44 protein-coding genes and 8 pseudogenes (1 of these 52 only partly in view) are annotated in these 57,671 nt (G+C 68.0%); 24 read left to right on the top strand and 28 right to left on the bottom strand.

The genetic code is table 11. The annotated features are described in order from the left end of the window. Positions 1-288 carry the 3' portion of a hypothetical protein gene (locus ACFVTC_RS20910; RefSeq protein WP_390129043.1) on the top strand. 12 nt of this gene lie to the left of the window's left edge, so only the last 288 of its 300 coding nucleotides appear in the window; its start codon lies beyond the left edge, outside the window; it ends in the stop codon at positions 286-288. A gap of 51 nt (positions 289-339) precedes the next feature. Here ACFVTC_RS20910 and ACFVTC_RS20905 read toward each other — a convergent pair whose 3' ends face one another. Continuing rightward, positions 340-543: a hypothetical protein gene (locus ACFVTC_RS20905; protein WP_390129041.1), complete on the bottom strand. Its 204-nt coding sequence runs from the start codon at positions 541-543 to the stop codon at positions 340-342. A gap of 542 nt (positions 544-1,085) precedes the next feature. On the opposite strand from ACFVTC_RS20905, the gene ACFVTC_RS20900 reads away from it, so the two are divergent. Continuing rightward, positions 1,086-1,778 (top strand): response regulator transcription factor, encoded by a 693-nt coding sequence (locus tag ACFVTC_RS20900; protein WP_390129039.1) that lies wholly within the window; start codon positions 1,086-1,088, stop codon positions 1,776-1,778. Further along, positions 1,775-3,613, top strand: coding sequence for a sensor histidine kinase (locus tag ACFVTC_RS20895; RefSeq protein WP_390129037.1), 1,839 nt, complete (start codon positions 1,775-1,777; stop codon positions 3,611-3,613). Before ACFVTC_RS20900 ends, ACFVTC_RS20895 begins: the two co-directional genes overlap by 4 nt. Before the next feature lie 288 nt (positions 3,614-3,901). Here ACFVTC_RS20895 and ACFVTC_RS20890 read toward each other — a convergent pair whose 3' ends face one another. After that, the gene (locus ACFVTC_RS20890; protein ID WP_390129036.1) at positions 3,902-4,084 is read right to left on the bottom strand and encodes a hypothetical protein; all 183 of its coding nucleotides are present in this window, start codon (positions 4,082-4,084) and stop codon (positions 3,902-3,904) included. Between the two features lie 238 nt (positions 4,085-4,322). Between ACFVTC_RS20890 and ACFVTC_RS20885 the strand changes: the two genes are divergently transcribed. Beyond that, positions 4,323-4,664 (top strand): DUF5713 family protein, encoded by a 342-nt coding sequence (locus tag ACFVTC_RS20885; RefSeq protein ID WP_390129034.1) that lies wholly within the window; start codon positions 4,323-4,325, stop codon positions 4,662-4,664. 176 nt (positions 4,665-4,840) lie between these two features. Further along, positions 4,841-5,410, top strand: a complete 570-nt coding sequence (locus ACFVTC_RS20880; RefSeq protein WP_390129031.1) for a hypothetical protein — start codon at positions 4,841-4,843, stop codon at positions 5,408-5,410. Positions 5,411-5,481: 71 nt separating this feature from the next. Here the strand turns inward: ACFVTC_RS20880 and ACFVTC_RS20875 are convergent, their stop codons facing one another. Together ACFVTC_RS20875 and ACFVTC_RS20870 are read right to left on the bottom strand one after the other, a co-directional pair. Further along, positions 5,482-5,847 (bottom strand): hypothetical protein, encoded by a 366-nt coding sequence (locus ACFVTC_RS20875; RefSeq protein ID WP_390129029.1) that lies wholly within the window; start codon positions 5,845-5,847, stop codon positions 5,482-5,484. Positions 5,848-7,216: 1,369 nt separating this feature from the next. Continuing rightward, positions 7,217-8,287 (bottom strand): alpha/beta fold hydrolase, encoded by a 1,071-nt coding sequence (locus tag ACFVTC_RS20870; RefSeq protein WP_390129027.1) that lies wholly within the window; start codon positions 8,285-8,287, stop codon positions 7,217-7,219. Between the two features lie 761 nt (positions 8,288-9,048). Here ACFVTC_RS20870 and ACFVTC_RS20865 point away from each other — a divergent pair. Continuing rightward, positions 9,049-9,401, top strand: a pseudogene (locus tag ACFVTC_RS20865) (ABC transporter ATP-binding protein); the annotation flags it as partial. A gap of 178 nt (positions 9,402-9,579) precedes the next feature. After that, on the top strand, positions 9,580-9,966 hold the full coding sequence (locus tag ACFVTC_RS20860) for an STAS domain-containing protein (protein WP_390129025.1): 387 nt from the start codon (positions 9,580-9,582) through the stop codon (positions 9,964-9,966). 21 nt (positions 9,967-9,987) lie between these two features. Here ACFVTC_RS20860 and ACFVTC_RS20855 read toward each other — a convergent pair whose 3' ends face one another. Further along, positions 9,988-11,139: a PP2C family protein-serine/threonine phosphatase gene (locus tag ACFVTC_RS20855; protein WP_390129022.1), complete on the bottom strand. Its 1,152-nt coding sequence runs from the start codon at positions 11,137-11,139 to the stop codon at positions 9,988-9,990. A 143-nt stretch (positions 11,140-11,282) separates the two neighbouring features. Here ACFVTC_RS20855 and ACFVTC_RS20850 point away from each other — a divergent pair, with 143 nt between their 5' ends. Continuing rightward, positions 11,283-11,543 (top strand): hypothetical protein, encoded by a 261-nt coding sequence (locus ACFVTC_RS20850; RefSeq protein WP_390129020.1) that lies wholly within the window; start codon positions 11,283-11,285, stop codon positions 11,541-11,543. A gap of 823 nt (positions 11,544-12,366) precedes the next feature. Here the strand turns inward: ACFVTC_RS20850 and ACFVTC_RS20845 are convergent. Then, positions 12,367-13,131, bottom strand: coding sequence for an SDR family NAD(P)-dependent oxidoreductase (locus tag ACFVTC_RS20845; protein ID WP_390129017.1), 765 nt, complete (start codon positions 13,129-13,131; stop codon positions 12,367-12,369). A gap of 116 nt (positions 13,132-13,247) precedes the next feature. Further along, positions 13,248-13,847 carry an ester cyclase gene (locus tag ACFVTC_RS20840; RefSeq protein ID WP_390129015.1) on the bottom strand — a complete coding sequence of 200 codons (600 nt, stop codon included), beginning with the start codon at positions 13,845-13,847 and terminating at the stop codon, positions 13,248-13,250. Positions 13,848-14,081: 234 nt separating this feature from the next. Here ACFVTC_RS20840 and ACFVTC_RS20835 point away from each other — a divergent pair, with 234 nt between their 5' ends. After that, complete coding sequence (locus ACFVTC_RS20835; RefSeq protein ID WP_390129013.1) at positions 14,082-14,741, top strand: TetR/AcrR family transcriptional regulator; 660 nt, start codon at positions 14,082-14,084, stop codon at positions 14,739-14,741. Between the two features lie 247 nt (positions 14,742-14,988). On the opposite strand, the gene ACFVTC_RS20830 is transcribed toward ACFVTC_RS20835, so the two are convergent. Then, positions 14,989-15,459 carry a MarR family winged helix-turn-helix transcriptional regulator gene (locus tag ACFVTC_RS20830; protein ID WP_390129012.1) on the bottom strand — a complete coding sequence of 157 codons (471 nt, stop codon included), beginning with the start codon at positions 15,457-15,459 and terminating at the stop codon, positions 14,989-14,991. A gap of 313 nt (positions 15,460-15,772) precedes the next feature. Between ACFVTC_RS20830 and ACFVTC_RS20825 the strand changes: the two genes are divergently transcribed. Then, a complete protein-coding gene (locus tag ACFVTC_RS20825) occupies positions 15,773-16,333 on the top strand; it encodes an NADPH-dependent FMN reductase (RefSeq protein ID WP_390129009.1) in 561 nt (186 codons plus the stop codon). A gap of 244 nt (positions 16,334-16,577) precedes the next feature. Continuing rightward, positions 16,578-16,946 (top strand): DoxX family protein, encoded by a 369-nt coding sequence (locus tag ACFVTC_RS20820; protein WP_390129007.1) that lies wholly within the window; start codon positions 16,578-16,580, stop codon positions 16,944-16,946. Positions 16,947-17,598: 652 nt separating this feature from the next. On the opposite strand, the gene ACFVTC_RS20815 is transcribed toward ACFVTC_RS20820, so the two are convergent. The 3 genes from ACFVTC_RS20815 to ACFVTC_RS20805 all read right to left on the bottom strand — a co-directional run bounded on the left by ACFVTC_RS20815 (position 17,599) and on the right by ACFVTC_RS20805 (position 20,931). Next, on the bottom strand, positions 17,599-17,838 hold the full coding sequence (locus ACFVTC_RS20815) for a hypothetical protein (protein WP_390129005.1): 240 nt from the start codon (positions 17,836-17,838) through the stop codon (positions 17,599-17,601). Positions 17,839-18,082: 244 nt separating this feature from the next. After that, the gene (locus tag ACFVTC_RS20810) at positions 18,083-18,490 is read right to left on the bottom strand and encodes a hypothetical protein (RefSeq protein WP_390129004.1); all 408 of its coding nucleotides are present in this window, start codon (positions 18,488-18,490) and stop codon (positions 18,083-18,085) included. Positions 18,491-18,723: 233 nt separating this feature from the next. Beyond that, a complete protein-coding gene (locus ACFVTC_RS20805) occupies positions 18,724-20,931 on the bottom strand; it encodes a M4 family metallopeptidase (protein ID WP_390129002.1) in 2,208 nt (735 codons plus the stop codon). Between the two features lie 1,084 nt (positions 20,932-22,015). Between ACFVTC_RS20805 and ACFVTC_RS20800 the strand changes: the two are divergent. After that, positions 22,016-22,591 (top strand): annotated as a pseudogene (locus ACFVTC_RS20800) (transposase); the annotation flags it as partial. Positions 22,592-22,667: 76 nt separating this feature from the next. On the opposite strand, the pseudogene ACFVTC_RS20795 reads toward ACFVTC_RS20800, so the two are convergent. Beyond that, positions 22,668-22,736, bottom strand: a pseudogene (locus ACFVTC_RS20795) (repressor LexA); the annotation flags it as partial. 345 nt (positions 22,737-23,081) lie between these two features. On the opposite strand from ACFVTC_RS20795, the gene ACFVTC_RS20790 reads away from it, so the two are divergent. Continuing rightward, entirely contained in the window at positions 23,082-23,717 is a 636-nt protein-coding gene (locus tag ACFVTC_RS20790; RefSeq protein ID WP_390129000.1) for a hypothetical protein, read from the top strand. A 322-nt stretch (positions 23,718-24,039) separates the two neighbouring features. Here ACFVTC_RS20790 and ACFVTC_RS20785 read toward each other — a convergent pair whose 3' ends face one another. The 4 genes and pseudogenes from ACFVTC_RS20785 to ACFVTC_RS20770 form a co-directional block, all read right to left on the bottom strand. Continuing rightward, a complete protein-coding gene (locus tag ACFVTC_RS20785) occupies positions 24,040-24,678 on the bottom strand; it encodes a replication-relaxation family protein (RefSeq protein ID WP_390128997.1) in 639 nt (212 codons plus the stop codon). 1,002 nt (positions 24,679-25,680) lie between these two features. After that, positions 25,681-27,792, bottom strand: a complete 2,112-nt coding sequence (locus ACFVTC_RS20780) for an MMPL family transporter (protein ID WP_390128995.1) — start codon at positions 27,790-27,792, stop codon at positions 25,681-25,683. 191 nt (positions 27,793-27,983) lie between these two features. Continuing rightward, entirely contained in the window at positions 27,984-28,505 is a 522-nt protein-coding gene (locus tag ACFVTC_RS20775) for a MarR family winged helix-turn-helix transcriptional regulator (RefSeq protein WP_390128993.1), read from the bottom strand. Between the two features lie 1,099 nt (positions 28,506-29,604). Further along, positions 29,605-29,766: pseudogene (locus ACFVTC_RS20770) on the bottom strand (IS701 family transposase); the annotation flags it as partial. A 45-nt stretch (positions 29,767-29,811) separates the two neighbouring features. Between ACFVTC_RS20770 and ACFVTC_RS20765 the strand changes: the two are divergent. Further along, on the top strand, positions 29,812-30,366 hold the full coding sequence (locus tag ACFVTC_RS20765) for a pentapeptide repeat-containing protein (protein ID WP_390128991.1): 555 nt from the start codon (positions 29,812-29,814) through the stop codon (positions 30,364-30,366). Positions 30,367-30,416: 50 nt separating this feature from the next. Here ACFVTC_RS20765 and ACFVTC_RS20760 read toward each other — a convergent pair whose 3' ends face one another. The 3 genes from ACFVTC_RS20760 to ACFVTC_RS20750 form a co-directional block, all read right to left on the bottom strand. After that, positions 30,417-30,872: a transposase gene (locus ACFVTC_RS20760; protein WP_390128989.1), complete on the bottom strand. Its 456-nt coding sequence runs from the start codon at positions 30,870-30,872 to the stop codon at positions 30,417-30,419. A 41-nt stretch (positions 30,873-30,913) separates the two neighbouring features. After that, positions 30,914-31,105: a hypothetical protein gene (locus ACFVTC_RS20755; RefSeq protein WP_390128987.1), complete on the bottom strand. Its 192-nt coding sequence runs from the start codon at positions 31,103-31,105 to the stop codon at positions 30,914-30,916. A 273-nt stretch (positions 31,106-31,378) separates the two neighbouring features. Beyond that, a complete protein-coding gene (locus tag ACFVTC_RS20750) occupies positions 31,379-32,434 on the bottom strand; it encodes a hypothetical protein (protein ID WP_390128985.1) in 1,056 nt (351 codons plus the stop codon). A 248-nt stretch (positions 32,435-32,682) separates the two neighbouring features. Between ACFVTC_RS20750 and ACFVTC_RS20745 the strand changes: the two are divergent. From ACFVTC_RS20745 to ACFVTC_RS20735, 3 genes and pseudogenes are all read left to right on the top strand, one after another. Beyond that, positions 32,683-33,437: pseudogene (locus ACFVTC_RS20745) on the top strand (IS701 family transposase); the annotation flags it as partial. Between the two features lie 249 nt (positions 33,438-33,686). Continuing rightward, positions 33,687-34,142 carry an SUKH-3 domain-containing protein gene (locus tag ACFVTC_RS20740; protein ID WP_390128984.1) on the top strand — a complete coding sequence of 152 codons (456 nt, stop codon included), beginning with the start codon at positions 33,687-33,689 and terminating at the stop codon, positions 34,140-34,142. A 329-nt stretch (positions 34,143-34,471) separates the two neighbouring features. Next, positions 34,472-34,714, top strand: coding sequence for a hypothetical protein (locus tag ACFVTC_RS20735; RefSeq protein WP_390128982.1), 243 nt, complete (start codon positions 34,472-34,474; stop codon positions 34,712-34,714). A 971-nt stretch (positions 34,715-35,685) separates the two neighbouring features. Here the strand turns inward: ACFVTC_RS20735 and ACFVTC_RS20730 are convergent. From ACFVTC_RS20730 to ACFVTC_RS20715, 4 genes and pseudogenes are all read right to left on the bottom strand, one after another. Beyond that, positions 35,686-36,006 (bottom strand): annotated as a pseudogene (locus ACFVTC_RS20730) (short-chain dehydrogenase); the annotation flags it as partial. Between the two features lie 309 nt (positions 36,007-36,315). After that, on the bottom strand, positions 36,316-37,998 hold the full coding sequence (locus ACFVTC_RS20725) for a fibronectin type III domain-containing protein (protein ID WP_390128980.1): 1,683 nt from the start codon (positions 37,996-37,998) through the stop codon (positions 36,316-36,318). Positions 37,999-39,477: 1,479 nt separating this feature from the next. Continuing rightward, positions 39,478-40,563 (bottom strand): multiple monosaccharide ABC transporter substrate-binding protein, encoded by a 1,086-nt coding sequence (gene chvE / locus ACFVTC_RS20720; protein WP_390128978.1) that lies wholly within the window; start codon positions 40,561-40,563, stop codon positions 39,478-39,480. 329 nt (positions 40,564-40,892) lie between these two features. Further along, a complete protein-coding gene (locus ACFVTC_RS20715; protein ID WP_390128976.1) occupies positions 40,893-41,024 on the bottom strand; it encodes a hypothetical protein in 132 nt (43 codons plus the stop codon). Positions 41,025-41,397: 373 nt separating this feature from the next. Between ACFVTC_RS20715 and ACFVTC_RS20710 the strand changes: the two genes are divergently transcribed. From ACFVTC_RS20710 to ACFVTC_RS20700, 3 genes are all read left to right on the top strand, one after another. Next, the gene (locus ACFVTC_RS20710) at positions 41,398-42,636 is read left to right on the top strand and encodes a sensor histidine kinase (protein ID WP_390128975.1); all 1,239 of its coding nucleotides are present in this window, start codon (positions 41,398-41,400) and stop codon (positions 42,634-42,636) included. Continuing rightward, entirely contained in the window at positions 42,633-43,319 is a 687-nt protein-coding gene (locus ACFVTC_RS20705) for a response regulator (RefSeq protein ID WP_390128973.1), read from the top strand. The genes ACFVTC_RS20710 and ACFVTC_RS20705 overlap by 4 nt, the downstream gene beginning before the upstream one ends. A 154-nt stretch (positions 43,320-43,473) precedes the next feature. Continuing rightward, complete coding sequence (locus ACFVTC_RS20700) at positions 43,474-44,385, top strand: CPBP family intramembrane glutamic endopeptidase (RefSeq protein WP_390128971.1); 912 nt, start codon at positions 43,474-43,476, stop codon at positions 44,383-44,385. A 394-nt stretch (positions 44,386-44,779) separates the two neighbouring features. Here the strand turns inward: ACFVTC_RS20700 and ACFVTC_RS20695 are convergent. Continuing rightward, positions 44,780-45,525 (bottom strand): annotated as a pseudogene (locus ACFVTC_RS20695) (FadR/GntR family transcriptional regulator). Positions 45,526-45,630: 105 nt separating this feature from the next. On the opposite strand from ACFVTC_RS20695, the gene ACFVTC_RS20690 reads away from it, so the two are divergent. Both ACFVTC_RS20690 and ACFVTC_RS20685 read left to right on the top strand, forming a co-directional pair. Beyond that, positions 45,631-47,367 (top strand): IlvD/Edd family dehydratase, encoded by a 1,737-nt coding sequence (locus ACFVTC_RS20690; protein WP_390128968.1) that lies wholly within the window; start codon positions 45,631-45,633, stop codon positions 47,365-47,367. 47 nt (positions 47,368-47,414) lie between these two features. Next, positions 47,415-48,602, top strand: coding sequence for a fumarylacetoacetate hydrolase family protein (locus ACFVTC_RS20685; RefSeq protein WP_390128965.1), 1,188 nt, complete (start codon positions 47,415-47,417; stop codon positions 48,600-48,602). Between the two features lie 605 nt (positions 48,603-49,207). Here the strand turns inward: ACFVTC_RS20685 and ACFVTC_RS20680 are convergent. From ACFVTC_RS20680 to ACFVTC_RS20665, 4 genes are all read right to left on the bottom strand, one after another. After that, a complete protein-coding gene (locus ACFVTC_RS20680; RefSeq protein WP_390128963.1) occupies positions 49,208-51,589 on the bottom strand; it encodes a beta-glucosidase in 2,382 nt (793 codons plus the stop codon). 375 nt (positions 51,590-51,964) lie between these two features. Beyond that, positions 51,965-52,861 carry a carbohydrate ABC transporter permease gene (locus ACFVTC_RS20675; RefSeq protein WP_390128961.1) on the bottom strand — a complete coding sequence of 299 codons (897 nt, stop codon included), beginning with the start codon at positions 52,859-52,861 and terminating at the stop codon, positions 51,965-51,967. A 1-nt stretch (position 52,862) separates the two neighbouring features. Further along, the gene (locus ACFVTC_RS20670) at positions 52,863-53,765 is read right to left on the bottom strand and encodes a carbohydrate ABC transporter permease (protein ID WP_390128959.1); all 903 of its coding nucleotides are present in this window, start codon (positions 53,763-53,765) and stop codon (positions 52,863-52,865) included. Next, the gene (locus tag ACFVTC_RS20665) at positions 53,762-55,069 is read right to left on the bottom strand and encodes an extracellular solute-binding protein (protein WP_390128957.1); all 1,308 of its coding nucleotides are present in this window, start codon (positions 55,067-55,069) and stop codon (positions 53,762-53,764) included. The genes ACFVTC_RS20670 and ACFVTC_RS20665 overlap by 4 nt, the downstream gene beginning before the upstream one ends. 1,008 nt (positions 55,070-56,077) lie before the next feature. On the opposite strand from ACFVTC_RS20665, the gene ACFVTC_RS20660 reads away from it, so the two are divergent. Together ACFVTC_RS20660 and ACFVTC_RS20655 are read left to right on the top strand one after the other, a co-directional pair. Further along, the gene (locus tag ACFVTC_RS20660) at positions 56,078-57,115 is read left to right on the top strand and encodes a LacI family DNA-binding transcriptional regulator (RefSeq protein WP_390128955.1); all 1,038 of its coding nucleotides are present in this window, start codon (positions 56,078-56,080) and stop codon (positions 57,113-57,115) included. A 26-nt stretch (positions 57,116-57,141) separates the two neighbouring features. Beyond that, positions 57,142-57,294: pseudogene (locus ACFVTC_RS20655) on the top strand (hemolysin III family protein); the annotation flags it as partial. Positions 57,295-57,671: the final 377 nt, after the last annotated feature.

Here is a 57,671-nt window from a genome sequence, read left to right as displayed (position 1 = left end):
CCCGTGCAGATCCCGATCGATCAACTCCGTCGCGCTTTGGACGTGGCGCTACGGCACATCGAAGCGTCGGCCGGGCCCACCGTTACGCTCAAGGAAGACCTCTTCCGGTCTGTCCCGGTCGACGAACTCTACGACGTCGGCCGCGAACCCCAGGATCTTACGATCGGACAGCTTTCGGTGTCATGGCAGCATCTTGAGGATCTGCTCGCTCGCCAGGATCAGGCTGTGGGTTACCACTTGCTGTGGCTTGCCAACGTGATCCGGGCGATCGGACAGGACGTCCCCTGACAAACCTACTGGCGGGTCACGAGCGAAGCCATAGCCGGAGCGATGCAACGGTCACCGTTCCGTGATCCCGCGCCGGGCGGCCTGGGCGAGGGCCGCCTCCACCCCGGTCACCCAGGAGGCGCTGCCCCATCCGTGGTGCGCGGTGTCGAGGACCGCGGAGTCCGCGACGCTGTGGTGGACGGCCGCTATCTCGGCCCCGCCGAAACCGGCGTCGGCGATCTGGTCGATCTCCCGTCGGATCTCGTCCGGCCGCACGAGCCCGTCCGGCCACCACCAGCGGAACTTCGGCCGTACCTCGTGACCGGGCGCGGCGAAGGACAGGGACGAGGACGAGGCGACGCGGCGGCGGCCGGTACGGGAAGACGCCAGCCCAGCGCGCCGGCCGCGGCGGTTGCGACGGCGGCTCCGAGGAGGGCGCGGCGGGGGAGTCGCGCACGAGACGTCGGGGCGTGGTTGCTCATGGATCTCGTCCACTCTCTCGGAGGGCGGCACAAAGAAGACCCCCGGGGGCCCACGGCTTTGAAACGTTTTAATCCTGGGGGAAGCTAGGCGCCCGATCCGGGAGCGTCAAGATCCGTGCGTGCGCCAACTTCCGTCCGGCCAGGGCGGGGAGGCGTCGGTCCGGACCCGCGGGACGGGCCGGACGGACCCGCGCCCGGGGCTCCGCCGCGCGGGTGCGACGAAGGCGGAGGGAGCCGGCCAGGCCGCCCCGCACGCGGATATCAGGAATTTGTCAGCGTGTGGGAAGCGTCTCCCACCTGCACCGTTCTTGCCCGCCGGCGCCTACCATCGGCCGGGTGTGCGCACATGTGCTGGTCGCGGAGGACGACGAGAAGCAGGCGGAGCTGATACGCCGCTCGCTGCTGCAGGAGGGACACACTGCGACCGTGGTCCACGACGGCGCGGCCGCCCTCGACGAGGTCCGGCGCCTTAGACCGGACCTCGTCGTCCTGGACCTGATGCTCCCGGTGATCGACGGCTTCGGGGTGTGCAGGGTGCTGCGCAGGGACGGTGACATACCGGTCCTCATGCTCACCGCCCGCTCCACCGAGGACGACGTCCTGCTCGGCCTGGAACTCGGCGCGGACGACTACATGACGAAGCCCTACAGCCCCCGCGAACTGATGGCCCGGATCCGCACGGTCCTGCGGCGCAGCGGGCGCGCGGCCACCGAGCAGGACCGGGTCGTACGTGCCGCCGGTATCGCCGTGGACCCGGTACGGCACGAGGTGCACTGCGACGGCTCGCGCGTGGAGTGCACACCGGGCGAGTACGAGATCCTGCGCGCTATGACCGCCGAACCCGAACGGGTCTTCTCCCGGAGGCAGTTGCTGGACTGCACCCGCGGCAGCGACCGGGCCTCCACCGAGCGGGCCATCGACGTGCACATCATGAACCTGCGCAGGAAGATCGAACCCGACCCGCGCCGGCCCGTGCGGCTGCTGACGGTGTTCGGCGTCGGGTACAAGCTCAGCGGCGAGCGCGCATGAGGTCCGGCATACCGCTGCGCAAGAGCCTGCTCGTACGGCTCATGATCACCTCGGTGCTGATCGCCCTGTGCTCGGTGGCGGCGACCGCGTGGCTCGCGGTGCAGACCACGACGCGCGCCATCCAGGAGGAGCAGGGGCAGGCGCTCGCCGACGACACGGAGATCCTCCGGCAGCTCAGCGGATACGCCGCGACACATCCCGACTGGTCCGGCGTCCACAGCACCCTGCGCGAACTGTCGGGCAGAACCGGACGGCGCGTCGCGCTCACGGCACCGGACCGCATACCGATCGCCGACTCCGCGGCCCCCGGCACCGCCCTGCCGCCAGGCGCCGCGGCCACGATCGACCCCCTGCACACCGACACGTACTCCGAACCCGGGGCGCAGCTCAGCGGCATCGACCCCCGCGCGGTGGGCCCCTACCGGCTGACCTCGCAGGAACGCGCGCGGCTGCGGGTGCTGGCGGCGGAACGGCAGAAGTGCTTCCGGCGCAACGGCATCGTGACCACCGTCAAGGGGACGCCGAGCGGCCGCCCCGTCCTGATCGACGCGAACGGGGTGGACGGCAACGCGAACGTGCCGAACGAGTGCGCCGACGGACGGCTCAACACCCCCACGCACACCGAGCAGACCGCGCTGGACGAACTGACGAGGATCGCCCGGCCGTGCCTGGACCGGGAGCACGTGGGCCCCACCGGGTTCATCGAGTTCGGTGTCACCGACCGGACCACGGAGCCGGGCTTCGCCTTCAGAAAGACGGCGCAAGGCGGTCAGGACGCGGCGCGCGAGGGCAAGGGCAAGGACTGCGTCACCGAGGCGCGCCGCGAACAGCTCGACCCGACGGTCGCCCCGGTCGCCGAACTGTTCCTCGGCACGGGCGACACGGCCGTACCGCACTTCGACATGTCACCCGCCAACAAGGCCAAGGTCGTCGCCGTCACCGGTCTCGTCCTCGCCCTCACCGTGGCCGTGACCGCGCTGGTCGCCACCAGACTCGTACGCCCGCTGCGCGCACTGACCCAGGCCGCCCAGCAGCCGCCCGAGGCGCACGCACGGGTTCCGGTCACCACCCGGGACGAGACGGGCATCCTGGCCGTGGCCTTCAACGAGCTGACCGAGCGCCGCGAACGGCTCGAGGCCCAGCGCAAGGCGATGGTCAGCGACATCGCCCACGAACTGCGCACCCCGCTCACCAACATCCGCGGCTGGCTCGAGGTGACCCGGGACGGCATCGTCGCCCCCGACCCGGAGCTGCTCGCCTCCCTGCACGAGGAGGCGATGCTCCTCCAGCGGGTCATCGACGACCTCCAGGACCTCGCGGCGGCCGACGCGGGCGCGCTCGCGCTGCACCCGGAGGCGGTCCGCGCCGACGAACTGATCGAACAGGTCGCCGCCGCGCACCGGGTGGGGGCCGAAGCGGCGGGCATCGCTCTGCGGACGACGGTGGACGGGACACCGTGGTTCGACGCCGACCCGGTGCGGATGCGGCAGGCGCTGGGGAACCTGGTGTCCAACGCGGTACGCCACACCCCGCGGGGCGGCACGGTCACCCTCTCGGCACGGCGGGTGGACGGCGAGGTGGTCCTCGACGTGACCGACACCGGCGGCGGCATCGCGCCGGAGGATCTGCCCAGCGTCTTCGACCGGTTCTGGAGAGCCGAGAAGTCGCGCAGCCGACGCACCGGAGGCAGCGGGCTCGGCCTGTCCATCGTCCGCCAACTCGTCGTCGCGCACGGGGGTACCGTCACCGTGACGAGTGAGGTCGGCTCCGGCTCGGTGTTCACGCTCAGGCTTCCCGGCGGCGACCCGCCGACCGGCCCGGATGCCGACCGCTGACCTGCGCAGGGTGGTGCTGCCGGTACCAGGATCCGCGTTCCCCCTCACAGCAGGTATCTGGTTGCCCCGGTTTCCCGGGAGCACTGTGGTCCCATGAACACCATCAGGATGTCCGGCGCCGGAATCCGGGTCACGCCCCTGAGGTCGCTCGCGGGACGCACCTACGTCCCACGCGGCGGACACGGCGCGAGGACCGCGAGCACGGGCGTCGCACGCACCGGCGCCGGAAGCGCGCGGATCGGAGACATGGGGACCGGAAGACGGGGAGAACGGGCGGAGGGCCAGGTTTCAACGGTCGAGGCAACCGGGGCAGGCGTTGAGGACGCCGGGGGTGCTGTCCGCGAACTGGAGCCTTCGGACGCTGTCGGTGACCTGGAGCCTTCGGACGCTGTCGGTGACGGGAGATGCCGAGGCGTTCACGGTGCGCGTCGCGTGCGGCTCCACCCCGGTGTCCCCGACGAGGTCCTTCACCGTGCCGCGAGAGGTGACGGTCTGGCCGGCTCGGCGGTGAGAGGCTGCCCCGGCAGACCAGACCGGGCCTGTTGACTCCGGTCAGACACGCGCCGAAGAGGTCGCAGCAGCGGGTCGATGTCGCTGGTTCGCGCGGCCGGCATGGGGTCCGACAACCCTTGGACACACCCGGTCACGTCGCGTTGTCAGTGGTCTGGTGCATGATCGGCGGGTCAGTTCTTCTACGGGTTGGGACACCATGACGATCACGAACGAGCAGGTGGCGGGGCGTGCGTTTCTGCGGCCGCTGTACGCGGACACGTACTTCCCCGATCACGTCGTCGACAAGGGCAGGGCGATTCTGCTTCGGCTGTGTGAGCGGATCGAGGCTGAGCAGCCGTCGGAACTGGCGGCCCTGTATGTGCTCACGCAGGCCGCGACGGAGGAGTTCAACCTGCTCGAGGCGGAGTTCGAAGCGGCCGGAAGTGAAATCGAGACGGTAGCGCGCGAGGAGATCGCTGAGGACTTCGCGTTCGTAGCGAAGGCTTACGGCTTCGCGGACGCGGACGTGGAGGAGCTGATCGCCACGCGGGAGTGGTGAGGAGGAATTGTCAATTCGTGTGGACCGGCCGTTGGCGTCGGGGGGTCTCGGACCCGCCGCGGCCTGCCCAGGCCACTCCACGTTCCTCTCCCGTCAGTGCCCGCGTAGGGTCTCACGCCAGCAGCCGTTGAGAAACCCGAGGGCCCGACGCGCAGATGGACAGGGAGAGTGACCCCGTGCCCGGACCACACAGCAAGGCGATCCCACCCGTAGTAGCGGGCCAGGGAACCATCGAGCTGACAAGGGTTCAGGACGGCTACCAGGACTTCCTCCGCAGCTACACCGTGCTGATCGACGAAGTCCCGGTGGGCAAGGTCCGTCGAGGGCAGACCGTGCACCTCAAGGTCCCCGCGGGTACACGCCAGCTGCGATTGACGATCGCTTGGTGCTCCAGCCTCTCGGTGACCGCTGAGTTCGACGCCGGGAAGCTGATCTCCTTCACATGCGCCCCCGGCAGCCAGCCGTCCGCAATCACCGCCGTCACCGCCGGCGCGAACGACTACATCGCGGTCTGGCGGACACCGGAGGCGGCAGCCATACCGGCTAGGAACCGGATCGACGCGCTCACCCGCTTCCGCCTCGGCATCGCGTTCGCGTTCTGCGGGGGAGCCCTGACCCTCATCGGAGCCGGGATCTGGCATCTGACCGGGGCGGCCCCTGGCGCGGACAATGTTGTCACCGGCGTGAGCCTGGCCATTACCGTGGCCAGCATGCTCGCCTTCCGCATCAGTCGGCGGCGCCATTGATGACTGCTTCCCCCAACCCCTGAACCGGCGGCGGGCGTGAGTAATTGTCAACTCCTGCGGATCGTGCGGGCTTATAGCTCTTCGGTCGTCTGCGGGCGAGACGCGTTGAGCTGTCTGCGTAGACGTCTGATTTCGTCGATAAGGCGGGGGACGCTCTGGCGGGCGGCGGCGATGAATCGGGCGTTCTCGTCCCAGCGTTCGTCAGCGGTGTCGACGTAACGGGGCTGCTGGACGAGGGTTGCCGCCACGATCTCGTGGTGGTCGAAGTGAGGCCATCTTTCGCCGAGTCCGGTGTCGGGCACTGTGCTGACGGCCACCAGGCCCATGGCGCCCTCGTCGTCGAGGAGGCGCACGTGCCAGGGACCTGCAGTCGCCGCCAGCGCGATTTCTTCGAGTTGGTCCAGTTCCTCGTCGGTGAGCGGGTCGGGGGTTGTCATCAGGCCGCCAGTTCCTCTCGCTCGATGAACAGGCCGTGTTCGAAGCGGGCTCCGGCGGACTGTGACGGTGCCTGTCGCGAAGGCCCCTGTCGGGACACACCCGCTGGTCCGGCGACAGCGAGTGCCGTCCCGGACAGTGACCGACAGATCAAGACTCAGGACATGACAGTCAGTCGTATCGCGGGTCAAGCCACCACCGAGACGGCACCGCACTCCTCACAGTCGCATCTCGTGGTGATCGCGCGGTGGCACTCGAGCCGCTTGAGGCTCGTGCCCCACCCCTGACCGTAAGGGAACTCCCGAACCTTGCGTTGGTGACGACGGCCAGATGTGTACAGCTCCCCGCACAGCGCCTGGAGCTTGCCTCATCGCTCAGCTCGATGGGCGAAGCAGCGTGCGCCAGACGATCTCCTGGAGGGCTTCCGAGAAGCGGCGCTCCTGGACCAGGTGCTGAGAGAGATCTTGGAGTTCCTGCGCCAAAGGGAGGGTGCGGGACAAGCCTAGAAGTCCACCTTCGGCCCCTGGTAGCCGGGTGATTGGACGTACCGACAGCAAGTTCGCTGGGGTGCGTCAGGAGCTTCATCCGGTTTCGGCCTGCCCGTGTTCGTCCATCGGCGGCCTCGTGGCCCCCGCTTTGAAGAGCGTCCCGATCATCCGTACCACCCTGACGGCCGCTGCGACCGTGGGACCGTCCGCGCATGCGCGGGGATGATCCCTCGCCCTCTCAGTGGCAGCCACACGGACTTTCACAAGGCGGACAGAGTTGACCACCGCTCATCGACAACATGTGTTGCACCATCTCCTGCGGCTACTCCTGCGTCTTTTCTTGCGGCAACTCCTGCGCGAGGGTGGAAGCCGGGCTGGCAGCCGTGCAGCTCGACCCAGGCTTCTGCTCGTGGCGGGATTCTGACATCCCCTGTGTAGCCACTTTTCCCAGGCTGGTTGGAGATGGGTGAGAAGGGGGGCGGGCGCAGTCGAGCAGTAACCGCGAGGACGGCAGCGCCGCCTGTGCAGCACCGGGCAGCTCTGCCGCTGCGCCGGTACCCATGGCGGGTCGGGGGGAATCCCTCGCTGCGCTCCCGCGGCCGATCTATGAGGCCAGGAAAGTCTGGCAGGAGGAGACCCTCGCGCTCCTGGAGCGTGAATGCGGTCGACTACCCGTAACTGCTGCTGGTGAGGGCGGAGACAGCTCTCCTCACCTGACCAACGCTGCAGCTACGTCGCCGACTGGGCCGGGGCCAACAACGTCGAGATCGCCGTCTTCGGCGAGACGGACGCATTCCCGGCGCCACCGCCCCGAGGGTGATGTCCGTGGACCAGGACAAGTCCCCCTAGCAGGCGGTGATGCCTGGAGGGAAAGGAAACCCCCTCAGAGGTGGTTGACGTCGATGACCGCCTGGGCGAACGCGGTGGGTGCTTCTTGCGGCAGGTTGTGACCGATACCGGTGAGTGTGCGGTGGTCGTACTTGCCGGTGAAGCGGTCGCGGTACGAGGCGCCGTTGCCGGGGGCGGTGAAGGGGTCGCGTTCGGGGTCGAGGGTGATGGTGGGAACGTTGATCAGGGGGCGGGTCGCGAGCTGCTTCTCGTAGCGGTCGTAACGGTGTTCGCCGTCGGCGAGGCCCAGCCGCCAGCGGTAGTTGTGGATGACGATGGCCGCGTAGTCAGGGTTCTCGAACGCGGTGGCCGTACGTTCGAAGGTGGCGTCGTCGAAGTCCCAGGTGGGGGAGACGGTGTCCCAGACGAGCCGACACAGGTCGTGCCGGTCGGTTTTGTCCTCCATGGCGAGGCGGCCGCGGTCGGTGGCGAAGTAGTACTGGTACCACCAGGTGTGCTCGGCCGTGGGGGCCAGAGGCTTCTTCTGGGCCTCGATGTTGGTGATGAGGTATCCGCTGACGGACACCAGCCCTGTGACGCGCTCGGGCCACAGGGCCGCGATGATGTCGGCCGTTCGCGAGCCCCAGTCGAAGCCGGCGAGAAGCGCCTTTTCGATCTTGAGGGCGTCCATCAGCGCAATGATGTCCAGGGCGACTGCCGACTGCTGTGCGTTGCGCACGGTCCGCGAGGACAGGAAGCGCGTCGTGCCGTGACCGCGGAGAAAGGGCACGATGACCCGGTAGCCCTGAGCGGCGAGCAAGGGGGCGACGTCGAGGTAGCTGTGGATGTCGTAGGGCCAGCCGTGCAGGCAGATGACGACGGGGCCGTGCGCGGGTCCATCCTCCGCGTAGCCGATGTCGAGCACACCGGCCCTGAGCTGCTTGAGCCGGGCGAAGGAGGTGTGCGTGCCCGGGGTCACCGTGGGCACGGTCGGCGTCGGGTTGCCACCTGCCCCGTGGTGACCGGCTGAGACGGCCTGCGCGCTCGCCTGGAAACCGCCAAGCGAGACGGCGGCCACTCCCATGCCAAGGCCCGTGGCGTGGTTGAAGGTACGCCTGTTGATCATGAGGAACCCCTCCGTCGTGCGTGTGAAAGCGCATGTCCCGGTTCGTGAGCGCGCCGGATACGGCCTCTCCGGGATCACTGTGGTGCGAGTGATGACTGTTCCACAGCAGGCGTCACCGGTCAAACAGGTGACGCAATATGGGTCTCGACTGGACGGGATGTGGGGTTCGCGGCTACCGCTCGGGGGACTGATCGCGGAACTGAGACACATTCGGCAACCGCGACACGCGGCTACCCTTCACGCGTGTCGTGTCTGAACAACTTCGTTCACGAGGTGAGGACGCCTCGACTGGTCCCAGCGGCCACGGCCGCCGTGGCTTCACAACCGCGGCGAACATCGCCGCACCGGGGTCCGGCGTGTCGAGCCGCACTGTGGCGATGGGTCGGGAGCGCCGACGCCCGTGGCCCGGTGCCGGCTACCGATCTCTGATCAAGGAAATCAGTGATCCGGTTCCGCTGTCCGCCTCCCGGAAAGCCGAAGCGGATCGCGGCGCAACATGACGGTGTCGGATGTGAACGTACGCACACTGCAGGTCCTGCCCGCCGCCCCCGGATCGCCATCCCTGCGACGGCAGCCGCAGCCGCAGACTCGCGCCCGAGGTTCGTCGCCGAGGGAGGATTCTGCGTCGGCGGGGTCGACGGCGACGGGGGGGCATGGTGCGGCCGCCGAACTCGACGGTGGCTGGAACCTGGGGCTGCTGTCGTGGAGGGAACAGCTTGTCGAGGATTTCGGCCCGCGCCTGTTCGTTTCGTGTGGCGTGAAGGGCTGCGTGGCCCGCGCGATCCCTGCGTGACGCGCCGATCCTGCTGCTGGACGAGGCGACCAGCCCCCTGGACTCGAAGAGCGAACGCCTCGTCCGGGAGGCCCTGTGGCGGTTGATGGATGGCGGGACGGCGCTCGTGGCGGCGCACCGTGTTAGTGCGGTCGCCAAGATGGAAAGGCTCGTCGTCATCGCCGGGGCCGGATCGTCGAACAGGGCACCCACCGGGCGTCGAACAGGGCACCCACCGGAAAACTGCTCGCGACCGACGGCGCCTACGCGAGGCTGGGGCAGCACCAGTCCGGCGGCTTCCTCGACGACAGCCCGGCCGGGAGCGCCGGCAGGTCCGGCTGACCGCCGGCCGAGGTGACTTTCCGTGGGTCCCGCCGGGTGGGAGTCGGGGTGTGGCAGGCGTTCGGAGGTGCTCGTATGGTGAGAGCAGGACGACATCCGTCGCCCCGGGGACAGTCGTGGTCGTGCCACGCGTCGCGGGTCGCGTGAGCTGTCCCGATCTCCGGAGAGAGAGCCGGCGATGCGAACCAACATCATCCGGAATCAAGCCCTGTCCGTCAGCCATCACTGCCTGAACGGCTGGACCGTCGTCGAGGTCGACGGCGAGTTCGACGCCCACACCGCGCCGCAGGTGCGTGAGGCGGCGATCGGTCTCCTCGACCATGGACACCGGCATTTCGTACTGGACCTGTGCTTCGTCCCGTTCCTGGACTCCACGGCACTCGGAGCCATGGTCGCCATCAGCAAACGGATCACGGCTCAGCAGGGATCTCTGCGCATCGCATGCCCTTCGTCGCGAATGCGGAAGGTCTTCGAGATCAGCGGCCTGCAGCAGATCTTCGACTTCTACGACTCACCCCAGGACGCCGCCGAACAGGCTCCGAGGACCGGGGCACCGGCCCCGTAGACGGAGCGCGCGCAACGGAACTCAGCCGACGAGGGAAGGATCCCGGTCCCGCTGGACGACGATCATCGCCATGTCGTCGTCCAGCCGGCCACCCGTGTGCTCCCGCACGTCGGTGGCAAGGCCGGCGACGAGCGCGCCCGGCGGCTGCTCCTGCCGGAGGGCGGCACGTTCGGCGAGGGGGTAGAAGGCACCCTCGCGGTCCCGGGCCTCGGTGACGCCGTCCGTGTAGAGCAGCAGCCGGTCGCCGCGGTCGAACGGGAAGGTCGCCGGGGCGTGGACGATGTCGTCGGACAACCTTCCGAGCCCGAGCGGTGGCGACGGCTCGGGCACCACGAGGGGGATCACCGTGGAGGTGGCGACGGAGAGCAGGAGGGGCGGCGGGTGACCACAGCTGATCACGCGCACGACCGGCTCGTCGTCCGGGATGTCGAGCACCGCGGCCGTCACGAATCGCTCGGCTACGTCGTCCTCCGGCTCCGCGAACTCCGCGAGACCCCAGTAGACGGTGTCCTCGATGTAGGCGACCAGCTCCGGCAGCGGCAGCTGACGGTGCGCCGCGGCGCGGAAGGCGCCCAGCACGATCGCCGTGTCACTGATCGAGGCCAGCCCCTTGCCCCGGACGTCCCCGATCAGCAGCCGGGTGGAACCGGGAACCCGGGCCACCGCGTACAGGTCACCGCCGATGCAGGTGTCCGCGTCGGCGCTTCGGTACGCGGAGGCGAGGGAGACCGGTCCGGCCCGGTCCGGCAGTGGTCGCAGAACGACGCGCTGTGTCGCGTCGGACACCCGGCGTACCCGTGCGAGCTCCCCTTCGCGGCGGTCCCGCAGGCGGGTGAAGAAGACGAGGAAGGCGACCGCGATGGCGAGCGCGATGAGTTCGATGACGACACTCTCGGTGGTCAGGGTGTGCCGCTCGGCTCCGGCCTGGATCAGCGCCAGCACCGCCAGCAGCCCGGCCAGCGACGTGACGCGCGGGCCGGCGTGGACGGCGGTGACGGCCACGGCCACGACCAGCAGGTGGGCCAGATGGATGTTCGGCGGGAGGAACAGGTCGGCCACCGGGATGGCGACGATCAGTAGGAGCGCCCCGGCCAGCCACAAGGGTTCCGGCGCGGGCCGACGCCAGGTCCGCAGGGTCCCGGTCACCGACGTACCGATGCTGGTAGCGCTCACAGCGTGCTCCCGTGCTCGACGTTCTGCCTATGGGAACGCGTGGCCCTTCGTGCGTCATTCCCCCTGGGGTCTTCGGCGCCCGCCGCCCGGTGCTCGCCGCCGGGCCGAACGCGAGCCGCGGAGCCGCGGCAGAGACACCGTTGGTGACCGAACTGCGGAAGCCCAGGGTGCCCGCGGTCAGGGTGGTGTCGGTACGGGTGTCGACCCGGGTGCCGTCGATCGAGGTGGTGATGCGGCTGCCCTCGGCCCTGATGGTGATGTGGTGCTGGGCGTTGGCGTTCGCGGTGGTGATGACCGGACTCAGATCGACCTCACCGAGGTTGGTGAACCGGCCGCCCGGCCGGACGTGCGGGCGCAGCAGCACCTTGCCTGCCGTCTGTGCGGCGTTGATCTGCCACATGTAGTAAGTCTGTGCGTCCTTCACCCGGAGATCGATAACGTGACGGGCCCATTCCGGTAGGCACTCGTCCGCAGTGCGGCGATACTTTCTGCATCGGCTGCTGACTCACCGGCGGAGTTCGTCCAAATCTCGCAGGTAATCGCCCCTCCCCGATGCAGTATCGGCACTGCGGTGGCCTGGCCACAGGACGCTCCGAGCCCCGCTCAGTCCTTGATCAGCTCCTCGAAATCCGGACAGTTCACCGCGTGCCACCCGTACCAGGATCTCTCCGTCGCTCTGGAGGACCTCGCCATGCCAGGGCAGTCAACTGTCGCAGGGCCATATCGCGTATGGCTCGCCCTGATCGTTCACTGCCGCAAGATCAACCGATCCCACGGGCGCGCTGTAGGACGTGTTCGGTCGGTGAGTCGTCATACAACCAACCCTGCCAGAGCGCCAGCACAGTCAACCGTTCGTCAATCCGACCTGCGACGGCGGATGATTTCGTTCGACTCTGCGCAGGGGCTGGGGTTCATCGCCCCCTTACGGCGGTGAAGACCACATTCCGTTCAAGGCGCAGGCCGTCAGGTTCGTGGAGGTGGTCGCGGAGGGGCAGCTGGTCATCTACGCGATCGAGCGTGCGGACGCGGCTGTACGAGCCGTCGAGGTGCGCCCCGCTTAGAGTTCCTGGAACCCGGCCCGGGGGACTGGCCGGGTCCTGGGAATTGTGCCCGGGCGCATTGGTCCCGGGGTTCGGTGGCCCTGACTCGGGGCCAAGGCGGCGGGCGTACCGCCGTACATGGCCTGCCGCAAGTTGTTCGGACAGGCGTGAGCTTGGGGAGTGGGGGCTACCAGGCGCTTGCGCCGCCGTCGACCGGGTAGTTGGCTCCGGTGATGAAGGACGCCCGGTCGGAGGCGAGGAAGGCGGCCAGTTCGATGATCTCCTCGGGCCGTGCGAAGCGCTTGAGGAGTGTCTTGCTGGTAATGGCGTCCCTCATGGTCTGGTTGTCCCCGAGGTCGCGGTCGCTGGCCGGGGTCAGGACCGGGCCGGGGCTGATCGCTACCGCGCGGATGTTGTGGGGGGCGCCTTCGAGGGCGAGTTGCCGTGTCATCCCGATGACCCCTGCGTTTGCCGCGGTGTGGGCGACCATCGGGGGTGTGGAGCCTGCGATCAGGCCCGCCTCCGATGCGACGTTGATGATGACTCCGCCCCCGCGCCGGACAAGGTGCGGCCACGTGTACTTCGACACGAAGAAGGGGATGTCGAGTTCCCCGGCCACCGTCGCGTGCCAGTCCTCGACGGAGAAGTCGGGCATGGCGCCGAAGCGCTGCATGGCCGCGTTGTTGTAGACGACGTCGAGCCCGCCGTAGGCGCCGGCGGCCGCGTCGGCCATCCGATGAACCTGCTCCTGGTCGGTCAGGTCGACCGGTGCGATGTTCGTCATCTCGCCACCGGCGCGATGTACGAGTTCGGCTGTCTCCGCGTTGCCGTCGTCCTGTATATCGACGCCGACGATTCTCGCGCCCTCCCGAGCGAAGACCAGGGCGGCGACGCGGCCCATGCCTCCACCGGTGCCCGTGACGAGCACTACCTTCTTGTCAAGGATTCCCATGATTCTCTCCTGCCTTCGATACCAGTTCCATCGGGTCTGTTTGGGAAAGCTGTGAATGCGCCTGGCGGGTCCGCCCCTGCCCGGAGCCATCGGCAGAGGCGGGCCGCCAGTGAGTGCTATTTCGTGGTGGCGGAGCTGGGGTCGGGCTCGCCACGGAGCTCGTCGAGGAACCTGCCGAAGTTGCCTTCGGACCAGTGCTCGACGGACTGGCCGTGTATCACGCGGTCGATGGAGATGCCGCTGAGCGTGACGTCGCGGCCGGAGGCGGGAATCCCGAAGACGGTTCCGGTGTGGACACCTTCGAAGCTCCAGCGGGTGACGACCCTGTCGCCCTCGACGATCTGGTCGAGGACGGTCATCTTGAAGCCCTTGAGACCGGCCTTGATGTTGAGATCGCCCTTGATCCAGTCCTCGCGCTGCTCAGGTCCGTTGAACCCGTGCAGGACCAGGTCCTTGGAGATGTAGCGGTCGAAGCCCGCGGCCAGATCGCCGTTGTAGCTGGCGTAGTAGGCCGAAGTGACCTGCAGTGGCGACAGGTAGCGGTGCTGCGCCGCGTGCCCCGAAAGAGACTTGTCCGAGCCCTGGCCCTGCGCGATGGCCGGGACGGCCGTGGCGGTCAGAGCGGCAGCTAGGGCGAGACCGGTCATCACTCCGGTCACCTTGCGACGCCGCAGAGCGGCGGGAGGTGCGGCGGCTCGGTCTTTCTTCATGGTCATGGTGCACCCCTGAGAAATGTGGTGGTGACTGTCAGCACAATATTTGCTTGACGCAGCAAGCATGCATCTCCGCCTGACAAGCGTCAAGCAGTCCGTCCGTGTCTCTCCAGGGAGCCCGCGAGGCTGCGGAGGGCCTGCCGTACGGCCTGTGGTCCGGGGATATTTCGGGGGGGGGGGCGCCCGCTAGGTATGCCGGGGGGTCGGGCACCCTGTCGCGAATGAGAGGCTGGGCCGGTGACCGACGGGAACCGAAGCGCGGCCAGGCCGCTGTCGCGGGGCAGGTACGCACCCGCGCAGCTGGACGAGAGCGAGATCCTGAGGCGCGGGCTCGAGGCTTTCGCGGAGCTCGGATACGCCGCGACCACGGTGCGGGAGTTGGCGCGGCGCCTCGAGGTCAGCCACAACTTCATCAACGACCGCTACGGTTCGAAGGGCGACTTCTGGCGTGCGGTGGTGGACTTCGCGCTGCTGGACGGCCAGAAGGAGTTCGATCACCGGTTGGCCGAGTCCCGTGACGACGGCGAACGTCTCAGAGGCGTGATTGTTGAGCTCTACCGGCGTTCAGCGAACGCCTCGGCGATGAACCGGCTGCTGGCGGACGAGTCCACCCGTGACTCGGACCGGTTGGACTACCTGCACGAACGGTTCATCAAGCCGTTCTGGAACAGCATCGAGCCGACCATCGCCCGCCTCACGGCCGCCGGCCGCATCCCACGCGTGCCGTCGCGTGTCCTGTACACGGCCATCACCGGCCCGGCGCTCGCCCTCGCGCACGATCCGGTCGCCGAGCGGCTGAACCCTGCCACGCCCGCGGCGGAACCGGACAGAAACAGCCTTGCAGACGCACTCTCCAGCCTCGTCCTGGACGGTCTGCTCCGCCCGTCCGTGTCCTGACCAGCATGTGTCGCCGCGGAGCTGGATCTTCGCGCGAGGCATCGGTGCGACGTGCCCGTGTTTCCGTGGGAAGGTGTGGCGGGCACGCGGCGGCCTCGCTGACCGGGGTTCGCGTGCCGGCTCACCGCGCACGCGGAGGGTGGGGTGCGTGCGGCGCGTACAGATTCTCAGCCACCGCACGGTGCGGCCGGGTCGGAGCCGGCATCCGTGCGCACGGCTTCGATCTCCCGAAGTAGACGGAGGTGTCTCAGCCGGCGATGTTCCGCAGCGCGGCCGCGAGCTTCTTGAGGTCCAGGTCCTTGAGGTGGTCGAGGAAGTGCCGGCGCACGGCGGCCAGGTTGGTGGGCCAGGCCTGTTCCAGGCGAGTGAACCCCGCGTCGGTCAGCGAGGCGTGCCAGCTGCGGCCGTCTGTGTCGCACTGCATCCGCTCGATGTAGCCCTCGCTCTCCAGGCGGTGCACGATCCGGGAGGTGCCGCTGAGGGACATCTCGATGGCGCGGGCGAGCTCCTGCATGCGCAGTCGCCGGTCAGGTGCCTCCGACAGGAACATCAAGGTCAGGTACTCGGTGTTCGACATCCTCTGCTCCCGGGCCATGTCGGCGTCGATGGCGCGGGGGAGGGCGTAGAGGAGTAGAGGGAGGGCCCGAACGACCGCCTCCTCGTCGGGAGTGAGCGGTCGCGGTGCCCCGTTGGGTGGGGTGGTGGGTCTCGATGCCATGGAGAAATGCCTCATGTGTGTAGTGGGACGAGCCGTGGTCGGACGGGCTACCAGCCCCGCTTCATGCTCCGCCGCCGTTTTCTCCAGCCTCGGTGATCTCCTCAACCCCCTGGCTGGTTCGATGGCGCGGCCCGGAGGGCCGGATTGGAGCACATGGACGGAAAACGGCGGGCGGACCAAGCAAACCACTTGCTTGACGCGACAACTATTGTGTGAGTTGCTTGTCGAAGCAAATATATCCCCCGACCGGTCACCCGGGCCATATGCGTGCCCGATACGGACACGGGGTCACCTACACGAAGGGTTCTTGACGATGACCAAGATCGGCATCATCCTCGGCAGCACCCGCCCCGGACGCAACGGCGAAGCCGTCGCCCGCTGGGTGCACGACGTTGCTTCGAAGCGGACCGACGCGGAGTTCGAGCTCGTCGACCTGCTCGACTACAAGCTTCCGCACCTCGACGAGGCTCTTCCGCCGTCGCTGGGCCAGTACTCCCAGCCGCACACGCAGGCGTGGGCAGCCAAGATCGCCTCGTTCGACGGCTTCGTTATGGTGACGCCCGAGTACAACCACTCGACGTCCGGCGCCCTGAAGAACGCCATCGACTACCTCTACGCGGAGTGGAACAACAAGGCGGTCGCCTTCGTCGGCTACGGCAGCCTGGGCGGCGCCCGCGCGGTCGAGCACCTGCGACTGATCGCCGGTGAGCTGCAGATGGCCGACGTGCGTGCACAGGTCTCGCTATCGCTGTTCCACGACTTCGAGAACTTCAGTGTGTTCAAGCCCGGCGAGTTCCAGGTCGAGGCTCTCAACGTCACGCTGGATCAGGTCCTGGCCTGGAGCAAGGCGCTCGCCCCGCTGCGCGCCGCGTAACGCACACAGCAGTCGCCACCCGGTCCCCACGGCCGAACCGCGTTCGGACAACTCCTGACCCATCGGCCACAATCACCGAAACGCCATCAGCCGGGGCCGGCACGGCGTAGCCCAAGGCCGCCGCCACAAGAACGGACGGCCCACACTTGCCACCGCCCCACACGGTTCCTGTTCCGCGGCCTGCGCAGGGGCGGACGGGCGGGGGACCTTTCACACTCATCAACCTCTGCCCAAAGGGGCTCTTGTGTACATCGCTGCAGTCATCCTCAGCGCTCTCCTTGCCCTCCTCTCCCTCGCCGCCGGCGCGCCCAAGGCACAGCTCAAGGGCGACGTCCCGGACGGCCTCGTCGCCAAAGGCCTGAGCTCCGGCCAGGTCCGTCTCATCGGACTCGCTGAACTGGCCGCCGCCGCGGGGCTCGTGGCGGGTATCTGGTGGCAGCCGCTGGGCATCGCCGCTGCCGTCGGGATGGCCGTCCTGTTCCTCGGCGCGATCGGCTACCACCTCAAGTGGGGCGACTACCGGGACAGCGCCGCTCGCGGCGCTGCCATGGCCCCCATCGTGCTCGTCTTCGCCGCGGTGGCGACGGCTGTCACACTCGCCATGTCTCAGTGACCCACGGCGCCGCTGCGCCCCTCCGTACCGGTGATGCCGGCCTGATCCAGCGAGGAGCGTGCCGGCAGACTCGCGACGACTGGATGAACCGCAGCGGTAGCCCCCGGGGGAGCGCTGTGGTTCATCAGCACGCGTTAGCTCTGGCAATCGCATCCCCTGATGCGATATTCGGTCCAGCGCAGGATCAGCAATTCCATCGACGGGCGGCCGCACCCGCGGCCTCTATCGCGCAATGCGACCCGCCGACACTGTCGTTCCTCGGCACGTCCCTGTACGACGTGCTTACGCCGGCCGTGCGGTCGGTGCTGCGGACGGCCGCGCCCGCGGCCGCGGTGACGGCGGCGGTTGTGTTTGTACGGTGATGTCAGGCCGGGGGGGGAGACGGTTGCGTGGCGGTCTGGTGTCCCAGCTGCCGCACTCCACGCGGGTCCGTCGGGTGCAGGTCGGTGTGTATCCGACGGTGCCCGAACTGCGCCGGGTGCTCGCGGACGTCCTGGAGCTGGGCGGGCGGTGTCCTGCGTACTGCCCGAGGCGGGGCGTCTTCCGGGACCGGCGCTGGAGTCAGGCGGCGGGCCACGCCCGGGGGCAATACGACGATCGCGAGGGCAGGGCAGGCGGGGCGATCTTCTTCTGTCGCCGGGTCGGCGGACGGCTACTGGTCGGGGTGGACGGCTCGAACGCCGGTGCCCGTGTACGCCTTGGGGGTCAGGGTGAGCAGGTACCGCCCGACGGGGTGGCCGGCGGAGGGGCGGGCAGCGTGGACGGCGGCCCAAGAGTGCCCGAACCGCAGCAGCTCGGTGGCGGTGACCGCGGCGTCGGTGTCGAACGCCTCGATCCGGAGCGGCCCGCGAGCAGCGTCCCGGCCGTCATCAGGCCGCCGCGCGGCAGCCAACCCGCGATCGCGAGCAGCGTGACGCCGGCCGCAGAATGGTGCCCGTGCGTACGCACGGGCCTGTAGGTCAGCCGCTGCAGGGTGATGCGCAGTTCGTCGAACCGCAGCCCGAAGAACGACCACGGTTCGCCGGCCCATCCCGGCGGTAGGCCAGGCTGGGGCACGTGGATGGTGAGCGCCGGTTCGGCCAGCCCATAGGTCGCGCCGAAGTCCTTCCGCCCGGCGCTTCTGCCCGGCGGAGCCGTCAGCGCGTAGAGGCGCAAACGCCGAAGTCGTGTTTCCTGCTGGGCACTCCGTGGGCCGCACAGTTCGGCGGGATGCCCGCGCAGACGGCGCGCAGTAGCCCCGGCGCCACGCGCGCCAGCGAAGCGGCGTACCCGGAGACCTCTTCGGCCCGGACGTAGGACATGAGTAGGTACGGGATCGGTCCCGAGGCTTCATCGATGACCGGAGGAGATGCCCACGGACTGTCACGGCCGTCCTCCGGATAGCGCTCGATCAAGGTGCTCGCAGAGGCATCGATGCGCGGCAAGAGCGGCACAGCTGCCTCCTCCGATTCGAGGTAGCGCTCGTACAACTCATCGAAAACCAAGCCCGCCGCACCGTCATCGAGCGGTTGCTCACCATCCCACACAGCAAGGTCGTAACTCACGACCAAGATCGCAGGGGTGGTGACGGGGCGCGTCGGCACCTCGGAGTACCGGCTGACACGCCCATGTGCGGCGGCTTCAATGCCCTGCCCGAGTGCACGAACCTTGATCGTCTCCTAGTTCGGAAAAGGCCACCGCATGATCTCCCGGGGCACAGCCCTTGGCGACCAAGCGGTGGCCGTTACGCCATCTGCCTGCCTGCCTGGCTTCGGCTACGACCTATTGGGTCGGATCCTCAGAAGGTGAGGCTCCAGCGCTGGAGATGGCCCGGGTCCCAGGAGCTGTAGATGCCTGGGGTGCCGTCGGTGACGCGCAGCTTCCAGGTGCCGACCTTCGTGACCGCCGAAGCATCGACCGTGTAGGTCTCGTGCAGCTCGGGCACGGGCTCCCAACTCGGCCCCCAGGGCTTGACGGGAATGACGGTGCCGTCCGGGCCGATCAGGTCGATGATCATGAAGTTGCTGAAGTGGTGGTCGAGGTCGACCGCGACCTTGAGGTCACTCGGGGCATGGCCTGGCTTCCCCTGGACGATCAGCGGGGACTCTGCCGTGCTCTCGAAGGGGATCAGATATGGGCTGGGGTTGACGAAGAAGCGCCCGCCGGATTCAAGAGAGGTCCAGGTGAACGAGAGCTTCCGGGTGTCCCCGACCGCGTTCCTGATGTCGATGACCGTCTTGTAGTCGCCAGCCTTCTTGGGTGTGCCGGTGATCAGGCCGGTGGTGTGGTTGATCGACAGGCCGAGGGGGAGCTTCTTGGCGGAGTAGGTCAGCGGCCCCGGCCGGGTGCTGGAGGCGCTGAACTGGCGGCTGACCGGCTGGCCGACAGCCACCGGCGCGGTCGGCGGCGGCTCCACGGCGATGTGGTTGACGAAACGGTTTCCGACGTTGACGGCCGCCCAGGCGTTGGCAACGGCCTCGTAGGCCTTGCTCTGCGAGCCGTAGAGGTCGGCGGCGGCTTGGAGCGTCGCGGTCCGGGTGCCCGCGTAGTCGCTGGTGCTGGTCATGTAGACGGTGAGAGCGCGGTAGACCACGTCCGCTGCGGCAGTCCGTCCGATCCCCGCCACCGGCAGCTTGTCGTATGTGGGGCTGTCGTAGTCCACGCCGTTGATGGTCTTCTGCCCGCTGCCCTCGGCAAGCAGGTAGAAGAAGTGGTCGCCCACCCCGGCCACCATGTGTGGTTCTTGCGACTTCGCCTGCAGCGTCCAGTAGTCCAGGGGCGCGTAGCCGACGGAGCTGATGCCGGCCTTGGAGGGACGGTCCATGTAGCGGATGGGCTTGCCGTCGCCGTGCAGGTTGTCGAGCTCGGCCATCGTGTAGTCGGGCACGTCGTTGGGGTTGTCGGCGTAGAACTCGACGGCGGCGGCCATCATGTCGCTGATCGCCTCGTTGATGCCCGGAGATTCACCGAAGTCGCCCAGACCGGCCGTGGAGGAGGTGACTCCGTGCGTCATCTCGTGCGCGGCGATGTCCAGGGACGTCACCGGATGCTGGCCGTCCGCGCCGTCGCCGTAGCTCATGCAGAAGCAGCCGTCCTGCCAGTTGGCATTGGCGAGGGGGACCCCTTGCTGCGATTCGTAGTGGACTCGGGAGGAGCTGCCGCGGCCGTCGTCGGCTATGCCGTTGCGGCCGAAGCGGTCGCTGTAGAAGTCCCACGTCGTTTGCGCGCCGTATGCCGCGTCCACCGCCGCGGTCTGGGGATTCGCCACCGTCCCGTCGCCCCAGACATCGTTGTCTGCAGTGAACAGCACCCCGTTGGAGTTGACGCTCGAGTCGAGTGTCCGGTGGCCACCGTGCTCCGGGTCGATCAGGGCGTAGGTGCCGTCATCCTGGCGAGTGGAGCCGATCGTGACCTGCCCGCTGTAGAGGCTGTTGCCCTGTGCGGACTCGACGTGTTCGGAGTTCTCAAGGGTGGTTCCGCTCGCGGCGTCGGTCACAATGTGACGTTCGCTCGGGGATCCGTCCTGCTGGACACCGGTGACGACTGTCTCCCAGGCCAGCTTCGGCCGGCCGTCCATCATCCAGACGACCTGTCTGGGGGCCGTGTGCGAACCCGCTCTGCGGGTGCCCTTCGAAGCCGCCTGGCTCAGGGCCGACTTCTTCGCCGTGGCGGCGGCCACCTTGGCCGTGGTCGTCGGCAGGGTCAGCTTCGTCTTGGTTGCGTAGGTGACGATGTGGGTCCCGTGCCTCCGATGGACCACCAGGTCACCGCCGATCACGGGCAGGCCGGCGTAGGTTCGCTCGTAGCGGGTGTGAACCGTCCCGTCGGCGTCCCGGATCACGTCCTTCGGTATCAGTTTCTCGTGGGGGCCGAGATTCAGTGAACGGGCGGTGTCCGGCGCCGCGTTGGCCGCCTGGCCGAGCAGTTGCCGGCGCTGTCCGGGCGACAGGTGAACGGCCCTGGCCTCAGGTCTGGTTGTCGCTTGGATCTGCGGGAGCGCTCCCACATTCCGAGTGTTCCCGGATGCGTTGGGAGTGGACTCGGCGCCCGCCGAGGCTGGCAGGGCTGAGAACGCGAGCGCTGCGGTCGTGATCACCACAGTCGCGGCCAGACGTCGTCCGCGTCGGTGCGAACCTTGTGGGGACGCAGCCTTGTTGCCGTAGGAATTCAATCCCGGGTCCTTCCGTTCGGCCGTCAGTCGATGTCGACGACCGTTGATACAAGGAGGCCGGAGGCCACGGTGCCTCCGACTGCGGGTTGCAGCGGGAGTGATCGTGACAGCAGGAACTGCCTCGGCGAAAGCTTCGTATGGATCATGAACAGATCTTTACCTAGCGGACTTTGATCATTTTCGATCAGTTTCAGGTGTCATGTCAGTCCTGTCTGACGTCCTGTCCGTCAGGTGGTGGCTCGAACAGCTGATTCCCCCGAGCTATGCACGACCCATCTCAAGGTCTGCCCCGTAATTGCGGGTCAGGGGCGAGATGCTCGTGCCATGGCAGGAGTCGTCGGTATGTGGGGCCACCCAGGAAACACCCCCAGCGGCCTCTCTGTTCGAGGGTCTCCACTGCACGTACGCACCCGGGGGCGCGGCAGCGGCCGACACGTGTCCGCCAGGAGGGTCCTGACCGGCGGTGCCGGTTTCACAACTCGACGTTCACCTCCCGCGCACCGTGACCGCCACCATCGACCCGGTTACGGCTTCAGACGGTGCGGACTTCTTGGTCCTGCCGATGCTCGCGCTGTCCCCTCCGCGCGAGTCTTGCGGGGTGGGCGCCGCACATCGGTTCCCGACATGGTGATCGTGTCGCTCATGAAGGGCATTGAGGTCGGCAGCGGGCTGCGGGCAAGCCAGGTCGAAGTAACCGGTGACGCGGGCCGAAGCCGAACGGGACGCACAGCCCCGGCCGATCATCAATCCGCTTCCCCCGCCGACACTGCCGCCCACGAAGATCGCGGTCCGCATCCGGGACCGGTACGCCGACATCCACCGCCTGCTCGCAGAAGGATCCTCCGACTCCACCGTCGCCCGCCTCCTGCACCTGGACCGCAAGACCGTCCGCCGCTTCCGCGACACCGACCTCGACCAGATGCTCTCCTCCAGTCGGCATGGACGCCCCAAAGAGGTCCTGGAGCCGTTCACCGCCTACCTGGCCGAGCGGTTCACCGAGGGTGTCACCAGCTCCACCGACCTTTTCCGCGAGATCCAGCAACGCGGTTACCAGGGTAGCGATCTGCCAGTACGTCGCTACGTGACCGGGCTCAGGACGGGAACCGTCGAACCCGCCCGCGGCGCCATCCCCAGTCCTCGCAAGATCACCAAGTGGATCATGTTGCCCCGCGGCACTTTGCGGCCGCACGAGGAAGACCAGCTCCTGAAGGTGCGGCTGGCCTGCCCCGACGTTGCCCGAGCCTGCGACCTCGCCCGCACCTTCCACGACCTGCTCCAACACCGGTGCGGACATCAGGTGTTGGAGTGGGTATGCGAGGTTGAACGCAATGCGCCGGCCCCGATCCTCTCCTTCGCGCAGAACCTCTGCCTAGACCTCGACGCCGTCACCGCCGGCCTCACCCTCCCCTGGAACTCGGGCATCGTCGAAGGCCACGTCAACCGCATCAAGACCATCAAGAGAGCCATGTATGGCCGAGCCTCGTTCCGCCTCCTCCGCACCCGCATCCTGCTTCGGGCAGGACCTGGGATTCACGGCATCGCGGCCAGAACCAATTGCCTGATCGCCGACACTCCTCGGCCAGGATCGGGCCACCGGCGGCGATACGGCCCACGAGCGGGACGTATGACGCGGCCGGCTGTCAGAACCGGTGAACCTGTCCGGGCCCGGCTACGTCACAGGGGAAGAGCCGCTAGCCAGCTCACCCTATTGGGGAGGACACATGCGCATCGGAACGTCGCGCTCGGTCGGTCTGCTTACTGGGATCGCCTTGGCCGTAGCAGGCATAGGAGCCGTCTCCGGTTGCGGCAGCCAGAAGGCGGTCGCTAGCAGCTCCGACAAGCTCGCGGACCGTGCCCGGCAGGTGGCCAAAGCCTGGGACGGCTCGACCGCAGCCGATGCGTGGCGTGCTGGCTATCACCCCATGGGGGAGGTCGTCCAACTGCCGGGGGGCGGCTTGCACAGCCCGGCGGAAAAGCAAGCGTACATGGACCAGAACTTCGACCTGCGCGGCAAGTTGCCCGTCACCTGGCCGGAGAACGGTCAGGTGACGTGGGCGGCGGGTAAGCCACTCACCCGCCCACTGATAGGGGCTGACGAGTCGTACAGGAACCTGGCGGGCGGCCGTCCTGAAGGAAAGCCGCCGCTCACGGTAACTGGAGTGAAGTTGGGTGAGATGCGTGTCGCCACCACTCGCGGACCAGCAACAGTCCCGGCCTGGCTCTTCACACTGGACGGCTATGCCACCCCCCTCAAGCAGGCCGCAATCATGCAGTCGGCGACTCCTCAGTCACCCATCAGTCCAGCCACCGACATCCCGGACTTTCCGCTCGACCGGCTTGTCCGGATCACGGAGGACGGACGTTCGGTGACCGTTGTTGCTGTCCATGGCGTGTGCGACGACGAGCCCGAGGTGGACGTGTTTGAAACCACCGGCAGCGTCGTACTGTGGGCCTCCGTTGCAGAGCGGGGAGACAAGGGCAACTGCACAAAACAGGGGAAGTTGCAGCAGGTGACTGTGAAACTGGGAAATTCTGTCAGTGACCGTGTCCTGCTTGACGCACTCACCGGCCAGCCCGTCCCCTATAAGGGGCTGGCCGGGCTATCGCCGAGCGGGAGTTGAGGTCATCGATTTGGTCCCCGTTACGTCTCAATTCCGCAGAATGGCCGGACTGGACTCGAGATGACGTAACCCGTCGCCCTCGGGGCGGCGGGGGTGGGGTGAGGCTCGGGCTGGGGTCGGTGAGGGGTCGCCAGACAGGCGCCGTGGGTCCGTCGCGGAGCAGGTCGGCCAGCGGCGCGGCCAGCACGGGGACCTTGTGCAGAAAGTTCCCGCCATCGAGGGCAGCGGCGGCCTGGAGGGCGTCGATGCGGGTTTCGATGCCGGCGGGGCCGGTGTTGGCGAGGACGAACAGCAGTCGGGGGAAGACGGGGTAGTGCTTGTGTCATTCCTCGGGCGGGGGTTCCTGGCCGATCGTGCGGCGTCGGCCGGGCTGTGTGGGGGTGTGGGTGTGGAGGCGGGTGTAGGCGGGGATTTTCGCGGCGAGGCGTTCGGGGCCCATGGTGGCCCGGTCGATCTCGAGGAAGGCCCGCATCATCGACCCGTGCCCGCCGTCGTCGCCTCTGCTCTGGTAGTACATGAGGGCGTCGGGGATGACGGCCTCGCTGCTGCCGAGGGGGTGGTGGACTTCGGGTATCCAGTCCAGCGGCCGGAAGAGGTCACCGCGGTGGCGGGCGTCCTGGAGGAAGGCCAGCGCGGTCTCGGTCAGGCCGTGCCCCGTGCGCAGGCGGACCGCGGTGCGGTCGCCCGCGTTCTTCGGCGGCCGCCGGCCCCGTAACTCCGGCCACTCGAACGCGATCCGCGCCCCGTGCACGGTCGGGAACCACACCCGGGTCCGCCCCGCCTGCGCCAGCGTGATCCGGTCGACGAGGCCTTCCGCCCGGAGTTTGGCCAGCCGCCGCCGGGTCTGTTCGATCCGCACTCCCGGGCTGATGACCAGATGCATCTGCTCGGTCGTCGCTATCCGGTACTGCGCCAGCACCGCGAGCGCCAGCCGGTCCCCTGCACCCGCATCCGGGTTCACCCGCGTCATCGTCTGCCTGCTTCCCCACGGTGCGCCGCCGCCCTTTCGCGGCGCCGCGCGTACGGGACAGCGCAGCAGTCACCCCCAACCGGTTTGCCGACCACCAAGGCTCGACCACGGTCATGTTCCGACAACTTCACCCCGCACCGGTCCCACAACCGGACCGATAACCCCGCCCGTAACTGCCCGCGCCTCCTCGCACCTTGTGCCAGAACGTCGCAGGTCACCGCCATGGTCGGGGCTAGTCCGGGGGCCCGACATCCCTCTCTGGACTCCCGTATCCACTCCGACAGGAAGAAAAAGGGGGGAAGGGGGAGGCGCAGGAGTGCAGCGAGGGATCGGGCCCGGCCTGTCTGCGGTGGCGCGTCGGCCGGCGGCCTCCGCGCTCGCTGCCCGCGACGGGCCTGCCAGAGGCAGGAGAGAGGGGAGCCGGGACGAGCCTTCAGTACGGCCGTGACAGCCGACAGGACAGCAGCAAGACGGGCCGCCGGACTCCCCGTCCATCGACGGCCCCTGCCGCGTGCCACCATTCGGCCCGGAGCGCCCTGCCCAAGTCAGGACGCTCCGGGTCGGGGCCGAGACCGCCCGTCATCCGGTCGCCCCGCCCAGCGCCGCATGCTCTGCGGGCCGGTATCACGATGCCGATGGGTGTCCCGGTACGCACCGCACCAGGCACCCGTCTGATCAATGGATCGTGCGGGAGAAAAGGACAGGAGCTTCCGCGAGGACCGTCGAAGGACCTGCCTGTAGCTACTGGCCCGCCTGAGCGACACCGCGGCCCGCCTGAGCGACACCGCGGCCCGCCTGCCGACGCACGCGCGGTGTTGCCTCCTCTGGACCCCCTCAACTGCGACCCGCTCACCACCGGCTGCATCATCGCAATCCACGTACCGGTTGACCTCACCTGCATCACCTGCATCATCACCCGAGCCGGCTTGCCGGAGCCCCTCGCGACCCTACCCGACGGCACCCCCACCGCCCTGTCTGTCCCCGGCGGGCCCCCTACCCGGCACGCCGGATAAGGCGATCTTCCTCCGTTTCGCTGCTCAGCGCCCCTGGCCACCACGCGCGGCGGCCGATGTCGCGGACGAGCGCGGGCACCAGCAGGGAGCGCACCACCAGGGTGTCGAGCAGGACGCCGAACGCGACGATGAAGGCGATCTGGATGAGGAAGGCCAGCGGGATGACGCCGAGGGCCGCGAAGGTCGCGGCGAGGACGACGCCCGCCGAGGTGATCACCCCGCCGGTGGCGACGAGTCCGCGCAGTACCCCTTGGCGCACTCCGTGCCGCAGTGACTCCTCACGTACCCGGGACATCAGGAAGATGTTGTAGTCGACACCGAGGGCGACGAGGAAGACGAAGCCGTACAGCGGTACGGACGCGTCGGTGCCGCTGAAGCCGAAGACGTGCCGGAACACGAGCGACGAAATACCCAGTGTGGCGGCGAAGTTGAGCGCCACCGTGGCCACCAGCAGCAGCGGCATGAGGAGCGAGCGCAGCAGGGCCGCCAGGATGACCAGGATGATGGCGAGGACCACGGGGACGATGAGGGTGCGGTCGCGTTCGGCGGTCTGGCGGGTGTCGTACTGCTGGGCCGTGTAACCGCCCACGAGCGCGTCGGCGTCCGGGACTGCGTGGACGGCGTCGCGCAGCCTGGCGACGGTGTCCTTGGCCGTGTCGCTGTCGGCGGCGGCTCGCAGGGTGACGTCGACGCGTACCCGGCCGTCGACGATCTTGGGGTCTTCCCCGCCGGGCCGTCCGGACTCCGTCACCGCGGCGGCCGAGGCTACGCCGTCCGTGGTGCGCGCCGCGGTGATCACCTGGGTGACTCGGTCGGCGTCGGCGATAATCACGGCGGGGTTCCCGGAGCCGCCGGGGAAGTGCTCAGACAGGGTCTGCTGGGCGGCGACGGAGGGGGCGTCGTCGACGAAGATCTCGTCGAGGGGGACACCCTTCGCGGTGAGGGTGGGAGCGAAGGCCGCGCAGGCGAGGAGACCCACGAGGGCGATCGCCCAGACCTTGCGGGGTGCGCGGTCCACCAGGTCAGCGACCCTGCGCCAGATTCCGCTGCCGGCCCCGGCGTCCCCGGTCGGGCGGGGAGGGGCCGGCCAGTAGGCGGCGCGGCCGAGGAGGACCAGGACGGCCGGCAGGAAGGTGAGCGTGCTCAGCACGGCGCAGACGACGCCGATGGCGCCGACCGGTCCGAGCGCCCGGTTGTTCGTCAGGTCGCTGAGCAGCAGGGCGAGCAGACCGAGGGCGACGGTTCCGGCGCTCGCGACGATCGCGCCCCATGACTGCCGCAGCGCCGCCCGGACGGCGGTGAACCGGTCGTCGTGCAGGGCGAGTTCCTCACGGAAGCGGGCGGTGAACAGGAGGGCGTAGTCGGTGGCCGCGCCGATCACGAGGATGGAGAGGATGCCCTGCACCTGGCCGTCGACCCGGACGACGTCGTGGTCGGCGAGGACGTAGACGACGGCGCAGGCCAGGCCGAGTGCGAACACCGCGCCGAGGATGATGACAAAGGGCAGCAGCACGCTGCGGTAGACGAGCAGCAGGATGACCAGGACGGTCGCGAGGGCCACGCCGAGCAGCAGGCCGTCGATGCCGGCGAAGGCGTCGGTGAGATCGGCCTGGCCGGCGGCGGGCCCGGCGATGTGTGCCGTCGTTCCGGGGACGCGGTCGGCGGCGGTCCGGACGCGGTCGAGGGTGTCGGGCAGTTTGTCGCCGAGGTCGGGCCGGAGCTGGACGACGCCTTCCAGTGCCTTGCCGTCGCCCGACGGCAGAGCGGGAGATGCCTGGCCGACGACGCCGGGTGTACCGGCGAGGGAGGCCAGGGCGCGGGTCGCCGCTGTCCGGCGCACCCCCTGCACCGAGCCTTCGCCGTCCACGGTCCACACGACGATCGCGGGCAGGGTCTCGTCCTGCTGGAAGGCGTGCTGCTCCGAGACCACCCTGGTGGACTCGGCGCTGCGCGGCAGGAAGGCGGCCTGGTCGTTGGTGGCGACCTCGCCGAGCCTGCCGGCGTAGGGGCCGAGGGTCCCCCCGATGCCGAGCCAGGCGACGAGCAGGACGACGGGGATCAGCCACAGGGCCCGTCGTGGGGTGATGGACATCGCTCTCCAGGTGTCATGGCGGCATGGCGTTCGACGCACAGGTGTCCAGGTATCTCAATGACAAACAATCTCGATCATTGAGTTATTCTCGCCGGATCGTAGACCACGGGGATGTTTCCGGGGACGGCGGGCACCCGGATGCGGCGGGCATCGGGCGGTTCCCGCGTGTCGGCGTGACCGGCCGACAGGCTTCAGCGGCCGGGGGACCGCACGCCGGAGAGCTGTTCGTTCATGGCTGTCAGGAAACGCAGGACCACCGACAGTTCGTCCTCGCTGAAGCCTGACCGGACACTCGCGGTGACCTCGGCGAGCGGCTGGAAGTGGGCGCGGGCCGCCGACTTGGCGTCGGGGACCCAGTACAGGTGGACCACTCTGCGGTCGGGGCTATCCCTGACGCGCCGGATGTGGCCCACACGTTCGAGCCTGTCCAGGCAGGCCGTGACGGCACCCGAGGTGAGCCCGAGGTGCTCCCTGAGCCTGCCAGGGGTGAGCGGCTCAGGAGCGTCGAGGATCGCGGCGAGTGCCTGGACGTCCGTGGCGTGCAGTCCGTGTTCGCCGGCGAAGCCATGCACCACCCGGTTGGTCTCGCCGTTCATCCGGCGGAGCTGCACGGCGAAGGCCTGGAGGTCCGCCGGCACGGCGCGCTCGCGCTCCGGTCCACCACCGGGGTCCTGCTCACCCGACCGGTCGTCGGAGTCATCTGTTTTGGCCACGCGGTCAGCCTATAGAAGCGACGGCGCGTCCCTCGTACGGTCGTCCCCTGCCGGGAGGGCCCGTCCGGCGCATCCGTGGGAGGCGCCCGGTCTACGTCGAGATGCTGCGCTACCTCGTCGGGACTGAGCAGGAAGCACCCTCACAGCGGTCTGCCAACGCCTGCCAACAGCCCCCGCGCCTCGGTCGATCGTTCAGGTGGGTCCGGTCTCGACCGCTGCCGTTCGCGCTTGTTGGTGTCAGCCGTTGCTGTCAGCCGCCGCAGGCAGTCTTGACGAGGGCTGTCTCATCCAGCATGAGCACCGGTTCGGAAGATCACGTCATCTCGCCGGGCCTGACCCGGCGAGAGGCGTCACCAGGACTCGGCCTGTAGGAACAGTGTGATCGCCTCCGTGAAGAACCAGATGAAGAACCAGATCGAGAACATCAGACAGGCGAGCCACAGCCCCCATAAGACCCATCGGACCTCTCGTCGTATACGCATGAGCGGATCATCCCCACGGTTCTGGCCTGTCACAGACCCGGTTCTCCCACCACGGACCCCGGAGCACCCCGCGCACGTCACTGTCCGCCGGCACTCGCGAACGGCGCCCCCGCCAGCTCGGAGCATGAGCGCCCACGCCGGAGGCTGGTTGTGACCGGTGGCCGCTCTCTACGGTGATCGACTCATGTTCCGGCTCTGGCCTCGTGGGCGCGCGTCGGTGCAGCGCGGGCGGAGCGGGCCGAAGGCAGGAGCGCAGCGCAGCCGGGCTTGATGATTTCCACGACCTTCGGCACACGGGCAACACCTTCGCCGTGTCCGGCGCGAGCCTGCGTGAGCGGATGACCAGGATGGGGCACAGCACACCCCGCGCTGCGTTGATCTGTCAGCACATGGTCAGCGGTCGTGACCGGGAGATCGCCGATCGGCTCGGCTCGATGGTCCGGAAGGAGCGTGGGGATGTGGCACCGTAGTGGCATTTCTGGCACGTGTGTGGCACGGCCGTGATCACGGCTAATACTCCAGCTGTAGATCGTGATCTTCATGTCCGGGATGCCGCTTGTCGTAGGTACTGGCTGGTCCGTGACCGTGCCTGCCTTGTCCACGACCAGCACCGCGGCCCCGTCGTGCTCCGCGATCGTCCAGCAGTTCTTGCGCGGCAGGTCCGCCAGCAGTACCAACACCAATCGCCCGGCCTGCCGCCGGGGTTGGTCCCGGGCGGACCGGCCCGCGATACGCCCCGTGGCCACCTCGAACGCCTCCAGCCAACGGACGGGACCTATGCTGCGACCTGCGGCCACCGTCTGATCTTCTGTCTTCACACACCGATGATCACCGGTGGCCGCACCCGCTCCCGCACCAGCCCGGCCCTGTGTGACCGGCTGACGGACGGCGAACTGCCGGAAATCCGGGCGACGGCCAGCGACCCGGCTGACACGCTGGCGCACATGACCACGCCACAGACGGCGAGACAACGACTCGCCGCGCACCACAGCCATGCGGCCGTGAACGGTGAGGACTTCACCGGCCAGAACCTGGCTTCCGTTCGCACGTCGCGGCTGCGGTTCACCCGCTGCTCGTTCATCGGGGCCGATCTACGCCACGCCACCCTGGACGGGTGTTGGTTCAAGTTCTGTGACTTCAGCGACGCAGACCTGCGAGGGGCTTCACTGCGTGACGTCAGCCTGGCCGGATGCGATCTGCGGGGTGCTGACCTGCGCGACACCGATCTGACCGACGCCAGGTTCGGAAGCGTGAACACTGGCGTGCCCCCGCTCGGGTGGACCTACGTCACCGGTGCCCGGTTCGAAGGAGCGTCCTTGCGCAACGTTCAAGCGGAAGGCGTCATCGGGTGGCCACCCGGGCACGGCGCGAACGAGTAGGGCCTGCCTGGCGGCGAGATCACGAACAGCTGGAGTACTAGGGTCCGTCTTCAAACTGATCTTGCCCAGAGCAGGATCGACGCGAGATTGACCGCTGCTTCGTAGGAGGTGGCGGTCTTTTCGTAGCGGGTGGCGATGCCGCGGAAGCCTTTGAGGCGGTTGAAACAGCGCTCGACGATGTTGCGTCGGCGGTAGATCTGACAGTCGGCCGAGTCGATCTGGACGAGCCAGTCGATGTCGCCGGCCGCGTCCGCACGGGCCTGGACTTGCTGGAGAGCTCGGGTGAACACGTCGTCCAGGGCGTAGCGGCGGAAGCGGGTGTGGACCGTTTTCCACGGTCCGTAGCGTTCCGGCAGGTCACGCCAGGAGATCGCGGTCCGAAGCTTGTAGACCATCGCGTTGACGACCTGCCGATCCTCCACCCGCGGCCGACCCGTAGCGACCCGCGGTATGAGCGAGGTGAGTAACTCCCACTCCTGATCGGTGAGTTCATGGCGACGTATCACCCCACCATGATCCACCCTCCGATGATCTTCAAAGACGGACCCTAGTCGTCGAGCCATGGGCCTCGGATGATTTGTTTGTGAAGTCGCTCGTTCAGGCAGCTCACGTGGGCCCAGACGAACTGTGAGCTCTGTTCTCCGGCCCGCGTGATCGTCAGTGTGACGCCATCGCCGGAGTGACCGACATCGGTGGTTTCCACACAGAACGCGCAGCTCACTGGCTCCTTGAGGTTCATCTGATGAATGTAGCGCGGGGTGTGCAGATCGAGTTCGGTGGAGGGTTCGGACTGCGGCTACGGGCCACTGACCTGCTGGCCTCCGCCGAGTACCCACCCCTACTCCCATCCCGTCTGCCGTCGGCCGACACACCGTGGTGCGGGCGTGGTTCATGGCGTTCAGGTGGAGCGCGCCACTGGGCGAAGGACTGTGAGGATTGATCACGGCACCCTCGGTGGACTGACCCACGTTCACGGTGTGACGTCCGAGGCGCCGGGATGGCCGTTGCGGGGCTACGTGTACAGGGCAGCCGGTGGGGCCCGTTGTCGGGGAGTGGGGTGTGTGGTGAGCCAGTCCTGGAGTTCCCGGTGGCGGAACTGGTAGGCGACGCCGGAGATCCGCAGGAGTCCTGCCTCGTAGGACCAGTTCAGGAAGGTGCCGAGACGCCAGGGCAATCGGCCCCGGACACAGAGCAGAAAATCCAGGTAGCGGCGGCCAGCCCCAGCGAGCCAGTACAGCCCGGCCGCGAGCCCGAACGCGAGATCGTCCCGCACCGGATTACGCGGGTCTGTCAGCGGAGCATCTTTCAGGCGTTCTGCGAGCCCGAGCCTGAGCCCGAGCCCGAGCCAGCCCACGAGCACGAGCACGTTCGCGAAGCCGAGCACGAGCACGAATGCGAGCCCGAACGCAAGCGCGCTTGTCGTAGTCCGGGCGAGCTGGCGGCGGTGGGTTGGGCTGCGCAGCCGCTGGAGCTGGAGCGTTTGAGGCTCTGGGACGAAAGGACGACTGGCCTGCCAGACAGTTCCCAGGGCAAGCAACACGCCCCCTGAGGCGCCGAACAGTTGGCGGGGTGAGAAGCCGATGGAGACCCGGGACAGGATCAGGGTGGCGAAGACGGGCGCGAGGAGGGCGGCGAGCAGGGTGTCGGCGGTGCGGACGCGGCGGGGGCCGGCCATGGGCCACAGCTGGTGGAGGACGATGTCGGTGCTGCTGGCGGTGGATGCTGCCGGTGCGGTGGTGGCGAGGTGGGCGGCGAGCGCGGCGAGCCAGTGGTGGGTCTGGTCGGGGCGGTACCGGTCGGGGCGGGTGGGGTGCTGGTGGGCGGCCGCGGGCAGGTAGCGGGCGAGGAGGTGGTCGCGGACCGCGCTGGGGGAGGCCAGGGTGAGCAGGTGGTCCGGTTCGCGGACGTAGGCCAGGGTGTCGGGGTGGGGCTCTTCGTAGGCGGTGGCGGCCAGGTTGAGGCGCCAGGGGGTGGCGAGGGAGCGGGCCAGTGTGCCGCCGGGTGCGGTCGTGAACGTGTCATGACCGGCTGCCAGCGGTCGGGGCTGCGCCCGGACCATCACGCGCATCGCGGCTCATTTGGACGCCGGGCCCTTGGTCCCAGGGCGTGTCCCGCTCGCGTGACGTCGGCCTGGCCGGCCCGCTGCGTTGCCAGCCAGGCGGTGAAGCTGCGGCAGGACCGGCCCCCCCGTCCGCAAGCCCGGCTGAGGGAAGGCGTTCTTGTCACGGCCGCCCACGAGAGTGACGTCGGTGTTCTGGTCCGGTTCCAGCGGTGCGGCGCACCACCACGGCCAACCGAGCCTTCGCCTGGCGCCTTCGCCTGGCGCTCGACATGCTCGACACTCTCGCGGACCGGGGATGACACCGCCGGCGGTGGTGGCCGACGCCGCCTATCCCACCAACGCGCACCTGCGGGCCGGCCTGTCGGCGCGAGGACTCACCTATGTCCTGTCCATCCGGTCGCAAGTTGACGCCCACCCCTTCGACGCACAGCCCATGGCTCCGGACCGCAAAGGAGACGTGGGCTGCTGGCCCCAGCCTCGCTACCGCCAGAAGGCACCATCAGTGGCAGCCCTTGCCACAGACCTCGGCCCGGAAGCGTTCACCCCACTCACATGGCGGCAGGTCTCGAAAGGCGAGTTGCGTTCCCGCTTCGCGGCTGTGCGCGTGCGTCCTGCCGGCAAAGCCGTCGAACGACCGATCAAAGCAGCGGCCTCGGCCGAACAGGGCTGGTGGGACGGAATCCCGCCCGACTGCTGGCTCCTGGCCGAATGGCCCGCCGGAGCCGACTCGCCAAGCGAATACTGGCTGTCCAACCTCCCGCCCGACACCCCGATCGCCGATCTGGTCCGCCTGGCCAAGGCCCGCTGGCGCATCGAGCACGACTACCGCGAGCTCAAGCACGGCCTGGGCCTGGACCACTTCGAAGGCCGTTCCTGGCCCGGCTGGCACCACCACGTCACTCTCGTGACCGCCGCCCAAGCCTTCCTCACCGAACAGCGCCTGGCCCCAAAAGCACCGCAACCAGCATCACGCTCTACCAGATCCTCGACGCTCTCCAAGACACCCTGAGGTGCTGGACCGGGATCTGCAGCAGCTGCCGGCAACCCCTCCCCACCAGAGCCCGCACGACAACAAGATCAAGAAAGACCTAACGGAGTCCTACTAAAGCCTGTCCAGTAAACGATCTCCGTGGCTTCCGTGGTCAGTAGCCTTGTCTGCTGGTCCGGAATTGCGGCAGACTTCGCGCAACGGACACCTGGGGGCTGGGGAGGGCGCATAGAACACGTCGGTGACTCGTTGACGGGCTGTGGTCTGTCGGTGCTGGACGCGCTTGGCGTTGCCGGATGGACGGCAGGTCGCAAGATCGCCACCGGGGACTGGACACGGCAACTGACAGCTGCTGGGTTCGAGCTCAATGACACGGCGGTCGGTGTCTGGGCCGAGTTCGGCGAGCTGACGATCAACAGCTGCCACGCTCGCGTCCCTGCCTCGTCACTGCACATAGACCCCGTTGACGCGTGCGTCGACGCCGCCGCGGAAGCGTCCAGGCTGAGGCACCGCTACGCAGAGAACTACAGCCCTCTGGGTATGTGGTCGGTCCAGTACAGGTCGTACATCGCGACCAGCGGGCGCGTCGTCGCCGTCGGGCCGGGCGTCCTCTGGCCCCTGGGGTCGACCTTCGCGGAGGCGCTGGCTTACGTGGTGGACGGCGATGCCGGCGCCGACCGTACAGAACGAGCACCTTGGCTCGTCGGCAGCCGCGCCGGGAAATGAGACGATCTTGCGGTGGCTGGTGTGATCACGGCATCGGAGCCGTCCTGATCCGGTGGTGGCGACAGCCCTGAGAGACGTACGCCCGGCCTGTTCGATCAGCAGAGGATGGCCGCGATGGCGGTCAGGTGATTGTCGGGCTGACGCCTTGAGTTGTCCGGGGACTTGATCTCTATATCCGGAGGGGTGATGCCCGACGGTCTCGTGACCGCCACCACCGTCAACACTCCCCACTTGATCGTTCGTTGGTGTCTGTGGTGCGGGTCCGCCGCATGGTGACCCCTCGCGATGCCCGAGCCGCTTCGGCTCCAACGCGGACCGGGGCCCGTGCGGTGAGCTGGTGCCACGAACAGCTGCTCCCCGCCGACCGCGCCCGGCAGCAGCTGGAGCCCGCGGCCGCCGACGCGGTCCGCGCGTACGCGGCCAGGACCCGCGAGAGCGCCGACCGGCTTGCCGCCGTCCTGGAGGAGATCGCCGCCAACGGCCTGCCCTCAGCGGAGGACTGCTCGCCCTGGGAGGAGCTGCGCGAGGCGCACCTTGCCCGGCTCGTAGCCCGGCGCCCGGCCGTCGCCTGATGGCGGCGACAACGCGCCAGGATTGTCTTCTCCGACTCGGCCAAGGAGTCGGGGCGGCGGCGCGGATGTCCCATCCGTCCTGCGATGAATGGGACGCCGTCGACCAGGGCGAGAGCCTGGGTGATGTCGTTGACGTTTGCCGCGGTGGTGATGACGTGCGGTGGTGTGCCGCGGTCATCGCAGATCAGCCTCAAGCGGCTGTGGCCATATGGCCTGGACCCGGACGGTACGCCGACGTCGCCAGGGGAGTGACCCGCTTGCCCCCTTGTCGAGTCCCTCATCGCCATGAGCAGGCTCGACCCTGTTGGCCTGCTGGAGGAATTTCTGATTCAGTGTGCGCCAGCATCGTCATGCGGCTGGGCTCTCCGCACTCCGGCTCTACGCATGTTCAGAGACTTCGGTAGATGAGCCACCCGCCAAGGGCCAGCAGCGCTGGGGAACCCACGAACCAGACGGCCATACCGATCTGTCGTAGCTGGCGGTTACCGATCCGGCGGCTCAGCATGGCGACTATTGGAAGCCCAATGATGATCACAAGTATGCCGATGTAGAGACCCACGATGCTGCCCCCATTGATCGCTGGTTGACGGATTCTAAGGGGCCGCCTGGTTTCGAGATCTAGGCGTGCACAATCCATGTCCCCGGGACAGCAGCAGACTTGAGGGGCCAGGCTCAGTGAACTCATCAAGCGTCACCGTGGTGCCCAGGATCACCAGTTCGGGATATATGCACTTCGAGGTCTACACGCTTGCGAGGTCGCCAGAGCTGCACTGCCGGCAGGCTGATGAATCACCCGCGGCCAGCCCGCGACCACGAGGCTGAATCGCATCGCTCCGAAGCCATGGTCCACCTCCCAATGATCAACCTCATGACACGCCGCCTGGCCGCGGAAATCACCGCGAGCCAGCGCTGCACCCGAACTGCCCTGATCTGGCAATACGGAATCGTAGCCAGGGTGGCCGGAGGGCCCCTCAAGCTGCCGTCAGTGCCGCCAGGGCGCGGTCCATCGCGGCGTGGCACTCTTCCGGCCTCAGTGGCAGACGGGACTTGACGTCCCGGCTCCACTGGCCGGCGAGGACTTCGGCGGAGCCCGCCTGGACACCGTCGAGCGCCGCGTCGGCCAGGTCCGACGGCGCGATCTTGGCCACGGGCCGGCCTGCGGCCATATCCGTGTCGGCCGGACCGAGTTGGACCGCTGTGACGAGCGTGCCCTGCTCGGCGAGCTCCAGGCGGACGCCGTTGGTCATGGCCCAGGCAGCTGCCTTGGCCAGGTGGTAGGCATGGGCGCCCTTGACCCGGCCGACAGCCCCGCCAAGAAAGAAGGGGGAGCGGTGTGCGGCGCCAGACTTGCCGTCCCCGACGGTCCGGCAGCCAGACCTCTCGAGTCTTGCCAGGACGGTCGGGCGCCGATCAGGGGCCTCCGGTGATCAGCCATACAGTGAAGCCCGCCGGGAACTGTGGGCCCGGCGGGCTCTGCTGTGGCCGACGCGACAGGGGTGGTCGTCATCGCTGACTGGCCGGGTGGCCGGCGATCTCCGAAGCGATCAAGCGTGGCCCGGACGCAGGGGGAGTCTCTGTTCGAGCCTGTCCGTCGGGTCAGGTCACGCCGCGGGTGCGGTGACGGCCCAGTCGGCAGCGGGCAAGGTTTCGGTGCCGTCAGAATTCACGCCTGTCACCCAGTAGTAGCTGGTCGTGCCACGCCGGGCGCCGGTGTCGAAGTACTCGAAGGCTCCGGCGGGGGCCTCGTGGATCTTCTCGTAGGCGGCGGTGGCGGGGTTCCACCGGTAGACGCGGAAGCCCAGCGCGGGTGCGGACGAACCTTCCTCGCCCGCACCGAGCCCGGACCACGTCAGACGGTTTCCTTCCGCGCCCTCAGCGGCGGAAGCCTCAAGGCGCAGGGGCGAGCCGTCGGGCGTTGCGACGCTCGGCGTCATGTCGAACTCGGTCGCGGTCACGATCTGCGCCTCGCCGGTCGACTGGAAGGCGGAGTTCCCGGCGTCGTCGACGGCATCGACGATGAAGCAGCTCTCTTCGCCGTCGGGGACGGTGGTGTACGCGTACGAGGTGGTGTCGGCCGACACGTAGTAGCCCGGGTAGAGGGAGCACATCTTCTCGTCGTCGTCTCCCCAGAGTTCGCCGCGGCGGACCACGTAGCTCGCCAGGTCCGGGGTGGGGTTCGCGTCCCAGCTCACCGCGAAACCGTATTCGGTCGGGACGACGGTGACTCCGGTGACGGCGGAAGGCGGGGTGCGGTCTCTGTGGGTGCCGGTGACGGCGGCGGACCGCGTTGACTCGTTGCCCGCCGTGTCGAGGGCGGTCACGCGGTAGGAGTAGCTCACGTCCTCGGCGGCCGAGGTATCCGTGTACGACACCTGGCCGGTACTGCCGACCAGGGTGTACGTCCCCTGGGCGGTCGCCGCCCGGTAGACCCGGTACGACGCCGCCCCCTCGACCGGGCTCCACCTGACCCGCAGACCGTTGGACTCGGCGGCCGAACTCAATCCGGTGGGGATGGCGGGTGCGGTGCGGTCGGCGCTCACCACAGCCTGGTCGGCGGAGCCCGCGGATACGTTGCCCGCCCTGTCGTGGGCGCGGACCTCGTAGTAGTACACCTCGCCGCTGGCGGGCGGGGTGTCGGTGTACGAGGTGGAGGTGGTGGTGGCCAGAGGAGTGCTGCCGAAGGCCGCGCCCTTGAGGCGGCGATAGACGCGGTAGCCGGCGAGATCCATCTCGTTGTTCTTCGTCCAGCCGAGCTTCGCCTTGCCCGTGGTCTTGTCGTACGAAGCCGACGCGCCCACCGGTGGGAGCGGTTTGACCTTGTCGATGGTCGCCGAAGTGGTGGGTGCGTAGGCGAACTTGACGTTCGCCGAGCCCGTCCAGTTGACGTAGTCCACGCGCAGGGTGTGGCGGCCCGCCGGGATCGTGACGTTGACGGTCTTCTTCGTCGTCGTCGAGCCGTTCTTCCACAGGTCGACCTTGCGGGAGCTGTCGACGTAGACGCGGATGCCGTCCTGGACGGCGGCCGAGAAGGTGAAGGGGCCGCCGGAGCCGAAGTCGCGGGTGACGCTCCAGCGGACGGCGAAGTTGTTCGTCGGCAGACCGGAGGCGGGGGCCTTTGCGCCCCAGTTCTCATCGACCGTGCTGTCGCAGTCGGTCCGCTTCGGAGTTCCCGAGAAGGCGGTGTTCGCGTAGAACTGCCGCTTGTACACCGGCGAGGTGCAGGTCGTCGCGGCGGACGCGGTGACGGCGGTGACGGTGAGCAGACCGCCGGCGGTGGCGAGCACGACGGCGGTTGCGGACGCCGTGGACGTGCATCGTCGAGTTGAGTTCATTCGGCCCTCTGGTCTTGATCGGGACGGGAGTTCCGGCCCGTGGTGATCATGACTCACGAGGAGTGGGGTTGGTTGTACGGATCTTTGCCCGTGCATGGGCTGCGCTTGGCTGACGAGTCCGCAATGAGAGTTTTCAACTGTTTCATAGATGTCTTCGGCTGGATCCGCAGAACGCCGCTCTCGACCACGTGTCGCGGAGTTGGCCGACCTCGCAGCCGACATCGACCGCCAGTTGAGTGTCGAAGAGCACATGATGCGTCCGTGGTGACAGCAAGCCGAGTGGGCTCGGATCCGCGGGGGTCCGCACTTCGGGCAGGCAGGCGTGGCCGTGAAGGTTCTTCGGCCCGGCCCCGATCGGAACTCGTGGACATGGGCGTGAGCGTCGGGGGCTTCGTCGATGCCGGGTTGCCGTGCGAGTCGGCCGGCAACCACTGCGGCCCGGGAACTCAGCGGAACTCCGAAGGACCCAGGGGATCGTCGTGCCCTCGAATCAGGGTCCGTGCAGCCGGAGTGAGCGGCTTCGACCCCCGCCTCCCGCGCAGAACGCCCAGGCCAGAACCGAGAATTGATGTCACTCAGACACAGTTGAGGGCCGCCCCGACGGCTGACGGTCCTTACCTGGACGGCCGGCAGGCTGTCGCCAGCGCGGGAGATGTCGGGCAAAATCCGCCGACGACGCAGTGCGTCGCGGTGGGCGTTTGGAGTCGTAGCCCTTGTCACCGAGCAGAGCTTCAGGTCTGCGGCGGGGCCAGGCGGGAGGGCCCGCGACGGGCGGGATCCCGTCGACCAGGGCGAGTGTCTGGGTGACATGGTTGACGTCGACCGCAGTCGTGATGCCCTTCAGCGGGATACCGCGTCCATCGCGGATCAGGTGATGTTTGCTGTCCGACTTCCGCCGGCCGACCGGCGACGGACCGGTGTCCCGCGCCCCCCTTTCGCACGGATCTGAGAGTTGTCCGCGCACGCACGTGACCAGTCGAGTTCGCCGTCCGTGTTCAGTCTGGCGAGCAGGACTCGGTGCAAGTGGTCGAGGTCTGCTGCCGTCTGCCACAGGTCCAGGCGGTCCTGGCAAATCGGGCTCGAGCCGCACCTCGGCTCCAGAAGCAGAAGTTGCCAGGCCATGTCGTTGTCGAGGACGGACGAGTTGCCCCGCAGGCAGAGTCGGACCGGCACTTGCTGCGGCAACGGCGACCGCTTCGGCCACGGCGGCGGCTCGATCAACGCCCACAGCTCATCGCTCACGATCCGCGGTCGACAGCCTCGATCAGTCAGCGGGAGTCGAGGCGTCCATGCGAGGCCGGTCGCCTCCGGCCTCCGTGGCAGGGTGTCGTTCGATCGGGAACCTTCTCGGAGGAGCAAAGGCAGGCATGGGTCTTCGGGCGGCGGAGTCCGTAAGCGGCCTCGCTGCCGACGGATCCCACTGTAAAGAAGCTACTTCAACTCATCCTCCGAGTACCATCCACCGCCGACGAGGACCTCTTTATAATTTGACTTGTCGACGCTGACCGGCTGCAGCAGGTATGCAGGGACTACCTTTACGCGGTTATCGTAGCTCTTCGTGTCGTTGATCAGCGGTTTTTTACCTTTGAGGGCGGAGTCGACCATGCCGGCAGTCACTTTGGCGAGTTTCCGAAGATCCTTGTAGACGGTCTGCGTCTGCTCGCCGGATATGATCGACTTGACCGAGGCGAGTTCAGCGTCCTGGCCGGTGATGACCGGCCAAGGCTTAGTCTTGGAGCCGTACGCATCGGACCTCAGCGCGGAGATTATTCCGATGGAGATGCCGTCATATGGCGAGAGTACAGCGTCGACTTTTCCCTGCTTGTACGACGAGGTGAGTATATCTTCCATGCGTTTTTGCGCGGTCGCGCCGTCCCATCGAAGAGTGGTCACACGGTTCAGCTCGGTCTGCCCAGACCTGACAACAAGCTGCTTTTTGTCGAAATAGGGCTGCAGAATTTTCATTGCCCCTTTGAAGAAATAGCGCGTGTTGTTGTCGTCGTTGGATCCGGCGAACAGTTCGATGTTGAACGGACCTTTCTTTGAGTCGTCCTCCAGCCCAAGCTTCTTTGCTATGTAGCCACCTTGCAGTTCGCCGACTTTCTCGTTGTCGAAGGAAGCGTAGTAGTCGACGTTCTTCGTGCCCAGGATGAGGCGATCGTAAGCGATGACCGGAATGTCCGCGTCCGCGGCCTGCTGAACGACATTATTCAGTGACTTATTGTCGATGGCTGCGATGACCAGCGCTTTGACTCCCTGCGTTATCAAGTTTTCGATCTGCGAGACCTGCTGGTCCGGATCGTCTTCGCCGAAGACCACCTTCGTTTTGTATCCTTTTGCCTCCAGTTCTTTCTTGACGTTCGCACCGTCGGCGATCCAGCGCTCGGAGGACTTCGTAGGCATTGCGATGCCGATCGTGGCTCCCTTGACGTCGCCCCTGTCGCTGTCACCGCCCTGTCCACAAGCCGACAAGGCTAAAGCGATAAACGCGGCGGGGACTACGTGTGAAGTCTTCACGTTGAGTGATTCCTTTTTTTGTGTTGTTTTTTGCTCGATGGTGCGAGAAGTGTGCGGCCTTCCGTCTGGTGGCCAAGTGGAGGTGCGGGCGAGATTCGCGATGTTCGATATATCGACAGCCGTTCGAAATCTGCGGCGGACTCTAGGAGAAGTGGAGTGGGGTGTCAACCGAGTGGACGCACCCTCTGGGAAACCGCTGGAGATCCCTTGGGGTGCGCGAGTTGTACTGGGTGTGCAGCAATCGCTTTCCGGCCTCTGCCGGTGATCAGACGTTGAAGCGGAACGATCAGCAAGTGCATGCCCGTGCCGCGGTCGCCGATGTATGGCCGCTACGGCGGTGAGCTGCCGCCGAGTTCCCGGCCCACCTTGGTGACGGTCTTGCGGGTCGAGCGGACGAGGGTGACCGCGCCCCGCTCGAACCCCTCCGTGTACCGCCTGCCGCGGTTGCTGCCACTTCCCACCTGGCACTACGTCCCCGGAAGCCGGTCGCCAGGTGTCAAGGTGTCCCACATCGAGGCGAAGCTCTATCCCGCAACGAGCCCCCGTATGCAATCGAGGCGGAGAAAGCCACCCACGATGTCGCTCTGCTGTGCCGTCTGTTGAAGGTGGCCCGTCGCCGAACTGCGCAGACTCTGACACCGGGCCAAGCGCAAGCGGGGCGGAACCGGTTCCGTGTGGACATGGCATCGCCGGGGCCACCCGCCACAAAGGCCGGGGCATGACCCGGCCGGGGAAGAAAGCCGTGCCCGCGGTACCAGGGGGTGCACGCCCCCCGTACATGTGTCTTGTCCGGACCCGATCCTCCGGTGTCCCCGGTGCGACTAGGCTCTGCGCGTGTCCAAGGCAACGGCGTCATCTCTCGTCGAGAACGTGCGGGCCTGCGCGGCGCGCTGGGGTGCGCTGAGCGTGTGGAAGCGGGACGTGGTGTTCACGTTGCTGCTCACTCCCGTGGTGTATGCGCCCGTGACCGCCCGGATCGGCGCGGAGTTCGGTGATCTGCCGCAGCGTTCCTACGACGTGGCCGGAGTCCTGCTGGCGATGGCGCTGTGGCTGCCACTGGTGCTGCGGCGACGGTGGCCGGGAATCTGCCTGGCACTGGTGGCAGGTGCGTTCAGTGTGCACGAACTGATGGGCTGCCCACAGACGTTGGCGAGTTGGGGACTGTACATCGCTCTCTACAACTTCGGTGCCCACGGGAGGCGCGCGGGAGGCGTACGCCTTGGCATGGGGGCGGCAGTGGCGACCGGGCTCTACGTGCTGTTCGCGCTCGGGCTGTACGGCAGGGGCTCGCCGCAACGGGCGACCGACTTCGTCCTCATCTACCTGGTGCTGGTGTGCTGTTGGGGTGTCGGTCGGGTGGTGCGGGCGCGGCGGGCGGCCGAGGAGGAACAACGACGTTTCGGCGTGGAGGCGGCAATGGCGAAGGAACGGGCGCGCATCGCAAGGGAGTTGCACGACGTAGTGACCCACCACGTCACCGCGATGGTTGTGCAGGCGGACGCTGCCCAGTACCTGCTCGCCGGCGCGCCGGACCGGGTGGCCGTGGGACTCGAGGCGATCAGCGACTCGGGCCGGCGCGCTCTGACAGATCTTCAGTATCTGCTCGGTGTGCTCAAGGCATCCGGCGATACGTCCTCCGCGGGCGGCACCGTGGGGGACCGGACACCGGCCCTCGGAAAGCTGAGCGACCTGGTGGAGCAGTCACGAGCGGCGGGACAGCCCGTGGAGCTGACCGAGACGGGGGAGCGGCGCCCGATGGCCACGGGCGTGGAACTGGCCGCCTACCGCGTGGTGCAGGAGACTCTGACCAACGCGCTCAAGCATGCCCCCGGGCATCGCACGAGAGTCCAAGTCCGTTACGGACAGGCGGAGATAGAGGTCGAGGTGACTACCGACGGAACGCCCTGCGTAGCCGTCTTGTCCCGAACCGGACCGCTCGTCCGCGGCGGCGGACACGGGCTGCTCGGACTGCGCGAACGGGTCGGGGTGTTCGGCGGCGAGTTGCTGTCGGGCAGTCGTCCGGACGGCAGTTTCATCGTCCACGCCCGCATTCCCTCAAAAGAGACCGTATGACTGCCACCGATACTCTGATACGCGTCTTGGTCTGTGAGGACCAGGAACTGGTCCGTACCGGTTACGTCACCATCTTTGGCGCACAGCCGGACCTGGAGGTCGTGGGGGAGGCCGCGGACGGCCGCACGGCGGTGGAGTCCGCGCGGCGCCTGCGCCCGGACGTGGCGGTGATGGACATCCGGATGCCGGTCCTGGACGGCATTGAGGCGACCCGATTGCTGGCGGGACCTGGCGTCGTCGATCCCGTGAAGGTCCTGGTGGTCACCACCTTCAACCTCGACGAGTATGTGTACGAGGCGCTGAAGGCCGGGGCCAGCGGATTCCTGCTCAAGGACGCGCCGCCGCGTGATCTGGTGCACGGGATTCGCACGATCGCAGCGGGCGAGTCGCTGCTGGCGCCCGCCGTCACCAGGCAGCTCGTCGGCCGGTTCGCCGACCGCATCCGTACCCCGCGCCGGACCGCCGCGACCGAGGCGCTCTCGGTTCTCGCGCCCCGGGAGACGGAGGTGCTGCGGCTCATCGCCGAGGGACTGTCGAACGCCGAGATCGCCGACCGGATGGTCATCAGCCGCGAGACGGTCAAGACGTACGTGTCGCGCATCCTGACCAAGCTCGACCTGCGCGACCGCGTTCAGGCGGTTGTCCTCGCCCACCGGGTGGGCCTGGTCACCGCCCACGACTGACCTCTTCCCCTGCCCCGCGCACGCGACTGTCCCCCGAGCGAGCTACACGCGACTGTCCACCCGGGGGCGACGTGCCTCGCCGGTACTCACTCATAGCGTTCCTGTCGTCAACACAGCGGCAGTCGGGCCGCGGTGCCGCAGGTGAGGAAACGCAATGACGCAGAGTTCGCTCAGGTCGCGCACCCCGTTCAAGAACGTGCGGCCGCCGATGTCCACGGGCGGACGGCTGGTGCTGATGGTGGTGCTGTTCCTGGCGGTGACGGCACTGGCCGCCGGGATACGGGCTGTCGCGGGGACCAACCCGTTCCTGTCGGTGATCGCCGGCGCCGTCGTGGCGGTGGGCGCGCTGAAGTTCTACGCGGTGGTCGTACGAGCGGTGGAGAAGCGCGCGCTGCCCGAACTGGACGCGACGGCCGCCGTCTCCGGACTCCGGACCGGCACCCTTCTCGGACTCGTCCTGTTCACCGCGACGATCGCGTTGATCGCCGTGTTCGGCGGATACGGCACGAAGGGCGGTGTCTCGTTCGGCGCGGCGATCGCCGTGCTCGGGACGATGGCGGGGGTCGCCGTCGTCGAGGAACTGCTCTTCCGCGGGATCATCTTCCGGCTGGTCGAGCAACTGGTAGGAACACGGGGCGTGTTGGTAATCACCGGTGTGCTCTTCGGCGGCCTGCACCTGGTCAACTCCGGGGCCACGGTCTGGGGTGCGCTGGCTATCGCGGTGGAGGCCGGCTTGATGCTCGGCGCGGCCTACGCCGCCACCCGTACCCTGTGGCTGCCGATCGGCCTGCACTTCGGCTGGAACTTCGCCGAGAGCGGCATCTTCGGCACCACGGTTTCCGGCAACGAGGGAACCCCGGCGGGCCTGCTCCACGGCGTACTGTCCGGTCCGGTGGCCATCACTGGCGGTACTTTCGGTCCCGAGGCGAGCATCTTCGCCATCATCATCTGCGCCATCCCCACGGTCCTGTTCTTGCGCACGGCGAAGCGCCGGGGCCACCTGTACACCCGCGCGGGACTGAAAACGACCACGGGCACGGGAGCCGGGACCACGACGGCGCCCTGAGCACAGGACACGATCGCTGACCCGCACCGGGCTCCCAGGTCGCCGACCTGGGAGCCCGGTACGGGTCGGACGGCTGAGCTCGCGGCGGCCAGGGATCGGCTTCGTCGCGGTCGGCGTAGAAGCGGGGAGCGAGCGGTTCCGCATCGCCCCAGCATGACGCCGGCTTCGGCGGTGGACGTCACTGGAGCCTGGCGCCGCACGGGTCGGACCGTACGTCCTGGGAGCACAACGGCGTCGGAGAACCGGCGGCACCCCACTGGAAAGCCGGATTCACGATGAGCAACGACCGCCAAGGCACGGACACGGCCCGCCCGGTGGCCGGACGAAGATCACGTTGGCGTGGACCGCTTCCGTGCTCCTGCTCGCGGCGCTGCGGGGCCGATGCCGTGGGACGTCATACGGCATCGCTGCGCATCGGTCCGGGTGACTGGGCGATCTCCTGTTCGGCGGCTTCGATGATGGCCAGTACGGCGGCCGCCGCGGCCGTAGGATCGCCTGCCTCGACGGCTTGCACGACGGCGCGGTGACCCGGCAGTGAGGCTTCCACCGCGCCGGGGGTCTGGGTGCTGACGAGGAAGCTGTGTTCCAGTGCGATGTCTACTGCGCGGCCCAGTGAGCCGAGGAGACGGTTGCCGCTCGCGTCGAGCAGCGCCCGATGGAAGGCGATGTCGGCCTCGACGTAGCCGCTGCGACCGGGTTCCGCCGCCGCGGCCTGCATCGCCGCCAGGCAGTCGTACAGGATTCGTACATCGTCGGGACCGGCCCGGTCGGCAGCGAGTCGGGCCGCCTCGGGTTCGACGATCCGGCGCAGTTCACCCGTGTCGCGCAGCAGAGCCGTGGCGTCCCCGGCCTGTTTCCAGCGCAGCACGTCACGGTCCAGGTGGTTCCAGTGCTCCGGGGGCAGCACGCGTGTGCCGGTGCGCGGGCGCACATGCAGCATCCCCTTGGCCACCAGTGCCTTGACCGCCTCCCGCAACACCCCCCGGCTGACGCCGATCTCGGCTGCGAGGGCATCCTCGACCGGCAACGGATCCCCCGGCTCCCACGCTCCACCGACGATGCGCCGCCCAAGCTCGTCGACCACGCGCTGGTGCGTGGTGAGGAATTGCACCACGATCCCTGCTCACCCCTGGACGTCATTCATCGAATCATTCAATGATTGTGTTGAAGGGTAAGGCCTGTGGGTCCTCACCTGACAACGCCCCATCGCGAAGCGGACGACGCCAGAGCCACGGGAGTGCCTATATGACCGACGGTCAGAAGACGAGCCGCCGCAGCCAGGCATGGTTCGGCGCACAGGGTCGCAGCGGGATGGTCCATCGTTCCTGGATGCGCAATCAGGGATTCGGGCACGAGGTGTTCGACGGGCGTCCCGTCATCGGCATCGCGACCAGTGCCTCCGAACTCGCGCCCTGCAACGCCCATTTGACACGCGTCGCCGAGGCCGTAAAGCGTGGCGTGTGGCAGGCGGGCGGCCTACCGCTCCAGTTCCCCACCATGGCCACCGGCGAGACCCTGATGCGCCCCACCGCCATGCTGTACCGCAACCTCATGGCCATGGAGGTGGAGGAGCTGATCCGGGCCAATCCGCTCGACGGCGTCGTGCTGCTGTCCGGTTGCGACAAGACGACCCCCGCCATGCTCATGGGCGCCGCCAGCGTCGATCTGCCCGCCGTCATGGTCACCGGCGGACCGATGCTCAACGGCAAGTACCGGGGAATGGACGTGGGATCCGGCACCCACGTGTGGAAGTTCGAGGAGGACCTGAAGACCGGCCGGATGACCGAGGAGGAGTGCTTCTTCGCGGAAGGGTGCATGGCCCGTTCCGACGGGCACTGCATGACGATGGGGACCGCCTCGACGATGGCCTGCATGGCCGAGGCGCTCGGCATGCAGTTGCCGGGCTCGGCGGCCTGGCCCGCGGTCGACTCACGGCGGATGGAAACCGCGCAGGCGGCGGGGCAGCGCATCGTGGGGATGGTGAGGGAGGAGCTGCGCCCCTCGCAGATACTGACGCGGGAGGCGTTCGAGAACGCCATCCGGGTCAACGCGGCCATCGGCGGCTCCACGAACGCCATCATCCATCTCCTTGCCGTCGCCGGACGCGTCGGCGTCGAGTTGACCCTGCGGGACTTCGACGACCTGGTCCGTGCGGTGCCGACCCTGGTCAACCTGATGCCCAGCGGCACATACCTCATGGAGGACTTCTGCTACGCGGGCGGTCTGCCCGCCGTCATGACCGAGCTGCTCGGCGGCAAGCTGCTGCACGGCGAACAGATCACGGTCAACGGACGCACCATTGCCGAGAACACCGAGAACGCCGAACGCATCGACTCCGACGTCATCACCGGCCTCGACGCCCCCTTTCAGCCGGCGGGCACCGGTATCGCCGTCCTCCGAGGAAACTTGTGCCCCGACGGCGCCGTGATCAAGCAGTCCGCCGCGTCACCGCACCTGCTCACCCACCGCGGCCCCGCGCGTGTCTTCGACTCCCCCGAGGCATATCACGAGGTGGCCGACGACCCGGAACTCGACGTCGACGAGAACACCGTCATCGTCATCCGCAACGCCGGCCCCAAGGGGTACCCCGGGATGCCCGAGGTCTCCAACGTCCCGCTGCCCACCAAGCTGCTGAAGGCCGGCGTCAGGGACATGGTGCGCGTCTGCGACGGTCGGATGAGCGGCACCGGGTACGGGACGGTGGTCCTGCACGTGGCTCCCGAGGCCGCCGTCGGCGGACCTCTCGCGCTGGTGCGCGACGGGGACCCCGTCGTCCTCGACGTCCCGAACCGCATCCTGCGCCTGGATGTGGACGACGCCGAACTCACGCGACGCCGGCAGGCATGGAGAGCACCCGCTGAGCGGCACACCAGCGGCTATGCCTGGCTCTACACCCAGAACGTGGAACAGGCCGATCAAGGCGCCGACTTCGGTTTCCTGCGCGGAAGCCGTGGACACGAGGTCCCCCGGGACTCCCACTGAGTTCACCCCCGGCGACCGCACCCCTCGAATCCAGGAGAGCATCGATCGTGGAATCGGCAGCAGCCCGCCCTCGTCCGGTCCTCACAGCCGGTTCCGTCGTGCCGGAGGACGCCGACCGAGCCGCTCTCGTCGCGCGCGTCCACAACCCGGAATGCGACGGACCGTGTGTGGCCGCGGTCCGCGGCGAGCAGGTCGTCGACCTGACAGCCATCGCACCCACCGTCTCCGATCTCATGGAACGCGACGACGCGGCGGCAGTCGTCCGCGAGGCCGACGGCGGACACGCCTGGCGCCTGGACGCACTGCTCGAGGCACCGACCGGCTGCCGCGACGTTCCGCACCTGCTCGCCCCCGTCGACCTGCAGGTGATCAAGGCCGCGGGCGTCACCTTCGCCCGGAGTCTGCTCGAACGTGTCATCGAAGAGCGCGCGGGCGGCGATCCGGCACAGGCCGCACGGGTCCGGGCCCGAGTCGGGCAGGTGGTGGGCGGTGCGCTCGACGGCATCCGTCCGGGATCGCCGGAAGCGGCCAAGGCCAAGGAACTGCTCGTCTCCGAAGGACTGTGGTCGCAGTACCTGGAGGTCGGGATCGGGCCGGACCCGGAAGTGTTCACGAAGGCCCCGGTACTGTCCGCGGTCGGCACCGGCGCCGACGTCGGAGTGCTCGGCACCTCGGTGTGGAACAACCCTGAGCCCGAGGTCGTCCTCGTCGTGGACTCGCGCGGCCGGGTGCGTGGAGCGACGCTCGGAAACGACGTCAACCTCCGCGACATCGAGGGACGCAGCGCCCTGCTGCTGTCCCGTGCGAAGGACAACAACGCCTCATGCGCGATCGGGCCGTTCATCCGGCTGCTAGACGAGGGCTTCGATCTCGACACCGTACGCTCGATCGACGTCGACCTGCGGATCGACGGCACGGACGGCTACGTGCTGCATGGCAGCAGTTCCATGCGCGAGATCAGCCGCGACGTACTGGAACTGGTGGCCGCCACGCATGGTCCACATCATCAATACCCGGACGGTTTCGTCTTGTTCACCGGAACGCTCTTCGCTCCCACCGAGGACCGACAGGCCCGGGGCACGGGCTTCACTCACGAGTACGGCGACATCGTGCGCATCTCCAGCCTGCGGCTCGGCGCTCTCGTCAACACCGTCGTCCCCAGCGAGCTCGCCGCGCCATGGACATTCGGCGTAGGGGCGTTGATGCGCAACCTCGCCCGGCGCGGCGTGCTGTGACGTGACGGGGGAAATACGGCCACCACCGAATGCAGGGTGACCGCCTGGCGTCGGAGCGGCGGCTTGTCATGAAGTGCCGGCCCGGTCGGTGGACTCGAGCCGTGGCAGTGCGTGGTGTTGGTGATGTGTCCGTGCATCGGGGTGATACCGATGTGGTTCTCCGTGGGGAACATCCACGTCTTCTCCCCGGTGGGCGGCTTGCCGCCGCCGCGCCTGAGGGGGCAAGGGGCCTGATGGTGACGTCGCGCCAGTCCTGCACCTGGGCGCGGTCGGCGTACGGGCTCCCATGCCCAGCAGTTCACCCGCACGCCCCACACGCCCCACACGCCCCGCCGGTCCCCAGGTACCGCCGATTGTCCGGGACGCTCTTCGAACCGGACCGGCGCCGCGGTCACCTTGCCGGTGCGGAACCCGGCCGCGGCCAGGTGACCTTCCCCCTCGAGGCGTGGGCGCCTGCCCTGAACGTTTCTCCCCGCGCGGATGTGTCAGGCTGCGTGGTCACGGGTCGCCCGGCAAGTACCGGACCCGGACCACCACATGCCTGGTCCCGTGGTTCCGTGCGCGCAGCGCTGCCGCTGCTGCGACGTGCGCTGCGCACACCCGCGTCATGCCCGAGCGGCCGGCTCCTGCCCGATCGTGGCGTGCAGGCGCCGCGTGTGATCCAGGTGGCGCTCAGATCCGGTCAAGGTGAGTCTGGTCGTCAGACGCGGATCCGCGCTGGACGCAGCCAACCGCACGTGCAGCTCGCCCGCTTCAACGACGCGCCGGCCGTCACGTCCGGTGAAGGAGGCGAGGTCGGCCGGGAGGGTGACACGGAGGAGGCGGGCTTCGCCCGGCTTCAGTTCGACCCGGGTGTAGCCGATGAGGCGCTGCACCGGCTGGACGACGGAGGCAACCGGGTCGTGCAGATAGACCTGGACGACCTCCGTCCCGGAGCGCCCGCCTGTGTTGCGGACGGTGAAGGCCAGGGAGAACTCTCCGTCCGTCGGCGCCTCCTGGACGTCCACGGTCAGGTCTGTCCACTCGAACCGCGTGTAGGACAGGCCGTGGCCGAAGGCGAACGCGGGGGTCGGGTCGATGTTGGACACCTCGCTGGCGTGAGCGAGCCGCGATCCGAGATAGGTGGACGGCTGGGAGCCCGGCCCGCGCGGCACGCTGACCGGGAGACGTCCGGAGGGATCGGTACGGCCGCTGAGCACCCCGGCGATCGCGTGAGTGCCCTCTTCACCAGGAAAGAAGGACTGCACGATCGCAGCGGACTCCTCCACGGCGCGGCCGAGGGCGTACGGTCGTCCAGCGAGCAGCACGGTGACCACGGGTGTCTCCAGGTCGAGCAGAGTGTCGAGCAGTTGCTGCTGCGCGCCGGGCAGCAGCAGCGCCTCGACGTCGCATCCCTCGCCGCTGGTGCCCCGTCCGAAGAGGCCGGCGCGGTCGCCGAGTACCACCAAGGCGACGTCGGCCTCGCGTGCCATCTGGGCGGCCTCGTGGATGCCAGTGAGGTCTCCGTCGTCGATTCCGGTGCCGCGGGCGACCGTGATCTCGGCGTCGGGGAACTCGGCGGTGAGAGTGTCGCGCAGCGTGGGCAGGTCGATGCCGAGCGGGGTACCAGGGTGGCGGACGCCGATGTGCTGGGGAAAGGAGTAACAGCCCAGGACAGCGATGGGCTCGTCGGCGTTGGGACCGAGCAGGGCGATGCGGCGCGGCCTCTCGAGCGGTAGGGTCCCGTCGTTGCTCAACAGTACGACCGCCTCTTCGGCGACCGTGCGGGCCAGCGCGCGGTTTTCCGGGCCGTCCAAGTCGATCCGGCCGCGGAGGCCGGACGGATCGTCCAGGTCTGCCCCGTCGAGCGCGGCCGGCACGGGGTTCCAGTCCGGGTCGAGCAGGCCGAGCACCGCCTTCTGGGTGAGCACCCGGCGCAGGGCGCGATCGACCAACGCCTCCGGTATGCGGCCGTCGGCAACGGCCTGGGCCAGGGGCGCGCCGTACGTCTTGACATTGGGTAGTTCGACGTCGATGCCCGCGCGCAGCGCCGCCCCGGCGGCGCCGCCCCAGTCGGCTGCGGTGCCGTGCAGGGTCTTCAGGAAGGCGATGGCGAAGTAGTCGGCGACGACCGTGCCGTCGAAGCCCCATGTGTCGCGCAGCAACCCGGTGAGCAGGTCCTCGTCGGCTGCGGAGGGTATGCCGTCGGTGTCGGTGTAGGCGCTCATGACCGACCGGGCGCCACCTTCGCGGATCGCCATCTCGAATGGAGGAAGCAGAACGTCGGCGCGTTCACGCGGGCCCACGGAGGAGGGAGCGAGGTTGCGGCCGGCGCGAGAGGCCGAGTAGCCGACGAAGTGCTTGAGGGTGGCGACGATCCCGGCGGACTCAAGGCCCTGCACGTATGCCGTCCCGATGGTGCCGACGAGGTACGGGTCCTCGCCGATGGTCTCCTCGGTCCGGCCCCAGCGGGGGTCGCGCACAACATCCAGGACGGGCGCGAGTCCCTGGTGGATGCCGACGGCACGCATGTCGCGGCCGATGGCGGCGGCCATGCGCCGCACCGTGTCCGGATCGAAGGTGGCGCCCCAGGACAGCGGAACGGGGTAGGCCGTCGCCCCCCAGGCGGCGAAGCCGGCCAGACACTCGTCGTGTGCGAGAGCGGGGATGCCGAACCGGTTCGTGGCGGCGATACGAGTCTGGGTGCGGGCCAGGGAGAGCGCACCCAGGGCGGGGTCGACCGGGACCGTGCCGAAGGGCCGGGTCAGCTGGCCCAGTCCGGTGGGCAGGAGCGCGTCGAGATCGACGGCCTCCTCCATGTCGTGCTGATGGGGGGCCACTTCACCGCCCTGATCGGAGGCGCCCACCCACACTCCGTACAGCTGGGCGGACTTCTCCTGAAGGGTCATCGCGTCGATCAGGGCGTCGACCCGCGTGGTGACGGAAACGGTGGGGTCGTTCCAGAGACGGGTTCCGGGGGTGTTCTCTACAGCCACGTTGGCGTTCACTTTCCTCCCACGCCCATCAGGCCCTTGGGCAGGGCGCGACGGCGAACAGGTAGACGAGCGGGACTTGAGACGGGGCGGATCGTGTCCGAGCTACGGCGTCGGCCCGGATTCGCTTCGCCCGCACACCGGGGGACGATGCTGCCGCTGCATCCAGGGTTGATGCGGGTCTTGTCGCCCGAGCCGGCCGATGAGGTAGTGGCCGAGTTCGGCACGTGCGAGCAACGGTTGTGGAGCTCGGCTTGCCGTGTCTCACCGCGATTCGGCGGAACGGGCTGCCGTGGCCCAGGCCGAACACGACTGGCTGGTGGGGCGATCCCGCAGCTCACGGAATGTCTCCGACCACAGGCCGGCCACCGGCCACGGCGGCAGCGTCGATCAACGGCTGAATCCGGCGGTCAGACCGCTCAACAGCTGACGGCGGCCGAACGCGTACAGCACCAGGGCGGGCAATGTGGTGAGGACGACGGCGGCGAGAACGGCAGGGACATTGACCCCGTACTGGCCCTGGAAGGTCCAGAGGGCGAGCGGCAGGGTCCGGCGTTCAGGGTTCTGGGTGAGGAGCAGCGGCAGCAGGAATCCGTTCCAGATGGTCAGTGCGTTGAAGATGGTCACGGTGAGGATGGCTGGTCGGGTGAGGGGTGCCGCCAGCCGCCACAGCGTCGTCCATTCGGTGGCGCCGTCGACGCGCATCGCGTCGAAGAGCTCTTTGGGTACGTCGCGGATGAAGTTGGCGAGCACCAGTACCGACAGCGGGATGGCGAAGGCGATCGACGGGAGGATGAGTGCCAGCAGAGTGTCGTACAGGTGCAGTTTGATGATGATCAGATAGACCGGGATCACCGTCGCCTGCAGCGGGATGGCCAGGCCCATGAGGAAAAGCCCGTTCACCGCGCGTAGGCCCCGCATGCGCCAACCGCGAACGATCGCGTAGGCGGCCATGAAGGAGAAGACGACCGCTGGCACCACGGCGCCGGCGGTGACCACGACGCTGTTCACGAAGTAGCGAAGGAAGTCGGACTCGATGACCATCCGGTAGTTGTCCAGCGTCGGATTGCCCGAAGGCACCAGCGGGTTGCTCGCGTAATAGCGGCTCCGGGCCTTGAAGCTGGTGATGACGGCCCAGTAGAGGGGTACCGCGACGACGAAGAGCCAGAGCCATCCGGCCAGGCCGCCGGCCCAGTTGTGCCGGCGGGCCGTCGGGAGAGAGTGGTGTTGACGCTCGCGGTGGGTGACCTTCTGCGATCGTCGCGGCTCGGTCGGCGTGGTGTTCACGTCAGGCCCCTTCGAGTTGGCTCGCGCCGGCGTCCCGGCCCCCGAGTCGGCGCAGCAGAAGGGCGAGAGCCAAACCCACCAGGACCAGGATCACCGCGATGGCGCTGGCCGGTCCCATCAGGCTGGCCTGGAATCCCCGCTTGTACATGTCCAGTGCGAGGACTCGGGTGGCGTCGCCGGGGCCGCCCTCGGTCAGGACGAAGATGAGGTCGAAGAAGGTCAGCGACCCGACGACCATCAGCGTGGACGAGGTGATGACGGTGTATTTCAGCTGGGGCAGCGTGATACTGAAGAACTGCCGGATCCGTCCGGCCCCGTCCAACTGCGCCGCCTCGTATAGGGACTTCGGAATCTGCTGGACACCGCCCTGGTAGATCAGGGAGTGGAACGGGATGAACTGCCAGGAGACGACGAAGATGACGAGCCCGAACGCGAGTCCGGGCCGGCCCAGCCAGTCTTGGCTGAGCACCTGGATCTTCAGCCCCGCGCCGAGCCCGAAGTTGGGGTCCAGCAGTGCTTTGTAGGCGATCGCGATCGCTGCGGAGCTGAGCATCAGCGGGAGGAAGTACACCACTCCCAGCACGGCTCGGTAGCGCTGGCGGCCTGCCAGGAACGCGCCGAGCAGAATACTCAGCGGCGTCTGGACGGCCCAGGAGACGGCTATCACCAGAAACGTGACCCAGAGGGCGTGCGGCAGCCCCGGGTCGGTGAGCACCGCACGCCAGCTGGTCAGCCCCGACGGGTGGATGGCACCGATCCCGTCCCACGTGGTGAAACTCAGCGCGAAGACACCGGCGAGCGGAATCACGGCGAAGCCGACGAAGACCGCCAGTGCCGGCGTCGCCAGCCACGGCAGGATGCTGCGCGGTTCGCGACGCGGCGGATGGCTGGTGGGTGAGCTCATTTGCCGGTGACCGCGTTGAGGTTGTCGGCGAACTGCTTCGGCGAGATGGACATCTGGAACAACTTGGCGATGTTGCTCAGCAGGGTCTCGGCGGCCGTCGGACTGAGCGCTTGGTCCCAGGACTGACCGAACACTTTGGCCTTGCTGGCGATGTTGTAGGTGAACTGCAGGAAATCCGCGCTCTTGGAGGCGGCCAGCAGTTTCTCGGTGCCCAGCCGGATCGGAACCGACCCGTTGTCGATCCACTTCTTCACCTCTTCGTCCTGGAGGACGCCGGTGGTGAAGAAGTCCTTGGCGATCTTCTTCTGATCGGCGCTGGCCTTCGAGGAGATGGACAGGTACTGGGCGGGGTTGCCGACGGTGTCGCTCGGATCGCCCTTGCCACCTTCGACGGGCGGGAAGGTCATGTAGCCCAGCGCGCCGCTGGAGACGAAGTCCCCACCGTCGGCCTGCTGGATGCCGTACGACCAGGCGCCGTGCAGCATCATCGCGGCCCTGCCGGTGTACAGCAGTGCTTGGTCGGCGTTTGAGTCCGCGGTGATCGAGGAGAAGCCCTTGATGAACCCGCGGGCTTTAACCAGCTCCTGCACCTTGGTCAGCGCCGTGATGGCGTCCGGGCTGGACCAGGCGTTCTTCTCGCCTTCGATGATGGCCTGGAACACCTCGGGACCACCGATGCGGTCGAACAGGAATTCCAGCCACATCATGTTCGTCCACCGGGACTGCCCGCCGAGGGCGAACGGTGCTATGCCCTTCGCGTTGAACCTGGGCACGAGCGCCATGATGTCGTCCCAGGACTTCGGCGGTTGCACTCCGACCTGGTCGAAGACCTTCTTGTTGTAGTAGAGGATGATCGGCTGCACGGTCTCGCACGGCATCGCGTAGATCTTGCCGTCGACGGTTGCCGCGCCGAACGAGGACGGGAACAGCTGTTTCTTGACCTCGGAGTGCTCGTCGAACCACGAGGTGAGGTCCTCGACCTGGCCCGCTTCCACGTAGGTGCGCAGCGTCCCGCCGCCCCAGCCCCAGATGATGGTGGGCGCCTGCCCGGCACCGATGGCGGTCTTGATCTTCGTCTTGTACGCGTCGTTCTGGTACGTGGTGTCCTTGATCTGTTCCTTGGGGTGGGACTTGTTGAACGCCTTCACCGCGCCGGCTCTGACGCCTTCCTGCGGCTGGCCGTTCAGGTACCAGTACGTGGCCCCACCGCCTTTGCCCGGACCGGACGAGCCGCAGGCCGCCAGCGCCGCCGAGACCGGCACGCCGGTGGCCAGAGCGAGGAGGGTACGTCGGGAGAGCGCCATGTTTGTCTCCGCACTCGAGAGCCACCGGCTCTCGTGAGTCATGGTGAAAGGTTTTCGAAAAATCCTTCTCTGAGCTCCGTTCGAGCAAATTAGGTTTCGGGCTGACGCTGTGTCAAGAGTTGCGTAGGAGCGTTGTCGTGACTGAGACAAGCTGCGTATCCTCGAGTGAGAGCACCCTCGAAAGTCGTAGGCAGGGATCGAAACTGTTTCGAAAAGGGATCGTTCAGGGCGAGAGGTGATGCGATGGCCGCGGCTGACACGCTGTCGGTGCAGGTCATGCCACGAAGCCCAATCCGCGTCACGCCGGATCGGGTCGTCGCCCTCCTGGTGGAGACGGTGGTGGTAGGCAGGCGCGCACGGCTCGGCAGCCGCTGGGGCGACAAGCGCCTGGGGCGTCCTGCCGAAGGCGGTGACGGGCAGGTCGAGAGTCTGCAAGTGGCGCCGCCTCCGGACGGTGTGTCCGCCGGAATTCGGGCGCGTTCCGCCGGCAGAAGTCCCTGCTACGGTCTCGGTCCCCCCACCCGGGTGTACGGCATCCGCCGGTGACCGAGGTGGAGAGCGCCGGACTGCTTGTCGAGTCGCAGCCCGTGGTCGCAAAGGCGTCCCGACGCCAGCGTCATTGTGCCGGCGGCCGGTCCGGGCTTCACGCCCGGCCAGGAGGACGCGGCGGCGATCGCCTCGGCCGGCCGGCTCCTGCCCACCAGGTTGCCCGTGCGGTTCCCCCGCCGTCCTGGCGGTAGGGTCGGCCACAGCCCGACACTTGGCCCGCTGCGCCCAGGCGCGGCTACAGCCGGGCGCATGTGTACAGGTCGATGTGCATGCCGATCTGACTGCGTTACCGGACGTGATCTCACGCGGATCGCCGGGTGTGCCGAGGTCGAGGGCCTCGTCGACACCTCCCCGGGACGAGCTCGGTGCCGGGTTGCCGTACGGTTGACCGGTTCCACCCGCGTTGCCGGCCCGACCGGCGGCTCACCACACTGGTGGACGTACAGCTCGGAGGAACCGATGCGACCGAACGCCAGGCGCACCACTTTGGCGGACATTGCCCAAGCGGCTGGGGTCTCCGTGGCGACCGTGTCCAAAGTGGTCAACGGCCGCGGTGACGTGGCGCCGCACACCCGCACCCGGGTGCAGGAACTGCTGCATCAGCACGACTACCTCGCGCCTGTGTTCCGCCACACCGAGGCCGACGAAAGCCCGACCATCGAGGTCCAGTTCAAGGGCGGCCTCAAGTCGTACGTGGCCGAGACACTTGATGGCATCATCGACTCCGCCGCCGAATTGGGGGCCTCAGTGGTGATCAGCAAGGCGTCCCATGCCCCGCACTGGGCCCGGGACCTGGTCTCGGCCGGCCGCCGAGCCGTCATCGCGATCACCAGCGTGTACACCGCAGCGCACCTGAACGAACTGGCCCGGTCAGGGCTGCCGCTGGTCGTGCTGGACCCCCTGCACCTGCCGGACAGCCGGGTGCACAGTGTCGGGGCGACCAACTTCGCCGGCGGCCTGGCAGCGACCCAGCACCTGCTCTCCCTGGGCCACCGCCACATCGCCTATCTCGGCGGACCGGGCATGGCCGTATGCAACCAGGCACGTATGCACGGCTACCGCGCTGCCATGGAGGCGGAAGGAGCGCAGGTACCCAACGCCTCCGTCCGGCCCGGAGAATTCACATACGAGACCGGTTTGCTCGGCGCGAGGGCGCTTTTGGAACTGAAAGAGCCGCCGACGGCGATCTTCGCAGGCAACGACGAGATCGCCGTCGGTGTCATCGAGAGTGCCCGTGCCCGAGGCCTCCGCGTTCCCGACGACCTGAGCGTGGTCGGCTTCGACGACACAAGCCTCGCCCAGATGGCCTCACCGCCACTGACCACCGTGCGCCAGCCACTCCGGGAGATGGGCGGTGCCGCCCTGCGCACCGCCCTTCGGCTGGCCAACGGCGAAAAGGTCGAGTCCCACCACATCGAACTCGCTACCGAACTCGTGGTACGCGCCTCAACGGCGCCGCCCCGCGGAGAGACTTCGGCCGCAGGTACTCGCGGGTGAGGGGTTGCAGGATCAGTGAACGGGTCGGAGACGACTTCTACACCGCGGGCACGGTCGTCTACGGACTCGAGCGCCCCGACCCGTCCCCGGCCTGGTTCGGCTTCCACGAGATCTTCTACGCCCTCACCGTCACCGCCTTCACCACGCACTACACAGCGATCCTCCTCGCGGCCACCTGACCGCGCGCTGACGGACTGCCACCGCTACTGCTCCCGGGTACCCATCGCGCAACATCACCCGCACCCCAAAGCGCGTTGAGACGAGGTCATCGCCCCACCCAGGGGTGGGACGAGTACACCGCCGGCCGGGAAACGCCGGTCGATCGCTCACAGGAAGGCCGGCATGCGCGTGCGGGTCTTCGACGGACGGGCTTCGGCCTCTTCCACGGCACCGGCGGGCAGTACCTGGCGTGCGACGTCCTCCCAATCCGCGACAGCTACCGGATCCAGGTCGTCGACGTCAGGGCGTCCGGTTCGTTGCCCGCGGGCCACGGAACCGGCGCCCGGGCGGGGGCGGCGACAAGGCCCACCGCGCCCACAAAAACCAGTGAGCGGAG

The organism is Streptomyces sp. NPDC057950 (assembly GCF_042887295.1).
Classification (GTDB): Bacteria; Actinomycetota; Actinomycetes; order Streptomycetales; family Streptomycetaceae; genus Streptomyces; species Streptomyces kaempferi.
Note: the sequence above shows the minus strand (reverse complement) of the source record. Positions and strands in the feature narration are given on the sequence as shown.

What these genes read in the sequence shown, in the direction of transcription:
- ACFVTC_RS20895 (WP_390129037.1), top strand. Translation starts at nt 1,775, where the DNA reads ATGAGGTCCGGCATACCGCTGCGCAAGAGCCTGCTCGTACGGCTCATG.
- ACFVTC_RS20885 (WP_390129034.1), top strand. Translation starts at nt 4,323, where the DNA reads ATGACGATCACGAACGAGCAGGTGGCGGGGCGTGCGTTTCTGCGGCCG.
- ACFVTC_RS20875 (WP_390129029.1), bottom strand. Translation starts at nt 5,847, where the DNA reads ATGACAACCCCCGACCCGCTCACCGACGAGGAACTGGACCAACTCGAA.
- ACFVTC_RS20870 (WP_390129027.1), bottom strand. Translation starts at nt 8,287, where the DNA reads ATGATCAACAGGCGTACCTTCAACCACGCCACGGGCCTTGGCATGGGA.
- ACFVTC_RS20860 (WP_390129025.1), top strand. Translation starts at nt 9,580, where the DNA reads ATGCGAACCAACATCATCCGGAATCAAGCCCTGTCCGTCAGCCATCAC.
- ACFVTC_RS20845 (WP_390129017.1), bottom strand. Translation starts at nt 13,131, where the DNA reads ATGGGAATCCTTGACAAGAAGGTAGTGCTCGTCACGGGCACCGGTGGA.
- ACFVTC_RS20840 (WP_390129015.1), bottom strand. Translation starts at nt 13,847, where the DNA reads ATGACCATGAAGAAAGACCGAGCCGCCGCACCTCCCGCCGCTCTGCGG.
- ACFVTC_RS20830 (WP_390129012.1), bottom strand. Translation starts at nt 15,459, where the DNA reads ATGGCATCGAGACCCACCACCCCACCCAACGGGGCACCGCGACCGCTC.
- ACFVTC_RS20825 (WP_390129009.1), top strand. Translation starts at nt 15,773, where the DNA reads ATGACCAAGATCGGCATCATCCTCGGCAGCACCCGCCCCGGACGCAAC.
- ACFVTC_RS20790 (WP_390129000.1), top strand. Translation starts at nt 23,082, where the DNA reads ATGGACCAGAACTTCGACCTGCGCGGCAAGTTGCCCGTCACCTGGCCG.
- ACFVTC_RS20780 (WP_390128995.1), bottom strand. Translation starts at nt 27,792, where the DNA reads ATGTCCATCACCCCACGACGGGCCCTGTGGCTGATCCCCGTCGTCCTG.
- ACFVTC_RS20765 (WP_390128991.1), top strand. Translation starts at nt 29,812, where the DNA reads ATGATCACCGGTGGCCGCACCCGCTCCCGCACCAGCCCGGCCCTGTGT.
- ACFVTC_RS20755 (WP_390128987.1), bottom strand. Translation starts at nt 31,105, where the DNA reads ATGAACCTCAAGGAGCCAGTGAGCTGCGCGTTCTGTGTGGAAACCACC.
- ACFVTC_RS20750 (WP_390128985.1), bottom strand. Translation starts at nt 32,434, where the DNA reads ATGCGCGTGATGGTCCGGGCGCAGCCCCGACCGCTGGCAGCCGGTCAT.
- ACFVTC_RS20705 (WP_390128973.1), top strand. Translation starts at nt 42,633, where the DNA reads ATGACTGCCACCGATACTCTGATACGCGTCTTGGTCTGTGAGGACCAG.
- ACFVTC_RS20700 (WP_390128971.1), top strand. Translation starts at nt 43,474, where the DNA reads ATGACGCAGAGTTCGCTCAGGTCGCGCACCCCGTTCAAGAACGTGCGG.
- ACFVTC_RS20690 (WP_390128968.1), top strand. Translation starts at nt 45,631, where the DNA reads ATGACCGACGGTCAGAAGACGAGCCGCCGCAGCCAGGCATGGTTCGGC.
- ACFVTC_RS20670 (WP_390128959.1), bottom strand. Translation starts at nt 53,765, where the DNA reads ATGAGCTCACCCACCAGCCATCCGCCGCGTCGCGAACCGCGCAGCATC.
- ACFVTC_RS20665 (WP_390128957.1), bottom strand. Translation starts at nt 55,069, where the DNA reads ATGGCGCTCTCCCGACGTACCCTCCTCGCTCTGGCCACCGGCGTGCCG.
- ACFVTC_RS20660 (WP_390128955.1), top strand. Translation starts at nt 56,078, where the DNA reads ATGCGACCGAACGCCAGGCGCACCACTTTGGCGGACATTGCCCAAGCG.